The 56647-nt window shown below is 73.9% G+C and carries 54 protein-coding genes and 1 pseudogene (2 of these 55 only partly in view); 23 read left to right on the forward strand and 32 right to left on the reverse strand.

Features of this window, described 5'->3' with window-relative positions; all coding sequences use genetic code 11:
* From H1226_RS10605 to H1226_RS10620, 4 genes are all read right to left on the reverse strand, one after another.
* Positions 1 to 1133, reverse strand: the 5' portion of a protein-coding gene (locus H1226_RS10605; RefSeq protein WP_258348810.1) for a cupin domain-containing protein. It extends 124 nt beyond the left edge of the window; the window shows 1133 of its 1257 coding nt (coding positions 1-1133); it begins with the start codon at positions 1131 to 1133; the stop codon falls past the left edge of the window.
* Positions 1123 to 1416, reverse strand: a complete 294-nt coding sequence (locus H1226_RS10610) for a hypothetical protein (protein WP_224965816.1) — start codon at positions 1414 to 1416, stop codon at positions 1123 to 1125. Before H1226_RS10610 ends, H1226_RS10605 begins: the two co-directional genes overlap by 11 nt.
* Positions 1417 to 1493: 77 nt before the next feature.
* Positions 1494 to 2168 carry a GNAT family N-acetyltransferase gene (locus H1226_RS10615; RefSeq protein WP_258348813.1) on the reverse strand — a complete coding sequence of 225 codons (675 nt, stop codon included), beginning with the start codon at positions 2166 to 2168 and terminating at the stop codon, positions 1494 to 1496.
* Between the two features lie 199 nt (positions 2169 to 2367).
* Positions 2368 to 3060 (reverse strand): FadR/GntR family transcriptional regulator, encoded by a 693-nt coding sequence (locus tag H1226_RS10620; protein ID WP_258348816.1) that lies wholly within the window; start codon positions 3058 to 3060, stop codon positions 2368 to 2370.
* Between the two features lie 154 nt (positions 3061 to 3214).
* On the opposite strand from H1226_RS10620, the gene H1226_RS10625 reads away from it, so the two are divergent.
* The 5 genes from H1226_RS10625 to H1226_RS10645 all read left to right on the forward strand — a co-directional run bounded on the left by H1226_RS10625 (position 3215) and on the right by H1226_RS10645 (position 8521).
* Positions 3215 to 3637, forward strand: a complete 423-nt coding sequence (locus H1226_RS10625; RefSeq protein WP_258348818.1) for a VOC family protein — start codon at positions 3215 to 3217, stop codon at positions 3635 to 3637.
* Between the two features lie 83 nt (positions 3638 to 3720).
* The gene (locus H1226_RS10630) at positions 3721 to 5106 is read left to right on the forward strand and encodes a GntP family permease (protein ID WP_258348820.1); all 1386 of its coding nucleotides are present in this window, start codon (positions 3721 to 3723) and stop codon (positions 5104 to 5106) included.
* A 34-nt stretch (positions 5107 to 5140) separates the two neighbouring features.
* Positions 5141 to 6238, forward strand: a complete 1098-nt coding sequence (locus tag H1226_RS10635; protein ID WP_258348823.1) for an isocitrate/isopropylmalate dehydrogenase family protein — start codon at positions 5141 to 5143, stop codon at positions 6236 to 6238.
* A gap of 1 nt (position 6239) precedes the next feature.
* Entirely contained in the window at positions 6240 to 7694 is a 1455-nt protein-coding gene (locus H1226_RS10640) for a four-carbon acid sugar kinase family protein (RefSeq protein ID WP_258348826.1), read from the forward strand.
* Positions 7688 to 8521, forward strand: coding sequence for a class II fructose-bisphosphate aldolase (locus tag H1226_RS10645; protein WP_258348830.1), 834 nt, complete (start codon positions 7688 to 7690; stop codon positions 8519 to 8521). The genes H1226_RS10640 and H1226_RS10645 overlap by 7 nt, the downstream gene beginning before the upstream one ends.
* 77 nt (positions 8522 to 8598) lie before the next feature.
* On the opposite strand, the gene H1226_RS10650 is transcribed toward H1226_RS10645, so the two are convergent.
* Entirely contained in the window at positions 8599 to 9645 is a 1047-nt protein-coding gene (locus H1226_RS10650; protein ID WP_258348832.1) for an Lrp/AsnC family transcriptional regulator, read from the reverse strand.
* A gap of 66 nt (positions 9646 to 9711) precedes the next feature.
* On the opposite strand from H1226_RS10650, the gene H1226_RS10655 reads away from it, so the two are divergent.
* Both H1226_RS10655 and H1226_RS10660 read left to right on the forward strand, forming a co-directional pair.
* Complete coding sequence (locus tag H1226_RS10655) at positions 9712 to 10419, forward strand: SDR family oxidoreductase (RefSeq protein ID WP_258348834.1); 708 nt, start codon at positions 9712 to 9714, stop codon at positions 10417 to 10419.
* Positions 10416 to 11423 carry an amidohydrolase family protein gene (locus H1226_RS10660; protein WP_258348835.1) on the forward strand — a complete coding sequence of 336 codons (1008 nt, stop codon included), beginning with the start codon at positions 10416 to 10418 and terminating at the stop codon, positions 11421 to 11423. The genes H1226_RS10655 and H1226_RS10660 overlap by 4 nt, the downstream gene beginning before the upstream one ends.
* Here the strand turns inward: H1226_RS10660 and H1226_RS10665 are convergent.
* From H1226_RS10665 to H1226_RS10675, 3 genes are all read right to left on the reverse strand, one after another.
* Positions 11420 to 11875 (reverse strand): hypothetical protein, encoded by a 456-nt coding sequence (locus tag H1226_RS10665; RefSeq protein WP_258348836.1) that lies wholly within the window; start codon positions 11873 to 11875, stop codon positions 11420 to 11422. The two genes, H1226_RS10660 and H1226_RS10665, sit on opposite strands and share 4 nt — an antisense overlap.
* A 39-nt stretch (positions 11876 to 11914) precedes the next feature.
* Positions 11915 to 13405, reverse strand: coding sequence for an FAD-dependent oxidoreductase (locus H1226_RS10670; RefSeq protein WP_258348837.1), 1491 nt, complete (start codon positions 13403 to 13405; stop codon positions 11915 to 11917).
* Between the two features lie 234 nt (positions 13406 to 13639).
* Positions 13640 to 14323, reverse strand: coding sequence for a TetR/AcrR family transcriptional regulator (locus tag H1226_RS10675; RefSeq protein WP_258348840.1), 684 nt, complete (start codon positions 14321 to 14323; stop codon positions 13640 to 13642).
* 72 nt (positions 14324 to 14395) lie between these two features.
* Between H1226_RS10675 and H1226_RS10680 the strand changes: the two genes are divergently transcribed.
* Together H1226_RS10680 and H1226_RS10685 are read left to right on the forward strand one after the other, a co-directional pair.
* A complete protein-coding gene (locus tag H1226_RS10680; RefSeq protein WP_258348841.1) occupies positions 14396 to 15526 on the forward strand; it encodes an FAD-dependent oxidoreductase in 1131 nt (376 codons plus the stop codon).
* 57 nt (positions 15527 to 15583) lie between these two features.
* Entirely contained in the window at positions 15584 to 16168 is a 585-nt protein-coding gene (locus H1226_RS10685) for a TetR/AcrR family transcriptional regulator (protein WP_258348842.1), read from the forward strand.
* Between the two features lie 160 nt (positions 16169 to 16328).
* On the opposite strand, the gene H1226_RS10690 is transcribed toward H1226_RS10685, so the two are convergent.
* The gene (locus tag H1226_RS10690) at positions 16329 to 17228 is read right to left on the reverse strand and encodes an alpha/beta fold hydrolase (protein WP_258348843.1); all 900 of its coding nucleotides are present in this window, start codon (positions 17226 to 17228) and stop codon (positions 16329 to 16331) included.
* Positions 17229 to 17472: 244 nt separating this feature from the next.
* Between H1226_RS10690 and H1226_RS10695 the strand changes: the two genes are divergently transcribed.
* A complete protein-coding gene (locus H1226_RS10695) occupies positions 17473 to 18360 on the forward strand; it encodes a DedA family protein (protein ID WP_258348844.1) in 888 nt (295 codons plus the stop codon).
* Positions 18361 to 18581: 221 nt separating this feature from the next.
* On the opposite strand, the gene H1226_RS10700 is transcribed toward H1226_RS10695, so the two are convergent.
* On the reverse strand, positions 18582 to 19334 hold the full coding sequence (locus H1226_RS10700) for an HAD family acid phosphatase (RefSeq protein WP_258348846.1): 753 nt from the start codon (positions 19332 to 19334) through the stop codon (positions 18582 to 18584).
* A 357-nt stretch (positions 19335 to 19691) separates the two neighbouring features.
* On the opposite strand from H1226_RS10700, the gene H1226_RS10705 reads away from it, so the two are divergent.
* Positions 19692 to 19922, forward strand: a complete 231-nt coding sequence (locus tag H1226_RS10705; RefSeq protein ID WP_258348849.1) for a hypothetical protein — start codon at positions 19692 to 19694, stop codon at positions 19920 to 19922.
* A 68-nt stretch (positions 19923 to 19990) separates the two neighbouring features.
* On the opposite strand, the gene H1226_RS10710 is transcribed toward H1226_RS10705, so the two are convergent.
* The 8 genes from H1226_RS10710 to H1226_RS10745 all read right to left on the reverse strand — a co-directional run bounded on the left by H1226_RS10710 (position 19991) and on the right by H1226_RS10745 (position 28981).
* Entirely contained in the window at positions 19991 to 21118 is a 1128-nt protein-coding gene (locus H1226_RS10710; RefSeq protein WP_258348851.1) for a M20 family metallopeptidase, read from the reverse strand.
* Entirely contained in the window at positions 21115 to 21786 is a 672-nt protein-coding gene (locus H1226_RS10715) for a DUF1028 domain-containing protein (protein ID WP_258348853.1), read from the reverse strand. The genes H1226_RS10710 and H1226_RS10715 overlap by 4 nt, the downstream gene beginning before the upstream one ends.
* Entirely contained in the window at positions 21783 to 22229 is a 447-nt protein-coding gene (locus H1226_RS10720) for a RidA family protein (protein WP_258348854.1), read from the reverse strand. The genes H1226_RS10715 and H1226_RS10720 overlap by 4 nt, the downstream gene beginning before the upstream one ends.
* A gap of 80 nt (positions 22230 to 22309) precedes the next feature.
* Positions 22310 to 23578, reverse strand: a complete 1269-nt coding sequence (locus H1226_RS10725) for a flavin-containing monooxygenase (RefSeq protein WP_258348855.1) — start codon at positions 23576 to 23578, stop codon at positions 22310 to 22312.
* A 111-nt stretch (positions 23579 to 23689) separates the two neighbouring features.
* On the reverse strand, positions 23690 to 25060 hold the full coding sequence (locus H1226_RS10730) for an MFS transporter (RefSeq protein ID WP_258348856.1): 1371 nt from the start codon (positions 25058 to 25060) through the stop codon (positions 23690 to 23692).
* Between the two features lie 176 nt (positions 25061 to 25236).
* On the reverse strand, positions 25237 to 26145 hold the full coding sequence (locus tag H1226_RS10735) for a LysR family transcriptional regulator (RefSeq protein ID WP_224962774.1): 909 nt from the start codon (positions 26143 to 26145) through the stop codon (positions 25237 to 25239).
* A 248-nt stretch (positions 26146 to 26393) separates the two neighbouring features.
* Positions 26394 to 28226, reverse strand: a complete 1833-nt coding sequence (gene nhaA / locus H1226_RS10740; RefSeq protein ID WP_258348857.1) for a Na+/H+ antiporter NhaA — start codon at positions 28224 to 28226, stop codon at positions 26394 to 26396.
* A 71-nt stretch (positions 28227 to 28297) separates the two neighbouring features.
* Positions 28298 to 28981, reverse strand: coding sequence for a FadR/GntR family transcriptional regulator (locus tag H1226_RS10745; RefSeq protein ID WP_258348858.1), 684 nt, complete (start codon positions 28979 to 28981; stop codon positions 28298 to 28300).
* Between the two features lie 109 nt (positions 28982 to 29090).
* On the opposite strand from H1226_RS10745, the gene asnB reads away from it, so the two are divergent.
* Complete coding sequence (gene asnB, locus H1226_RS10750; protein WP_258348859.1) at positions 29091 to 30953, forward strand: asparagine synthase (glutamine-hydrolyzing); 1863 nt, start codon at positions 29091 to 29093, stop codon at positions 30951 to 30953.
* A gap of 34 nt (positions 30954 to 30987) precedes the next feature.
* On the opposite strand, the gene H1226_RS10755 is transcribed toward asnB, so the two are convergent.
* A complete protein-coding gene (locus tag H1226_RS10755) occupies positions 30988 to 31257 on the reverse strand; it encodes a helix-turn-helix transcriptional regulator (RefSeq protein WP_224961544.1) in 270 nt (89 codons plus the stop codon).
* Positions 31258 to 31343: 86 nt separating this feature from the next.
* Between H1226_RS10755 and map the strand changes: the two genes are divergently transcribed.
* On the forward strand, positions 31344 to 32129 hold the full coding sequence (gene map / locus H1226_RS10760; protein WP_224961546.1) for a type I methionyl aminopeptidase: 786 nt from the start codon (positions 31344 to 31346) through the stop codon (positions 32127 to 32129).
* A gap of 154 nt (positions 32130 to 32283) precedes the next feature.
* On the opposite strand, the gene H1226_RS10765 is transcribed toward map, so the two are convergent.
* Positions 32284 to 33462 (reverse strand): YbfB/YjiJ family MFS transporter, encoded by a 1179-nt coding sequence (locus tag H1226_RS10765; RefSeq protein WP_258348860.1) that lies wholly within the window; start codon positions 33460 to 33462, stop codon positions 32284 to 32286.
* Between the two features lie 146 nt (positions 33463 to 33608).
* Between H1226_RS10765 and H1226_RS28300 the strand changes: the two are divergent.
* Positions 33609 to 33698, forward strand: a pseudogene (locus H1226_RS28300) (helix-turn-helix domain-containing protein); the annotation flags it as partial.
* A 292-nt stretch (positions 33699 to 33990) separates the two neighbouring features.
* The gene (locus H1226_RS10775; RefSeq protein ID WP_373690074.1) at positions 33991 to 34413 is read left to right on the forward strand and encodes a LysR substrate-binding domain-containing protein; all 423 of its coding nucleotides are present in this window, start codon (positions 33991 to 33993) and stop codon (positions 34411 to 34413) included.
* Positions 34414 to 34526: 113 nt separating this feature from the next.
* Here H1226_RS10775 and H1226_RS10780 read toward each other — a convergent pair whose 3' ends face one another.
* Entirely contained in the window at positions 34527 to 35534 is a 1008-nt protein-coding gene (locus tag H1226_RS10780; protein WP_258348861.1) for a 1-aminocyclopropane-1-carboxylate deaminase, read from the reverse strand.
* A 270-nt stretch (positions 35535 to 35804) separates the two neighbouring features.
* Positions 35805 to 36680 (reverse strand): alpha/beta fold hydrolase, encoded by an 876-nt coding sequence (locus H1226_RS10785; protein ID WP_258348862.1) that lies wholly within the window; start codon positions 36678 to 36680, stop codon positions 35805 to 35807.
* Between the two features lie 97 nt (positions 36681 to 36777).
* Here H1226_RS10785 and H1226_RS10790 point away from each other — a divergent pair, with 97 nt between their 5' ends.
* Positions 36778 to 37284 carry a CGNR zinc finger domain-containing protein gene (locus tag H1226_RS10790; RefSeq protein ID WP_258348863.1) on the forward strand — a complete coding sequence of 169 codons (507 nt, stop codon included), beginning with the start codon at positions 36778 to 36780 and terminating at the stop codon, positions 37282 to 37284.
* A 3-nt stretch (positions 37285 to 37287) separates the two neighbouring features.
* Here the strand turns inward: H1226_RS10790 and H1226_RS10795 are convergent, their stop codons facing one another.
* On the reverse strand, positions 37288 to 38442 hold the full coding sequence (locus H1226_RS10795) for an MFS transporter (RefSeq protein WP_258348864.1): 1155 nt from the start codon (positions 38440 to 38442) through the stop codon (positions 37288 to 37290).
* Between the two features lie 1100 nt (positions 38443 to 39542).
* Between H1226_RS10795 and H1226_RS10800 the strand changes: the two genes are divergently transcribed.
* From H1226_RS10800 to H1226_RS10815, 5 genes are all read left to right on the forward strand, one after another.
* Positions 39543 to 40835 (forward strand): aldehyde dehydrogenase family protein, encoded by a 1293-nt coding sequence (locus H1226_RS10800; protein ID WP_309148816.1) that lies wholly within the window; start codon positions 39543 to 39545, stop codon positions 40833 to 40835.
* Positions 40832 to 41026 carry a hypothetical protein gene (locus H1226_RS28125; protein WP_309148802.1) on the forward strand — a complete coding sequence of 65 codons (195 nt, stop codon included), beginning with the start codon at positions 40832 to 40834 and terminating at the stop codon, positions 41024 to 41026. Before H1226_RS10800 ends, H1226_RS28125 begins: the two co-directional genes overlap by 4 nt.
* Before the next feature lie 417 nt (positions 41027 to 41443).
* Positions 41444 to 41956 carry a hypothetical protein gene (locus tag H1226_RS10805; protein WP_258348865.1) on the forward strand — a complete coding sequence of 171 codons (513 nt, stop codon included), beginning with the start codon at positions 41444 to 41446 and terminating at the stop codon, positions 41954 to 41956.
* Positions 41957 to 43087: 1131 nt separating this feature from the next.
* Positions 43088 to 44584: an MFS transporter gene (locus tag H1226_RS10810; RefSeq protein ID WP_258348866.1), complete on the forward strand. Its 1497-nt coding sequence runs from the start codon at positions 43088 to 43090 to the stop codon at positions 44582 to 44584.
* 242 nt (positions 44585 to 44826) lie between these two features.
* Positions 44827 to 46008 (forward strand): zinc-dependent alcohol dehydrogenase, encoded by a 1182-nt coding sequence (locus tag H1226_RS10815; RefSeq protein ID WP_258348867.1) that lies wholly within the window; start codon positions 44827 to 44829, stop codon positions 46006 to 46008.
* A 69-nt stretch (positions 46009 to 46077) separates the two neighbouring features.
* Here H1226_RS10815 and H1226_RS10820 read toward each other — a convergent pair whose 3' ends face one another.
* From H1226_RS10820 to H1226_RS10850, 7 genes are all read right to left on the reverse strand, one after another.
* The gene (locus H1226_RS10820) at positions 46078 to 46257 is read right to left on the reverse strand and encodes a hypothetical protein (RefSeq protein WP_258348868.1); all 180 of its coding nucleotides are present in this window, start codon (positions 46255 to 46257) and stop codon (positions 46078 to 46080) included.
* 21 nt (positions 46258 to 46278) lie between these two features.
* Positions 46279 to 47490, reverse strand: a complete 1212-nt coding sequence (locus H1226_RS10825; protein WP_258348869.1) for an MFS transporter — start codon at positions 47488 to 47490, stop codon at positions 46279 to 46281.
* Positions 47491 to 47905: 415 nt separating this feature from the next.
* The gene (locus H1226_RS10830; protein WP_258348870.1) at positions 47906 to 49240 is read right to left on the reverse strand and encodes an MFS transporter; all 1335 of its coding nucleotides are present in this window, start codon (positions 49238 to 49240) and stop codon (positions 47906 to 47908) included.
* Positions 49241 to 49375: 135 nt separating this feature from the next.
* Entirely contained in the window at positions 49376 to 50560 is a 1185-nt protein-coding gene (locus tag H1226_RS10835; RefSeq protein WP_258348871.1) for an enolase C-terminal domain-like protein, read from the reverse strand.
* A 77-nt stretch (positions 50561 to 50637) separates the two neighbouring features.
* A complete protein-coding gene (locus H1226_RS10840) occupies positions 50638 to 52158 on the reverse strand; it encodes an aldehyde dehydrogenase family protein (RefSeq protein WP_258348872.1) in 1521 nt (506 codons plus the stop codon).
* Positions 52155 to 53060 (reverse strand): dihydrodipicolinate synthase family protein, encoded by a 906-nt coding sequence (locus H1226_RS10845; protein WP_258348873.1) that lies wholly within the window; start codon positions 53058 to 53060, stop codon positions 52155 to 52157. The genes H1226_RS10840 and H1226_RS10845 overlap by 4 nt, the downstream gene beginning before the upstream one ends.
* A gap of 96 nt (positions 53061 to 53156) precedes the next feature.
* Positions 53157 to 53549, reverse strand: a complete 393-nt coding sequence (locus H1226_RS10850; protein ID WP_258348874.1) for a GntR family transcriptional regulator — start codon at positions 53547 to 53549, stop codon at positions 53157 to 53159.
* Here H1226_RS10850 and H1226_RS10855 point away from each other — a divergent pair.
* The gene (locus H1226_RS10855; RefSeq protein ID WP_258348875.1) at positions 53537 to 54046 is read left to right on the forward strand and encodes a GNAT family N-acetyltransferase; all 510 of its coding nucleotides are present in this window, start codon (positions 53537 to 53539) and stop codon (positions 54044 to 54046) included. The two genes, H1226_RS10850 and H1226_RS10855, sit on opposite strands and share 13 nt — an antisense overlap.
* A 97-nt stretch (positions 54047 to 54143) precedes the next feature.
* Here H1226_RS10855 and H1226_RS10860 read toward each other — a convergent pair whose 3' ends face one another.
* On the reverse strand, positions 54144 to 55289 hold the full coding sequence (locus H1226_RS10860) for a MalY/PatB family protein (protein WP_258348876.1): 1146 nt from the start codon (positions 55287 to 55289) through the stop codon (positions 54144 to 54146).
* Between the two features lie 37 nt (positions 55290 to 55326).
* Positions 55327 to 55986 carry a GntR family transcriptional regulator gene (locus tag H1226_RS10865; RefSeq protein ID WP_225043555.1) on the reverse strand — a complete coding sequence of 220 codons (660 nt, stop codon included), beginning with the start codon at positions 55984 to 55986 and terminating at the stop codon, positions 55327 to 55329.
* 87 nt (positions 55987 to 56073) lie between these two features.
* Between H1226_RS10865 and H1226_RS10870 the strand changes: the two genes are divergently transcribed.
* Positions 56074 to 56647, forward strand: the 5' portion of a protein-coding gene (locus H1226_RS10870; RefSeq protein ID WP_258348877.1) for a DsbA family protein. It continues 158 nt past the right edge of the window; 574 of the gene's 732 nt are visible here — the first part of the coding sequence; its start codon is at positions 56074 to 56076; its stop codon lies off the right edge, out of view.

Here is a 56647-nt window from a genome sequence, read left to right on the forward strand (position 1 = left end):
CGCACGGCGTCCGCGGTGCCCGCGGGCAGCGCGAGCCACCGGTCCGGCAGCTCCAGCACCACTTCGTCCGCGCCGTCGACGACCCGGTGGTGCAGCCCGGCACGCCGCCGCACGGCGTCCCCGGCCGCCAGCCCGCCGGCGAACTCGGCGGTGGCGACCGGCCGCACCGGTTCGGGACGCCCGCCGGACCAGACCCGGCCGCGGACGCGGCGCGCGACGTCGTCGGCGGGCACCTCCCGCAGCGCGCGGGTGAGCGCGGCGCGCACCGCGTCGAGGTGCGGGGCGAGCTCCACGGGGTCGGCGACGTCGACGCCCAGCGGCAGCGAGGCCCGCAGCTCCGGGTCCCGCGCGCAGAGCGCGGTCAGCGCCTCCACCAGCGCGAACCGGGTCAGCACGTGCACGCCCACCGTCAGGTGCGCCGACACGTCGCCGAGCGCGGTCGCGGCGTGCAGCCACCCGCGCGGCAGGTACATCGCATCGCCCGGCTCCAGCACCGCGTCGATCTCCGGAGCCTCGTCGCGCGCGCGTGCGGTGACGGCCGACGCGTGGTCGTTCCACGGCTGGTCGCGCAGCGGGTCCGGGTGCACGGGCGCGTGCACCGTCCAGTGCTTGCGCCCGGCGAGCTGCAGCACGAACACGTCGTGCACGTCGTAGTGGGCGGCGAACCCGCGGGAGGACGGCGGCGTCACGTACGCGTTGGCCTGCACCGGATGGCCGAGTTCCGCGGCGAGGCCGGTGGTGAGGTCGATGACCCCGGACCAGGTCCGATGCAGCGCCTGCAGCACCACGGTGGTCCCGTCGGCGAACAGCGCGGCGACCCGGTCGTCGCGCACCTGGTCGCCGATCTCGGCGCCCACCCCGCCGGGCCCGGTGAACGATCCGGAATCGACGACCTCGCCCTGCTTGGCGAGGCGCAGGAACGGGGTGCGCAGGCCGCGGCGGGAGAGCAGCTCGTCGACGCCGTCGAGGTCGAGCACGTCCCGGAACGAGTCCGGGTCGGCGCCGCGCCGCAGCAGCGGTTCGCGGCCCCAGTGCCGCCGGGCGAACGCGTCCACGTCGGGCCCCACGACGCGGGAGAGCGCCGCCGCGGGTGCGGCGGCGCCCTCCACGGGGCTGCTCAGTTCAGCGGGCACCGCTGTCGGCTCCGCCGTCCGCCCCACCGTCGTGCTGGCCGGGCGTGCCGCGGCCGGTCCCCGAGTCGGCGGGCCCTTCGGCCGAGCCGTCGGCGCCCCCGTCGTGCTGGCCCGGTGTGCCGCGCCCGGCGCCGGAGTCGGCCGGGCCCTCGGCGCCTCCGTCGGCTCCGCCGTCCGCGCCGCCGTCGTGCTGGCCGGGCGTGCCGCCTCCGGCGCCGGAGTCGGCCGGGCCCTCCGGTCCACCGCTGCCCGAACTCCTGATGTCATCGTCGTCGAGAGCCACCTGAGCCTCCTCGGTAGTGCGCGGTCACCGCCAGTGCTCCTCCCGATTACCCGGCGCCGCGCGAAATATGCCGTGGATCAGGGGACGCGGTGGCCGCGGAAGGTCACCGGCCTGCGGGTCCGGAAACCGAGCCGCTCGTAGAGCCCGAGGGCCGCGGTGTTGGTGTCGGTGACGTGCAGGAAGGCCCGTTCGCCGCGCGCGGCGATGCGCCCGGCCAGCGTGCGGACCAGCCGGGCCGCGTGCCCGCGCCCGCGCGCTCCGGGCGCGGTGCACACGGCGCTGATCTCCGTCCAGCCCGGCGGCCGGAGCCGTTCGCCCGCCATCGCCACCAGCGCGCCGTCCTCGTGGATGCCCAGGTAGGTGCCGAGCTCCCGGGTGCGCGGCCAGAACGGTCCCGGCTCGGTCCGGGCGACCAGGTCGAGCATCGCGGGCACGTCCGCGGCGCCCAGTTCGACCACGTCGGCGCCGGGACCGACGGGCGCGGGCTCGGCGGGGCCGATCAGCTGCCGGGCTTCGAGCGCGAACACCGGTTCCCAGCCGGGCGGCGGCACCGCTTCGGAGCTGAACATGTCGGCGAGCGCCCCGGAACCGAGCAGCCGCGCCAGGTCGTCCCACGCCGCCGGGCCCGGTTCGGCGACCGCCGCGAACGTCGTCACCCCGGGCAGGTACGTCGCCGCCGTCCCGCACCACCGAGCGAGGTGCGCGTGCCGCCCCCGCAACGACGCCAGCACCGGCTCATCCAGCACGTCCACCGCGCGTCCTTTCCTTCCTGTCAGCGGCGAAGCCGCTGAGCCGCCGACCACCTGAGCAACCGGACCACCCGCGGGTTCTCAGCTGCTTCCTCGCGAGGACAGCGTTTTCTCCTGTGGCGGAGCCACCGGTGAAAACGATCCCGCAGCGAGGAAGCAGCTGAGGTTCCGCCACCCCAGGTACTCAGCAAACCTCGAACATTCAGTCCCCATGCCAGTAGCCGAACACCGCGCTGAGGTGGCTCGCCATCGCGGCGCGCGCCGCGTCCGGGTCGTGCGCGGTGATGGCGTCGACGATGGCCTGGTGCGAGTCGCAGGCCTCCTGGTGGGCGGCGCGCAGGGTGAGGTTGTGCTCGCGCACCCGGATCAGCCCGCCGCGCAGCGAGGACAGCAGCAGGCTGAAGATCTCGTTGCCCGCCATGACGCTGACCAGCCGGTGGAACTCGAAGTCGGCGGCGACGGCGCGGGCCACGTCCTCGCCGCTGGCGCGCAGCTCCTCGTTGGCGGCGCTGAGCAGGAGAGCGGTCTCGGCGTCGCCGCGTTCGGCGGCGGCGCCCGCGGCGTGCACCTCGATCACCTCGCGCACCTCGTGGATGGAGCGGTAGTCGAGGTCGTTGTCCCGCAGGTACAGGAAGAGCGCTTCCTGCGCGCGTTCCGGCGCGACCGCGGTGATGCGCAGCCCGCTGCCGCCGCGGGAGGCGATCAGGCCGCGCCCGGTCAGGTTGCTCATGGCTTCGCGCAGCGCGGTCCGGGAGACGCCGTACTCGGTGGCGAGGTCGCGTTCGGCGGGCAGCCGGTCGCCGGGCCGCAGCCTGCCGTCCAGGATGCGCCGCAGCAGCCCCGCCACCACCTCGTCCGAGCGGCGGATCTCGCCGGGTGCGGTGTCCTCGGCCACTGGTCGTGCTCCTTCCCACGGAGGTCGCGTGCTCGCCGATCCTAGAGATCGGCCGGGGTGTGGACATCGGGCGCACCGGTTTGCTAGAAAACCTGTCATACCAATTGGTCGACCAAGGAGGTTCCGGTGCCCGCCACCGCCCACGAGGCCACCCGTGGCTGAGCCGCCCGTCCCCGCGGGCCCGATCGACCACGTCGCGCTCATCACCGGCGACGCCGACCGCACCGCCCGCTGGTACGCGCAGCACCTGGGCCTGCACGTCGTCCGGGACGAGTTCGTCGACGCGGTCGGGGTCCGGCTGGTCTGGCTCTACCCGCGCGGCTGCTCGCCCGGGGGCACCGCCGCCGGGCTCCAGCTGCTCGAACCGCACCGCCCCGGGCCGCCGCTGACCCACCTGCGGGAGCGCGGCGAAGGGCTGCACCACTTCTGCTTCGCCATCGACGACCTCGACGCGGTGCTGCGCTCGGCCGGGCAGCCACCGGAGGACGCCTTCACCGGTGGATTCGGGCTGCCGTGCGCGTTCCTCGCCGAATCCGCGGGCGGCGAACTCGTCGAACTCGTCCAACGGCCGGCCTGACCCCGCACGACCTTTCGCAACGACGCAAAAGGAATGGACAGCAGCATGCAACCGGACCACGCGCGTTCTCGCGCAGGTGCGCCGTGATCGCCGCGCGAGCCGCCGCCGCGGCACCGCTCACCGGGCACGACATCCGCCTCATGGCGGTCCTGCTCGGCGGGATCGTCTTCGTTGCCGTCGCCGTCAGCGCGCTCAAGCTGCACCCGGTGCTGGCGCTGCTCAGCGGCGGCGTGCTGGTGGGGCTGGCCGCCGGGCTCGGTGTCACCGGCACCGTCGAAGGGCTCACCACCGGCATCGGCAAGACGCTCGGCGAGACCGGGGTGCTGATCGCGCTGGGCGCCATGTTCGGCGCGGTGCTGTCCGAATCCGGCGCGGCCTCGCGGATCGTGCAGACCCTGACCGGCGGGGTGGGCGTGCGGGGACTGCCCTGGGTGGTGCTCGCCGCGTCCGTCCTCATCGGACTCCCGATGTTCTTCGAGGTCGGGTTCGTGACGCTGATCCCGGTGGTGCTGCTGCTCGCGCGGCGCACCGGCATCGAGCTCACGCTGCTCGCCTTCCCGCTGCTGGCCGGGCTGGACGCGGCGCAGTGCCTGCTGCCGCCGCACCCCGGTCCGGTCGGCGCGGCCGGAGCGCTCGGGTCCAGCATCGGACTGGTCCTGGTGCTCGGGCTGGTCGTCGCGGCCCCCGCCGTGCTGCTCACCGGCCCGTGGCTCGGTCGGCTGATGCGGCGCTGGGTGCGGGCGCGCCCGCCCGCCGGGCTGGAGCGGTTGTTCGCCGCCGACGGGAGCGACGTGCCGCGCCCGCCGGGACGCGCCCGCAGCTTCGCGGTGATCCTGCTGCCGGTGCTGCTCATGCTCGGCAAGGCCGCCACCGACCTGTTCTGGGCCGACGGCACCGGGCCGGTGCACGCGGTGGTCGAACTCGCCGGAGAACCGGCCATCGCCCTGCTGATCTCGGTGCTGGTGGCCGTCGTCGTGCTGGGCGGGCTGTCCGGCACGCCCCGCGAAGTGCGCGAGCGCTGGGTCGGCTCGTCGCTGGCGCCGATCGCCGGGATCACGTTCATCGTCGGTGCGGCCGGCGGGTTCAGCCGCGTCATCGTCGAGTCCGGCACCGCCGACGCGGTGCTCGACCTGGCCTCCGGGGCCGGGGTGCCGACGCTGCTGCTGACCTTCGGCATCGCCGCGATCCTGGTCGCCGCGCTCGGCTCCGCCACGGTGGCGGGCGTGACCGCGGCGACGCTGGTGGCCCCCAGCGTCGGCGCGCTGGACCCGGTGCACCTGGCGCTGCTGGTGCTGGCCGCGGGCGCGGGATCCTCGTTCCTGCTGCACGTCAACAGCGCCGGTTTCTGGCTCAGCAAGGAGTACTTCGGTCTGACCGTCGGCGAGAACCTGCGGGTGTGGACGCTGAGCCACACCGTGCTGTCGGTGACCTCGATGGCCGGGGTGAGCCTGCTGTGGGTCCTGCTGTGAGACACCGAATTCGCTGCTACCGAAGGGGAATCGCATGACCACCTACCGGATCGCCGTGCTCGGCGGGGACGGGATCGGGCCCGAGACCACCGCCGAAGCGCTCAAGGTCGCCGCGGCCGCCGCCGAACTGGGCGGGTTCGGCCTCGACTTCGAGGAGCTCGACGCGAGCGCCGGGCGCTGGCAGCGCACCGGCGTCGCCATGCCCGACGAGCAGTACGCGGCCTGCGCCGCCGCGGACGCCATCTACCTGGGCGCGATCGGCCTGCCCGAGGCGCGCCATCCGGACGGCCGCGAGGTCAACGGCGACGTCATCTTCCGGCTGCGCTTCGGCCTCGACCTCTACGCCGGGATCCGCCCGGTGCACTCGATCCCGGCGCTGCCGCAGCCGCTGACCCGCGGTGACGGCATCGACTACGTGGTGGTGCGGGAGAACGTCGAAGGCCTCTACGCCTCCCGCGAGGGCGGGACGAACGTGCGCGGCGAGGTCGCCACCGACACCATCGTGATCACCCGGCGGGGCACCGAGAAGGTGGTGCGGCAGGCCTTCGAGCTCGCCCGCTCCCGGCACGCGGCGAACCCGGCGCGCCCAGCGAAGGTGACCTGCGTGGACAAGGCCAACGTGCTGTCCAGCTACGCGTTCTTCCGCGAGGTCTTCGACTCGGTCGCCGACAAGTACCCGGACGTGCAGCGCGACCACGCCTACGTGGACGCGATGACGGCCTACCAGGTGCAGCGCCCGCAGTCGCTGGACGTGCTGGTCGCCGAGAACATGTTCGGCGACATCATCTCCGACCTGGCCGCCGCCTCGGTCGGCGGGCTGGGGCTCTCCGGCAGCGGCGACGTCGGCGACGAGCACGGCCTGTTCCAGTCCTCGCACGGTTCCGCCCCGGACATCGCTGGGCAGGGCATCGCGAACCCGGTCGCCGCGGTGCTCTCGGCGGGACTCATGCTGGACTGGCTGGGCCGCCGCCGCGAGGACCCGGCGGCGGTGCGCGCGGGCGCGCTGGTCGAACGCGCGGTGGACACCGCGCTGCAGGACCCGTCCGGCCGCACCCCCGACCTCGGCGGCGCCGCCTCCACCGCGCAGGCTGGAGACGCGATCGTGCGCGCGCTGAAGGAGTTGGAGTTCTGAGATGGCGATCTCCCGCGAGCGGTTGCTCGCCGACGCCCCCGAACCGCGGGACGTCCCGGCCGCCGAGCTGACCGCGGCGGTCGCGGCCGGACGCCGGGTGGTGGTGCTCGACGACGATCCCACCGGCACGCAGAGCATCCGGGACCTGCCGGTGCTCACCGCCTGGACCCGCGAGGACCTGGAGTGGGCCTTCGCGCAGGAGACCCCGGGCTTCTTCGTGCTCACCAACACGCGCAGCCTCGCGCCGCAGGACGCGGCCCGGACCAACCGGGAGGTCGCGCGGGCCGCGCTCGACGTCGCCCGCGACCTCGGCGTCGACTGCGCCTTCGCCAGCCGCGGGGATTCGACGCTGCGCGGGCACTTCCCGCTGGAGACCGACGTCCTCGGTGCGGAGAGCGCGGCCGCCGGGCAGGACGTGGACGGCGTGCTGCTGGTCCCCGCCCTGATCGAACCCGGGCGGATCACCGTCGACTCGGTGCACTGGATGCGGACCGCGGACGGGATGGTGCCGGTCGGCGAGACGGAGTTCGCCCGCGACCGCACCTTCGGCTACCGCAGCTCCGACCTGCGGGACTGGGTGGCGGAGAAGACCGGTGGCCGGGTCCCGCGGGACGCGGTGACCGCGGTGCCGCTGGCCGAGCTGCGCTCCGGCGGGCCGGCGGCGGTCGCCCGCATCCTCGGCGGGATCACCGGCGGGTTGCCGGTCGTCGCCGACGCCGCCACCGACGAGGACCTGCGGGTGCTCGTCGCCGGGCTGCTGCGCGCCGAAGCGGACGGGAAGCGGTTCGTCTACCGCACCGGACCGTCGTTCGTGCGGGCGCGCACCGGGCAGCGGGCGCACCCGCCCGCGGACTCGGCGGACCTGCGCGCCGCCGAACCGGGCCCGGACGATCCGCGAGCGGGGTCGAGCCGCGGGCTGGTGGTCGTCGGCTCGCACGTCGGGCTCACCACCCGCCAGCTCGCCGCGCTGCTCGCCGACGGCCGCACCGCCGAGGCCGAGCTCGACGTGGCCCGGGTGCTCGATCCGGCGGCCTGCGCCGAGCACATCGCACAGGTCACCACGCGCGTCGTCGCGCTGCTGCGCGCCGGGGCTGCCGAGGACGTCGTGCTGCGCACCAGCCGCGAGCTGGTCGGCGGCCGCGATGCCGAGCACAGCTTGGAGATCGCCCGCACCGTCAGCGCCGCCCTGGTCGCGGTGGTGCGGTCGGTGCTCGCGGAGGTCCGGCCCGCGTTCGTGCTGGCGAAGGGCGGCATCACCTCCTCGGACGTGGCCACCGGCGGGCTCGGCATCCGCCGGGCGTGGTCGCGCGGCACGCTGCTGCCCGGCACCGCCTCGATCTGGGAACCGGTGTCCGGTCCGGCGACCGGCGTGCCCTACGGCGTGTTCGCGGGGAACGTGGGCGACGAGCACGGCCTGCGCGATGCGGTGCGCAGGCTGCGGGAGGCCGCGTGCTGAGCCGGGGGACGGCCACCCTGCGCGCCGCCGCCGACGGCGGGTGGGCGCTCGGCGCGTTCGCCACCTACAACCTGGAGCAGGTGCAGGCCGTGGTGCGGGCGGGGGAGCGGACCGGGGCACCGGTGCTGCTGCTCGCGGGATCGAGCCACTTCCGGCACGCGGGCCGGCTGCTGGCGACCGTCGCGCTGGCGGCCGCCGCGGACGCCGGCGCGGAGGTCGGCGTGCACCTGGACCACTGCCGGGACCTCGCCGAGCTGCGCTGGTGCGCCGAACTCGGCTACTCCTCGCTGATGTACGACGGGGCGCACGACCCGTACGAGGACAACGTGGTGGCGACCGCCGAAGCCGTCCGCATCGCCCACGACCACGGCGCCTGGCTGGAGGGCGAGCTGGGCGCGCTCGCCGGGGACGAGGACGTCTCCACCGGCGCCCGGTCCGCGGCGATGACCTCGCCGGAGCAGGCCGCGGACTTCGTCGGCCGCACCGGGGTGGACGCGCTGGCCGTCGCCGTCGGCAACGTGCACGGGTTCTCCCCGGACGCGCGGCTGGACCTGGACCGGCTGCGCGCGATCCGGGCCGCGGTGCCGGTGCCGCTGGTGCTGCACGGCGCGAGCGGCCTGCCCGCCGAGCAGATCCGGGGCGCGATCGACGCCGGCGTGGCGAAGATCAACGTGAACGCGGAGCTGCGCCGCGCCCACCTGGAGGCCGTCGCCGAGGCGCTGCCCGCGGCGCTGCCCGGATCGGACGCGGTCGCCGTGTGGCGGGCCGGTCGCGACGCGGTGGAGGAACGGGTGGTGGCCGCGATCCGCTCGTTCGGCCCGCGCTGACCCGAATCCGCCGTGCGGGCGGGTGATCGGTCGCTGCGGCGGTGGGGTGCCGGCGGCTCCCGGCGAGGTGGGTGGAGTCAGCGGCGGGGGATTCCCGGGACGGTGAGCCGGTCGCCGTCGACGAGGGTGCCCGCCTGCTTGACGTGCCGGACGAACGGCGACACCTCCACGTCGTGCACGCCCGGCAGCGCGCCGATCCGGTCGGTGGTGAACTCGAAGAGGTCGTCGAAGTTCCGGCAGTGCGCCACGGCGTGCAGGTTGTGCGGCCCGGACACGGCCGCGGCGAACCCGACCTCCGGTTCCCGCGCCAGCGCGCGCCCCACGTCCTTCACCGCCGACGGGTGCACCCGCAGCCACAGGTTCGCCCGCGCGTGCAGGCCCAGCGCGGCCGCGGCGATCTCCACGTCGACGTGCACGACGCGCCGCTCCAGCAGCGCGTGCAGGCGGCGCGCGGCGCGGCCCGGGGTGAGGTCCGCGGCGGCCGCCAGGTCCACGAACCCCGCGCGGCCGTCCGCCGCCAGCGCGGCCAGCAGCCGTTCGTCCGAAGTGGACAACTCGACCGGATCTCCAGCGGTGACGGGGTTCTCCGCGAACGGATTCCCCGCGGAACCGAGCTCCGCCTCCTCCCGCTCGGTCAGCGCGCCGCGCAGCGCCGCCCAGTGGTGCCCGCGGCCACCGACGAACTGCCGCAGCATCGCCGCCGCGCGGATGTCGAGCACCGCCGCGGTGCGCGGCAGCCGGCGGCCCAGCAGCTCCTCGCGCTGCTCCCGGGTCCGCGACCGCACCGCGCAGGTCACCTCGGACCCGGCGGCGCCCAGCGCCACCCAGCTCACGTCCTCCCGCTCCGCGAGCGCCTCGGCGATCGCCGCCGCGCTGCCCGGACGGCAGCGCAACCGCACCAGCCACCGGCTCTGCCCCAGCGCGCCCGGATCGACGATGCCCGCGACGCGCAGCACTCCCCCGGTGCGCAGGCGGTGGTAGCGGCGGCGCACCGCTCCCTCGGAGGCGCCGAGCGCCGCCGCGATCGACGCGAACGACGCCCGCGGGTCGATCTGCAGCGCGCGCAGCAGACGAACATCATCGGTGCTCACATCGGCGGATTCGCTCACCAGGGACGGTTCCACGCGCGGAATCCTACGAATCCGGCCGCGGTACGTGCCCGGTCGACACGCCGGGAGCAGGCTCGGGGCATGACTCCAGGAACGAACGGACCGACCGCGCTCATCGCAGGCGCCTCCCGCGGCCTCGGGCACGCGATGGCCGCCGAACTGCACGAACGGGGGTGGCACGTCATCGGCACCGTCCGGGACACCACCACCCGCACCCCGCTGCACGAGCTCGCCGAGCACTCCGGCGGGCGGGTGCGGGTCGAACGGCTCGACGTCACCGAACCCGAGCGGCTGCCCGCCCTGCGCGAGCGGCTCGCCGGGACGCGGCTCGACGTGCTGTTCGTCAACGCGGGCACCACGAACGACGTGCGCACCCCGATCGGCGAGGTCGGCACCACCGCCTTCGTCGACGTGATGGTGACCAACGCCCTCGGCCCGGTGCGGGTGCTCGACGCGCTCGCCGACCTCGTGACCCCGGAAGGGCTCCTCGGGGCGATGTCCTCCGGGCAGGGCAGCATCGCGAACGCCGGCACCGGATCCCGCGAGCTGTACCGGGGGAGCAAGGCCGCCCTGAACATGTTCGTGCGCTGCCTCGCCGCCAGGGACTCGGCCGCGCGGCGGTCGTTCCTGCTGCTGGCGCCCGGCTGGATCCGCACCGCGCTCGGCGGCCCGGACGCCCGCTACACGGTGGAGGAGAGCGCGCCGCTGCTGGTGGACGTGCTGCTGTCCAGGCTCGGCGAACCGGGCATCGCCTACCTGGACCGGTTCGGCGAAGCGGTGCCGTGGTGATCGGCGAGCAGACCGTGATCGCGGTCGAGGAGCACTGGGACCTGCCCGCCGCGACGGCCGCACTGCGCGCGCGGCCCGCCGGCCTGCGCGACGACGCGCTGGTGTTGAGCGAGCACGGCGACCTCGCGGCGCGCCTGGACGATCTCGGGGACGCGCGGATCGCCGACATGGACGCGCAGGGCGTCGACGTGCAGGTGCTGTCCCCGGCGAACCCGCCCGGCACCGGCGCGCTGCCCGCGGCCGAAGCCGTCCCGCTGTGCCGCGACGCGAACGACGCCGCCGCCGAGGCCGTGCGCAGGCACCCGACCCGGTTCCGCGCCTTCGCGACGCTGCCGGTGGTCGCTCCCGCGGCGGCGGCCGAGGAACTGCGCCGCGCCGCGCGGCTCGGCCTGGTCGGTGCGGTGGTGCACGGCCGCGCCGCCGACGTGCCGCTCGACGACCCGCGCCACGACGAGCTGTTCGCCACCGCCGAAGAGCTCGGGCTGCCGCTGTTCCTGCATCCCGGCCCGCCCGCGCGCGACGTGCGCGAGGCCGCCTGCTCGGGGTTGGGGGACGCGGTCGGACTGGGACTGGCGACCTACGGCTGGGGCTGGCACGTCGACGCGGGGACCGCGGCGCTGCGGCTGGTGCTGCGCGGCACCTTCGACCGGTTCCCCGGGCTGCGGCTCGTGCTCGGGCACTGGGGCGAGCTGCTGCCGTTCTGGCTGAGCCGGGCCGATTCCCTGTCCGCGGCGGCGGGACTGCCGCGGACCGTCTCCGAGTACGTCCGCTCGCACGTGCACCTCACCTGCTCGGGGATGCTCGAACCGGCGCTGCTGCGGCACGTGCTGGCGGTGACCGCGGCGGACAGGCTGCTGTTCTCCACCGACCACCCGTTCCAACGGCCCACCGCCGCCGAGATCGCGCGCTTCCTCGGCGAGTTCGCCGACGAGGCGGACCGGCGCCGGTTCTGCTCCGGCAACGCGGCCGAGCTCCTCGGCATCGGGGGACCGGCGGCGGCCTAGCGGAACGCCTCGAAGGTGAGGGCGGTGACGACGCCGTAGGCGAGGTGCGGGACCAGGTCCATCGCCCAGCTCTGCGCGGTCCACCCGCGCGGGTCCGTCACCCCGAGCGCCGTCATCGGCGCCGTGCTCGCCGCGTTGGCCGCGAGACCCGCTGCGACCGCCAGCAGCGGCAGCGGGGCGCGCGGCAGTCCGGTCCGGACGCAGCCGTAGGCGGCGCCCACCCCCAGGCCGGCGCCGATGCCCAGCAGCGCACCGAGCCCGGAGCGGCGGTTGTGCACCGCCGACTCACCACCGGGCAGCGCGCCCAAGCGGTGCTCGGCCTCCTGCACGGTCCGCTCCGGGCTGGTGCTGCCCGGCCGGGCGCGCACCGCCATGTCCAGGTAGGTGGCCGTGTTCAGGGCGGTCGTCCCGGCCGCTCCGGCCAGGACGCCGCGGAACAGGTGGTGGTGCACCGGAACCTCCTCGGAGATCGAGCTCGTCGCGCCGCGCGGTCAGCGGTGCGGCGCTTTCGCGGGCAGCGGGTGCACGGCGGGACCTTCCAGCACCGCGCCGTCCACGTCGAACCGCGAACCGTGGCACGGGCAGTCCCAGCTCCGCTCGTCGTCGTTGAACCGCAGCAGGCAGCCCAGGTGCGTGCACCGCAGCGACACGGCGTGCGCCGCGCCGTCCTCGTCGCGGTACACCCCGGTCAGGTCGGTGCCCTCCCGGACGACCCGGGCGGTGCCGGGCGCGACCTCATCGGCCGAGCCGACCTGGCCCGCGGTGAGCCGGTCGCCGACGAAGTCCGCGCCGACCTTCAGGTTCATCTTCGCCAACCGCCCCGCCGAGCGGGGCGACACCCGTTGCGGTGCGAAGAACTCCGCCTCCGGCCGGGTGTGGTCCCGCACGATGCGATCAGTCAGCATCGCGGCGGCCGCCGTGCCGCCGCACAACCCCCACTTCATGAACCCGGTGGCGACGAACATCCGCGTCGAGCCGGGCAGGTACGGGCCGCACAGGGGGAAGTGGTCGTAGGCGGTCGGGTCCTGCGCGGACCAGCGGTGGGTGATCTCGTCGACCGGCCAGTGGCGGCGGGCGAACTCCTCGAGCGCCGCGTACGGCGGGTGCCCGTCGTGCGCGCCGGTGGGGTGGCTCTCCCCGCACACCACGACCAGGTCGCCGACCGACCGCAGCGACCGCTTCGGCGACCGGGCGTTGATCGCCAGCGGCAGCGGCGCGTGCGCACCGACGCGGGCGGCCACGCAGTACGAGCGCTCCGCCTCCAACCGCGCGAAGTACAGCCCGCGGTCCAGGATCGGGAAGTGCGTCGCCACGACCACCCGGTCCGCGCGCACGACGCCGCCGGAGGTGACGACCTCGCACGGCGAGCCCTGGTGCACGTCGAGCACCCGGGTGCCCTCGAACACCGCGGACCCGTCGCCGTGCACCGCGCGGGCCAGGCCGGCGAGGTAGTCGACCGGCTGGAACTCGACCTGGTCGGCCAGTCGCACCGCGGCGTCGGTGGCGAACGGCAGCTCGGCGGAGTCCGCGAGTTCCACCGGCAGCCCGGCGTTCCGGGCGGCGTCGGCCTCCGCCCGCACCTCGTCGGCTTCGGCCGCGCTCGTCGCGTAGGTGCACGCGGGACGCCTGCGCAGCTCGCAGTCGATCCCCTCGGCGGACGCGAGTTCGGCGACCAGCTCGACGGCGTCGGCGCAGACCGCGGCGTAGGCGGCGGCCGCGTCGGCACCGCGGTGCGCGCGGATCGTGGAGCACGTCGTGGACTGCAGCGCGGTCACCTTCGCGGTGCTGGACCCGGTCGCGCCGGAACCGGCCCGGTCCGCTTCGAGCACCGCGACCCGGACGCCCGCCCGCCGCAGCAGCAACGCCGTCGTCAAGCCGGTGATGCCCCCGCCGAGCACGGCGACGTCGAACCGCCGGTCGCCCGGCAGCGGCGGGTGGGGTTCGGGCCGCCGCGCGGTGTCCCACCACAGCGATCGCGACATGGCGCACTCCTTCGCCCGGGTCTGGTCGTGGCCCAGGCTTCCCACCGGGCGGCCTCCGGCAAACCGGAGCGCGGCCACCGGTGGGCTGGCGGCCCGCATCCGGTTCGGGCGGGCACGGCGCGGCGGCGACCCGCTCCAGGGCGACTGCGCGGAGGTCGAGCACCGCGCGGTGGCGGTCCGACCCGCACCCGACGCCGCAGGTCGCCGCCTTCCCGCACGAGCTGTTCTCCCGCGTCAGCGACCGGCGGCGATGCCGGTGAGGACGAAGTCCAGGCCGTCGAGGAACTGCCGCCGGTCGTCGTGGCCGCGCAGCTGGTCGGCGACGGCCCGCGCGAACGGGAAGTCGTCCGGATCCAGCGCCTCCCAAGCGTTCGACACCGAGTCGAGGAATTCGTCCCGGTCCACCTCGTGATCGGCGGCCACCGCGTTCGCCGCGTTCTGCCCGGCCGCGCCGAGCACGTAGTGCACCAGCGCCGAGGTGGCGGTGAACCAGCCGGATTCGGGGACGCCGAGCGCGCGCACTCGCCTGCCGAAGCTGTCGTAGATCCGCGGCGTGACGGCGCCGCGCGGGTTGCGGGAGAGCTCCGCGGTCAGCTGCGCGGCGAGCCACGGGTGCTCGTCGATCGCGTCGAACAGGCCGAGCGCGACCTCCCGGACCTGCTCCCGCGGCACGGCCGCGGTGGTGCCCGCGGCGAGGGCGGTGCTGATGACGGCCTCGGTGGCGGCGGCGAGCAGCGCGTCCTTGTTCGGCACGTGCCAGTAGATCGCGCCGGGCCCGGTGGCGAGGCGTTCGGTGAGGGCCTTGAACGTGAGCCCGCGCGCACCGGCGGAGTCGAGGAGCGCGACGGCGGTCTCGACGATGCGTTCCCTGGTGAGCCCGTCGGTGCGCCGCTGCGACCGCTGTTCCCGTGTGGCCATGCCGCCATCTTGACACATCTGGAGCGCTGTTCCATATTGGAATGGCATTCCATTGTCCCGGAGGAACCACCCATGCGCCACCCCGTCACGATCATCGGAGCAGGACTCGGCGGCCTCGTGCTCGCCCGCGTGCTGCACGTCCACGACATCCCCGCCGTCGTCTTCGAAGCCGAACCGTCCCCGGACTCCCGGCCGCAGGGCGGCATGCTCGACATCCACGACCACAACGGCCAGCCCGCCCTCGACGCCGCCGGGCTGCTGGACCGGTTCCAGGACCTCGTGCTGGAGGGGCGCCAGGCGATGCGGCTGCTCGACCGGGACGGCGGGGTGCTGCTCGACGAACCCGACGACGGCACCGGCGGGCGGCCCGAGGTGCAACGCGGCGAGCTGCGGCGGCTGCTGCTCGACTCGCTGCCGGACGGCACCGTCCGCTGGGGCCGCAAGGTCGCCGCCGTCCGCCCCCGCGGCGACGGCCGCCACGAGGTGGTGTTCGCCGACGGCGCGGTGCACCTCGCGGACCTGCTGGTCGGCGCGGACGGCGCCTGGTCGAAGGTGCGCCCGCTGCTGTCCGGCGCCGAACCCCGCTACACCGGCAGGTCCTTCGTCGAGACCTACCTGCACGACGCCGACACCCGGTACCCGGCGGCCGCCAAAGCCGTCGGCGGTGGCGCGATGCTGGCGCTCGCGCCCGGCAAGGGCATCCAGGCCCACCGGGAGCGGGGCGACACCCTGCACACCTACGTGGCGCTGGAGCACCCCCGCGACTGGTTCGCCGCCGTCGACTTCACCGACGCCGCCGCGGCCACCGCGCGCATCGCCGCCGAATTCCCCGGCTGGGCACCGGAACTCACCGCGCTCATCACCGAATCCGACACCGCGCCCGTGCTGCGGCCGCTGCACGAACTGCCGGTGGGGCACCGGTGGGAGCGGGTGCCCGGCGTGACGCTGCTCGGCGACGCCGCGCACCTCACCGTCCCCAACGGGGAGGGCGCGAACCTGGCGATGCTCGACGGAGCCGAGCTCGGCGCCGCCCTCGCCGCGCACCCCGGCGACGTCGAGACCGCGCTCGCCGAGCACGAGCGGGCGATGTTCACCCGCAGCGCCGAAGCGGCGACCGACGGCGCCGTGGCCCACGAGCTCATGTTCGGACCCGACGCGCCGCACGCCGTGGTCGACTTCTTCGCCGCAGCAGGGCAGGAATGACCGCACCGTCCTAACCGGACGGTGGAGCGGGCGGGGCCGGACGGTAACCTTCGCGGCGTGGTGACCAAGCGGGACCCGGACCGCGAACCGACCCCGACCGAGCGGATCCGGCGCGAGCAGCTGATCGACGTGACGATCGACCTCATCGCGGCGAACGGCCACCAGGGCACCTCCCTGGCCGGCATCGCGGCGGCCGCCGGCATCACCAAAGCCGCCGTGCTCTACCACTTCACCGCGAAGGACGCCCTGGTGCGGGCCGCGCACGAGACCGTGCTGGCCGCACTCGACCGCGCGGTCACCACCGCCGTCGACACCGCGGGCGCCGCCGACGGACCGGCCGCCTACGTCCGAGCGACCCTCGGCCACCTGCGGGACCACCCGCGACACGTGCGGCTGATCATCGAAGCCGATGGCACAGGCGGCGCCGAGCGCACTCCCCGCGAGCGCTGGGCCCCGCTCGCCGGCATCGTCGACGCCGCCGCCCGCGCCCGCGCCGCCCCCGTCGACGCCCGCACCGCCGCCATCGCCCTCGGCGGCGCCATCGACGCCATCCTCACCGAACGCCTGCACACCCCCGACTACGACACCACCGAAGCAGCGGAACAACTAGTAGGAATGATCGAGGCGGTGCTGGGTCGCTGAGAGCTCGTTCTGCCTGGCGGGTGAGGTGGCGGAACCTCGGCGCTCCCTCGCTGCTGGATCGATGTCCCGAGTCCGCCACGAGGGGCCTCGCCGTCTTCTCGGGGCCGCTGAGAACCCGCGGGTGGCCGGGTCGCGTGCGTGCTGGCCGTTCATCGGCGGATCAGCTCGCCAGGACGTCGCGGACCGCCCGGGCCGCGACGTCCGGCCGGGACCAGACGAGACCGGAGTGGCCGACGTCGTCCAGGCGGCGGAGCTCGGCGCGGGGGAGCGTGGCGATGAAGTCGGCGTAGAGCTCGTGCTTGGCGCGGGCGGCCGCGGCGGCACCGGCGCGGGCCTCCGGCGGGGAGAGCTCCGCGGCGAACGCGTCGGACCCCATCGCCGAGACGAGCACCAGCGGCAGGTCCGGGTCGGGACCGGCGTCGCGGACCTCCTGGAACAGCTTCGGCAGGTTCATCGATTCGCGCAGCGACCGCAGGTGCGCGGCCGGGCTGAACCCCCGTGCCAGCAGTGGTTCCCGGACCTCCGCGGGCCAGTCGGCGAGCGCCCGGCCGACCGCGGCCCGGTACGCGTCCCGCATCGCCGGCAACCCGTCGGCGGGCAGCTCGACATCGGTGGTCCACGCCAGGAGCCGTTGCGCGGCCTCGGCGGGCAGGCGCTGCACGATCTCCTCGTGCGTCGGGTCGAGCAGCACCAGCCCGGCCACCTCGTCCGGGAACCGCTTCGCGTACAACCGCGCGTAGAGCCCGCCCAGCGAATGCCCTACCAGCACGCGCGGCCCCGGCACGTCCGCCACCTGCAGCAGCGCGCGCAGGTCGTCGGTGACGCGGGTGCCGCTGCGCGGCAGCTCCACCGGATCGCTCCAGCCGAGGCCGAGGCGATCCACCAGCACGCTCGTGGTGAACTCGGCGACCCGCTCGTGCAAGCGCAGGCCGTGCAGCCCGGACATCCCGCCACCGGCCAGGAACACCGCGGGCGGGCCGCCGCGACCGGAGCGGTGCAGCAGCATCTGGCCGGCGGGAACCGGGTAGCGCGTTCCCAGCGGAGCGGGTGCGTCGTCCACGTCCGAACCTCCCGTAGTCCGCCGCCGATGCTCCCAGGCGACGCCGCGCACCCCGCGCCCGGGGTGATCGCGGACACACCTCGGGCCAGGAGGCTTTCCGTGCCGCTGCGGCATGGTTGGACACTGCTCCCGGACGAGGCGCGCTGGTCGGTTCGCCGATTCGCGACGGTCCGGGCCACCCGGGACCGCACGGCAGACGACCTCCTCTTCTCGTCGAGGGGGCAAGCCATCCAGAGGGAGAGACATGACCGGCATCGACCACGAGGGCCCGCAGCCCGGGCCGAACGGGGCCGCGGCCGACGCGGCGGGCGCAGCCACCGCGACCGCCGCGACCGCTACGACCGCTACCACCGGCGCGACCGCGGAGGACCGGGCCGCCGCGCCCGCCGCGAAGAAGCGCTTCCGCTGGCGCAGCAAGGACTACACGCCGGAAGAGCTCGCCGAAGCTCAGCAGCAGTGGCGCGACGCGATGCCGTGGGAGCACCCGATGTCGCGCGGCGACAAGTTCCTCGTCTTCGCCACGTTCGGCGTCGTGCTGCTGATGCTCGGCTCGATGCCGTTCCGCCCGTTACTGCTGGCCTCGCACCCGCTGGGGTTGAGCGCGGTCACCGGCAGCCTCTCCGCGATCGGCGCGGGTGCCGCGTTCGCCCGCATCGGTGAGCTGGACCTGTGGCTGGTCGTGGCGGCCGGCGTGTTCGGCATGGTCAAGTTCGACTGGCTGTTCTGGCTCGCCGGACGCCGCTGGGGCGAGAAGATCATCCAGATGTGGGCGCCGGGCGAGTTCGGCAAGCGGTTCGTGGCCCGCGTCCGGTCCTGGCCGAGCTGGGCGATGCCGCTGGTCATCATCGCCGCGGCGCTGCCCGGCATCCCCGCGCCCGCGGTGTTCGCGGTGGCCGGGGTCAGCGGGATGGGCCTCGTCCGGTTCCTGATCTTCGACGCGATCGGTGCCGGGCTGATGGCGGGCCTGGTCGCCGGTCTCGGCTACGGGATCGGGCAGCACGCCGTGGACTTCGTGCTGATGATCGACGACTACGCGCTCTACATCACGCTGGCCCTGGTCGTCTGGGTCTCGATCCAGGCCGGGCGCAAGGCGAGCAAGGAGCAGCAGGAGAAAAAGCGCCAAGCCGCTTGATCGCGGAGGCGCCTACATCTGCTGCGTAGTGGTGGGGTGGCGGAACCTCAGCGGGATTCTCGCTGCGGGATCTTTTTCCCGAGTGGCTCCGCCACGAGGGAAAAAGCTGTCCTCGCGAGAATCCCGCTGAGAACCCGCGGGTGGTCCCGTTGCTCTGGTGGTCGGCGGCTTCGCCGCGGACACGACCCGCCGAGCCCGAGCAGCTGGAGTCCGCCCCCGGATCAGGGCAGGTAGTACATCGGGTTCGGGAGTTTGACGGGCTTTTCGGCGTGACCGCCCTGCAGGTCGCTGTGCTGGTCGCCGAGGTTCAGCACGATCGTGTTGCCGAGCGATTCGATGTGGGCGCGGGTCGCGGACTTGTACTCCACGGTGCTGCAGTCCAGCCCGCACGGCAGGTGCTCGGGCGCCTCGGTGGTCGGCTTGAAGAACGCCCCGGCCGGTTCCGGGAAGCCCTCGTCGGCGAGGTTGCGCAGCGAGGACTTCTGCAGGTCGTCGCCGCGCCCGGTGAGGAAGTAGACGCGCACGCCATGCTCCGCCGCCCAGTTCGCGAGCGCCCGGGTCTGCCGGATCGGTTCGAACTCGGCGTCGTCGATGGCCTCGCGCTGCGCCTCCTCGTCGAAGCCGAAGTCGTTGTCGGCCTCCCAGCCGTAGGTCAGCTCCGAGGTGTCGTCGACGTCGAGCACGATCGCCGGGTTCGGCACGCCCTCCGCGAGCCGCTGCCGCAGGTAGCCCTCCGCGTGCGCGACCGCTTCGTCGACCTGCCGGTCCCAGGCGCTGCCCTCGGTGGCGTGGTGGTTCCCGTCGGAGTCCACCCGGTCGCCGTAGTAGTCCTGGACGGCGAGCTTGGCCCGCCCGAGGTTGGCCGGTTCGGTGCCGATCGACTCCGAGGCGACGGCGGTGACCCCGCCGGCCAGCGTGGCGCCGATCGCGGCGGCGGCACCGAGTTTGGCGAGTCCGGTCAGGCGGTGGGCCATCGTGTCGCTCCCTGGAGATCGCGGTCGAGATGCGCGGAACCTAGCAGCCGGGCGCCTCCGGACGCGGGACCTGACGCGTTCCCGACGTCGAGTCGCCTCCGGCGAGCTGCGGATTTCCGCCGCACGGGAGGGATTTCCCTCGACTGCTCGCCTTCGGTCGCGATCCCCCGGAGTGCTGCCCCGGCGTGTGATCGACTGGTGGCGCGGAGGTCGCCCCGGCGAGGCAGCCGGGGCTCCGCGCGGCCGATCGGGTCGCGCGACCGGGGGCGACGACACCGCCGCACCCGTCCCGCATTCCGCGCAGGCAGCCGAATCCCGGCCGCCGCGCCGTCCTGCCCACCAATGGAAGGAACACGCGTGAAGAAGCTCGCGACCGGTGCCGCGCTCGGCCTCGGACTGCTGCTGGCCACCGCCGCCCCCGCCGCCGCGGCGGGCTACGTCTACACCGGCAAGTGGTACGACACGGCCGCCGCCTGCGAGAAGGCGTGGTCGGACGCGCACGGCGGGGGTGGCGGCACCGCACTCCCGCACCAGTGCCGGCACAACGCCGCCGCGAACGTGTACGAGCTGTGGGCCTACCAGCTCTGATCCGGCGGTCCGCGTGACGCGGGCCGGGTGAGCGTCCCGTTCGGCCGCGCGGCCGAACGGGACGGCGCTCAGCCCCCGGCCACGTCCAGCGCCGTCCAGGCCAGCGCGGTCGCCGCGTCCAGCAGCGCCCGTTCCGCGTCGCCGCCGACGCAGTGCGCGGCGAACTCGGGCTGGTGGTTCAGCGCGGGCAGCGAACCGATCCCGACGTAGGGGTGGATCGCCGGGACCACTTGCGAGACGTTGCCCATGTCGGTGGACGCGCGGTTCATCCGACGTGCCACCGGGTTCGGGTGGGTGCGGCGGCCGAGCCGTTCGGCGTTGCGCACGTAGGCGTCCAGGGCCGGCCGGTAGGTGCGGAACTCCGCGTACGGCTTGCTCTCCGGCACGATCTCCAGCGCGGCGCCGGTGGCGTGCGCGCCCGCTTCGAAGCAGCGCCGCACCTTCTCCTCGGTCTCGGCGAGCTCGTCCAGGCTCTCGGCCCGCACGTACCAGCGGCCCTCGGTGCGCGCCGGGATCGCGTTCGGCGCCTCGCCGCCGTTGGTGAGGACGCCGTGCACCCGCACCGTGTGCGGGAGCTGCTGGCGGAGCAGCCCGATGGCGACCTGCGCGACGGTGAACGCGTCGGCCGCGTTGACGCCCTGCTCCGGGTAGGCCGCGGCGTGCGCCGCCTTCCCCTGGTAGGACACGTGCGAGTGCGACACCGCGAACGGTTCCGCCTCCGCGACGTCCACCGGCGCGGGGTGCGCCATCATCGCCAGGTCCAGCCCGGCGAACGCGTCGCGCTCCAGCATTTCGATCTTGCCGCCGCCGCCTTCCTCGGCCGGGGTGCCGTAGACCTCGATGGTCAGGCCCGCCGAATCGGCCAGCGGGGCCAGCGCCCGCGCCGCGCCGACGGTGATCGCGGCGATCAGGTTGTGCCCGCAGGCGTGGCCGAGGCCCGGCAGCGCGTCGTACTCGGCGCACAACCCGAGCCGGAACGGGCCGCTGCCGAACGTCGCCAGGAACGCGGTCTCCAGCCCGAGGTAGCCTGGTGTGACGTCGAACCCGGCCTCGGACAGGGATTCGGCGACCCAGCGCGCCGAGCGGTGCTCCTGCCACGCCGTCTCCGGGTGGGCGTGCAGCTGCTCGGAGAGCCGGACGAGCCGGTCGGCGTCCGCGGCCACGGTGGCCCCGGCGGCCTGCTTCGCGCCGCTCATCGCTCGTCCCCCGGCACGCCGTAGGACGGCGCCGCGGTCGGGTCGAGGGCGCGGGTCACGTAGTCGTCGCGCTGCGGCAGCCAGATCTCCAGCAGGTCGCGGAGATCCGCGATCGGCGAGCCGCTCCAGTCGATGCGCAGATCGGTCTCGCGCCACGACACCTCGCGGACCACGGACAGCCCCGCCGAGTGCACCGGACCGGCCTCGCCACCGGCGGCCAGGCCCGCTTCGAGCGCGGTGAGCAGCCGCCGCTCCAACTCGCCCGTCGATGCGGCGAAGGACTCGGCGACGGCGTCGACGACCTCGGGCGCCGCCAGCATGTTCCCGGCGGCCACCACGCCCGGCTCGACGCGGTGCCGGTGCACGCCCAGCGACGCGGCCCCGGAGTGCGCGGCACCGCCACCACCCGGTTCCAGCACGGTGAGCTGCCGGTGTTCGACCAGCTCGTGCCCGCGCACCACCGAGTCCAGCGCGGCCTGCGCCCCGGACCCGGACTCCAGCGCGTCCAGCAGCGCCGGGCCCAGCCGCGGATCGGTCACGTTTTGCGAAGAGGCACCGCCGACCCCGGCGCGCAGGTGGATGCAGCGGGCCGCGACGGCGGGGCTGGAGGAGGTCACGGCGATCCCGACGGCACCGCGGCCGTCGGTGCCGAGCACGGAGAACGTCACCGGGCACCTCCGGGGATCACGGCGATCGCGTCGATCTCGACGAGCCATTCCGGCCGGGCCAGCGCGGAGACCACCACCCCGGTGGAGATGGGGTGCACGCCGCGGGTCCAGCGGCCGACGGTGCGGTACACCGCCTCCCGGTAGCGCGGGTCCACCAGGTAGATCGTCAGCTTCACCAAGTGCTCCATCCGGGCCCCGGCCTCGTCGAGGAGCATCGCGATGTTGGCCATCGCCTGCTCGGCCTGGGCCGCGGCGTCGCCGATGCCGACCGATTCGCTGGTGTCGAGGTCCTGGCCGATCTGCCCGCGCACGTACACGGTGTCCCCGGCGACGACGGCCTGGCACAGGTCGTTGTCCAGGTCCTGCTCCGGGTAGGTGTCGCGGGTGTTGAACGGCCTGATCCGGGTGTGGCCGCCCGCGACGATCGGCGGGTGGTGGGTCATCGTCGGCTCCTTCGCCGTGTCGTTGGACCGCTGCCGCGTGGGGGTCGGCGGCCGAGCCGTCGACCAGCGGGCAGCGGCGGTCAGCTCTCGTGGTCGGTGGCGAGCGCGGCGGCGTGCTGCGCGAGGTAGCCGCGCTGGGTGGCGATGTGGTCGGCGACGTAGCGGGCGTCGTGCCACACGCCCCAGATGAAGCTCGACCCGCGCCGGGACAGCCACGGCAGGCCGAGGAAGTAGACGCCGGGCTCCGCGGACACGCCCCGGCGCTGGTCGGGGCGCCCGTTCTCGTCGAACGCGTCGACCTGCAGCCAGCCGTAGTCGGCGGCGAAGCCGGTGGCCCACACGATCGACCCGACCTCGGCCAGGTCGAGCTCCCGGCGCGGATCGGTGGCGGCGGCGGGCAGCGGTCCGAGGACGTGCGCCTCCGGTTCCGGGGGCAGGTCCAGCCCGTCGCGTTCGACGTGCTCGTCCGCGGCGCGCAGCAGAGCGAGGTGCTGGGCGTCGCCGAGTTCGATGTTCGCGGCCAGGTCCGGTGCGAAGCGCAACGCACCGTCCACGTAGGACTCGGTCTTGCCGACGAGCTCGATGCCGGTGCGGGCCAGCGCGCGGAAGTCGACGGTGCGCCCGCCCTGCGCGCCGCTGACCGCGATGGTCACGTGCTTCGCGCCCTGCGGCGGGGTGTCCGCGTCCCACAGGCCGAGCACGCCCAGCCACCAGCAGAAGTCGCGGCCGCGGTACCGGCGCGGCGGCCGGTCGTGCGGCCCGACGGACAGCAGCACCCGGCGCCCGGAGCGGCGCAGCTCGTCGGCGATCTGGACGCCCGAGGAACCGGCCCCCACCACGAGGACCGGTCCCTCGGGCAGCTGCTCCGGGTTCCGGTAGCCGCTGGAGTGCAGCTGCACCGGCCCGGCGTCGGCTGGCACGACGGGCGGGATCACCGGCCGCTGGAACGGCCCGGTCGCTGCCACCACGAACCGCGCGTCGATCGAGCCCGCCGAGGTCTCGACCCGGAACCCGGGGGCGCCGGCGTTCTTGCGCACCGAGGTGACCTCGACGCCGCAGCGGATCGGCGCGTCGATCTTCGCGGCGTAGTCGGCGAAGTAGTCGGCCACCTGGTCCTTGGTGGCGAACTCGTCCGGGCCGACCCCGGCGAACTCCATGCCGGGGAAGCGGTCGTGCCACGCGGGCCCGTTGGCGACCAGCGAGTCCCACCGCTCGGTGCGCCAGCGTTCGGCGATGCGGTGCCGTTCCAGGACGACGTGCGGCACGCCCTGTGCACCGAGGTGCTCGCTCATCGCCACGCCCGCTTGGCCGGCGCCGACGACCACCACCTCGGTCCGTTCGCTCGACATCTCGACCTCCTTCGACCGGCAGTCGCGAGTTCTTCCCGCTGCCACGGGAAAATCCTCGAAGACGCCGTGAGTTCTGTCCAACAGTCGTTGCAGCTGCACCGGATCTGCTCGTCAGATGCGGGCGGGTTCGGCGTCCGGTTCGGCGGTGGGGGAGAGGTCCTCGGCGCGCAGCAGCGCGGTCCCGGCGGTCTCCCGCAACGTCAGGGCCGCGACCAGCCCGCCCACCGCGAAGATCATCATGTAGGGGCCGGGCACCAGGGTGCTGCCGGTCGCGGAGATCAGCACCGTCAGCACGTACGGCACCGTCCCCGCGAACAGCGCGGCGGTGATGTTGTAGCCGATGGACAGGCCGCTCTGCCGGGTGCGGGTCGGAAAGATCTCCGCGGACCACACCGCGTAGGTGCCGAGGATCGCCGCGAGGCACGCGCCCAGCAGCAGCCCCGCGATCCACGTCCCGACGAGCCCGGTCCGCATCAGCAGGAACGCGGGCGTCGCCAGCACCAGCAACGCGCCGGTGGCCCCGATGAACACCGGTTTGCGCCCCACCCGGTCCGAGAGCCCGCCGAACAGCGGCACCAGCACCAGCCCCAGCAGCGAGATCGCCGTGGACAGCAGCCCGGCGCTGCCCGCCGAGTGCCCGAGGTGATCGGTCTCGTAGGTGACCAGGTAGGTCAGCACCACGTAGAACGGCACGTGCATCGCCGTCATCAGCCCGGCCGCCTGCAGCAGTTCCCGGCGGTGGGTGCGCAGCAGCTCCCGCGCGGGGCTGCGCGGCACGGTGTCCGCGGCCTCCAGCGCCCGGTACTCCGGGGTGTCCTCGATCTTGTTCCGGATGATGAAGCCGATGACGCCCAGCGGCGCGGAGATGAGGAACGGGATGCGCCAGCCCCACCCGGTGAGCTGCCCCTCGTCCAACCCGACCGACAGCAGCAGGAACGCGCAGGACCCGGCGAGGAACCCCAGCAGCGAACCGACTTCCAGCCAGCTCACCCCGAACCCGCGGCGGCGGCGCGGCGCGGTCTCGGCGAGGAAGCTCGCCGCGCTGCCGAACTCGCCCCCGGCCGCGAAGCCCTGCACCAGGCGCAGCACCACCAGCAGCACCGGCGCGGCGATCCCGATGGACGCGTACCCGGGCAGCAGGCCGATCGCCAGCGTCGCCCCGGACATCAGGAAGATGACCAGCGACAGCGTCCGCTTCCGCCCGATCCGGTCGCCGAGCGGCCCGAACACGGCCGCACCGATGGGGCGGATGCCGAACGACACCGCGAACACGCCGAACACGGCGAGCAGCCCGGTGGTGCTGTTCTCCGCGGGGAAGAACACGGTGGCGACGGTGTCGGCGAGGTACGCGTAGGCGGCCCAGTCGAACCAGTGCACGAAGACGCCGACGGCGCCGGCGGCGACGCTCCGGCGCAACCCGGCGGCGCTCGTGGCCTCCGGCGCGGCGGATTCCGGGGCGGGGCCGTGGTGCGAGGTCGGCATGCGCGCCTCCAGGCGTCGGATCGGTGGGACCGCGCTGGTCGGGCGGCGCGGTGCGGACCAGACTGACGCCGGGCGGCGGGATTCGTCCAATAGATGTTTTCGCTGCGGGCGAGCTGAAGAACAGATGATGTCGGGCGGATTCCGGCGCCGTTGCGGGCGTGTTGCCGGACCGGTGGCTAGCGCACGTCCCGCAACAGGTCCATCACGGCGCGGGCACGCGCGGTCTGCCGCACGCCGCCGACCGAGGTGATCGTCACTTCCAGCGGCGGGCGGTCCCCGAGCAGGTCGAGCGCGACGACCTCGCCGCCGCCGTAGGTCTGCGCGGTCCGCGGCCGCTGGTTGAGGATCGAGTACCCGAGGCCCTGCGCGACGAGGGAGCGCACCGTCTCGTAGCTCCGGCTGCGGTACCGCACGTCCGGCGCGGTGCCGGAGGACGCCACGACCTCGCGGAAGTAGTCGCGGCTGTAGGGCAGGTCCAGCAGCACCATCGGATCGGTCGCGAGTTCCGCGAGATCCACCGCCTCCCGGTCGGCGAGCCGGTGCCCGGCCGGGACGATCACGTGCGCCGGCGCCAGGTCGATCGTCTCCCGCCGCAGGTCGGCGTCGGTGGGCGTGCCCAGCCCGTAGGTCAGCGCGAAGTCGATCCGCCCGGTGCGCAGCGCCTGGTGCAGGTGCTCGGCCTCGTCCTCCACCACGGTCAGCTCGACGTCCGGGTAGTGCTCGCCGCAGGAGGCGAACAGAGCAGGCAGGTAGTACGGCGCGAGCGTCACGAAGCAGCCGATCGCCACCGGGCCGCTGACGGAGCCGCCGCTGCCGCGCGCCTCGGCCTCGACGTCGCGGGCGCGGGTCAGCAGGTCGCGGGCCTGCTGCAGCAGGCGTTCCCCGGCGGAGGTGAGGGTGAGGCCGCGGGCCCGGTGCCGGATGAACAGCTGCAGCCGCAGCTCGTGCTCCAGGTTGGCGACCGCGGAGGAGACCGCCGACTGCGCGATGCGCAGCTCGTCGGCGGCCGCGGTCATCGAGCCGCGCTCGGCCGCGGTGACGAAGTAGCGCAGCTGCACCAACGTGAACCCGACGGGCGTGGTCATTAGTTTTTTCCTTGTCCTTCTGGTCTCGCTGCGTCGTGGTGGGGTGGCGGAACCTCAGCGTTCTCCTCGCTGCGGGATCTTTTTCACAGGTGGCTCCGCCACATGCGAAAAAGCTGTCCTCGCGAGGAGAACGCTGAGAACCCGCGGGTGGTTCCGTTGCTCGGGTGGTCGTCGCTCAGCGGCTTCGCCGCTGAGCGGAAGACGGCAGGTTCACACGGGCGGGTCGGCTCGCGGCCTTCTCGGGCGGGTCATCGGCTGAGGCGGGCGGTGCGGGTGATGTTCCACGAGTTGGCGGGGCCTTCGAGCTTGTGCCCGTCGACGTAGAACACGGCCTGGTCCGGCAGCGAGGCCGCGTCGGCGTCGAGGTTGTCGTCGTCGATGCGGCCCAGGTGGGCGTAGGTGCGCACGTCGTGCACGAACCGCTCCACGTCGAGGCCGAGGTCGCCCGCGATGCCGCGCAGCAGCCGGGCGTCCGGTTCGCCGTGCTGCTCGGAGATCGCGTCGTGCATCTCCCAGAACCGGTCCTGCGCGCCCGCCGCCTCGATCGCCAGCGCCCGCACGAAGTCCGGCTGCGCGGTGACGTGGTGCCGGAACACCAGCCGGAACTCGTCGCCGAGCAGGTGGCGGACCTCGTTCTCCACCTCGAAGGTGCGGGTCCGGTAGCGGTGGTCCAGCGCGGCGTAGACGACGATCGTGGTCCGCGCGTCGACCGGCCCGCGGATGTGGTCGCGTTCCGGGTCGACCTCGCGCTGCAGGGTGCGCCCGGCGGGCGCGGGCAGCGGCCGCAGCCGGTTGCCCGCGGCGAACACCGCCCAGGACAGCGCGAACGCCAGCGCGGACGCGAGCAGCACGCCGACCCGCGCTTCGTCCCGCAACGCCGGGTCGGGCAGCGCCAGGTCCACCACCAGCAGCGAGATCGTGAAGCCCATCCCGGACAGCGCCCCGACCCCGGCCAGTCGCGGCACGTCGAGGCTCGGCGCGCGGGTGCCCGGCACCAGCCGCCGCACCAGCGTGGAGGTGCCCGCGATGCCGAGGACCTTCCCGAGCACCAGCCCGGCGATCACGCCCCAGGTCAGCCGGGAGCTCAGCGCCGCCGACAGCGCCTGCCCGGACAGCGGGACCCCGGCGTTGGACAGCGCGAACAGCGGCACGACGAGGAAGTTGACGTAGCTCTGCAACAAGTCGGTGAGCCGCTGGTTCATCGGCACCGACCGGTCGATGCTCCACCGCGCGAGCCGGGCCACGCGGGCCGCCGGGGCCTGCCGGAACTGGTGCACCACCTTCGAGGCGGTGTCCACGTCCTCCAGCCGCGTCGGGTAGACGGGCATCAGCAGCGCGATCAGCACCCCGGCGAGCGTCGGGTGCACCCCGGACAGGTGCATCGCCAGCCACACCCCGATCCCGACCACCAGGTACGGCATCACCCGCCAGATCCGGGAGCGCTGCAGCAACCAGATCAGCACCAGCCCGGCGGCGGCCACCGCGAGCCAGCCGGGGGAGAGGTCCTCGGTGTAGAACAGCGCGATCACGCCGAGCGCGCCGATGTCGTCCACGACGGCGAGCGTGAGCAGGAAGACCCGCAGCCGCGGTGCCTTCCGCGGGCCGACCAGCGCCAGCATGCCCAGCGCGAACGCGGTGTCGGTGGAGATCACCACGCCCCAGGCGGGCGCGGCGGCCGATCCGGCGTTGAGCGCGAGGAACAGCAGCACCGGCACGACCAGCCCGCCGAGCGCGGCGCACACCGGCAGCACCGCGCGCCTGCGGTCGCGCAGCTCGCCGAGGGTGAACTCGCGCCGGACGTCCAGCCCGACGGAGAAGAAGAACACCGCCATGACCGCGTCGTCCACCCAGTCCGAGGCGGACATCGACAGGTCCAGCCCGCCGATCCGCACCCCGGCCTGGATGGACCAGAAGTCGTCGTAGCTGCTGCCGAGGTTCGCCCACACCAGGGCGATGAGGGTGGCGGCGGCGAGCGCGGCGGCGGCCAGCGGCTCGCTGTCCAGGGCCCGCAGCAGCGCGCGTCGCTGCCGGTAGAAGCGCGGCATCGTCAACGTGCACCCGTCCCGGTGGTCCCTGCGCACCGGTGCGTGCAGGTGCGCCCGGCGCCGTCGCGGGCAGCATAAGGCGGTCCCGGGCCCGGCGCCGGAGCCGATCAGGAGCGGCGGAACAGGTCCTCGGCGAGGGCGAGGTGTTCCCCGACCGCGCGGTCCGCGGCGGTCGCGTCGCGGCGTTCGACCGCGTCGACGAGGTCGACGTGCGAGGCGTGCAGGTGCGAGTGCTCGTGCTGCAGTTCGGCGACCGCGCTGCCGATGGTGCGGCGCAGCACCACCGTCAGCCCGGCGTAGAGCTCGTCGAGGACGCTGTTGTGCGCGGCGGCCACCAGCGCGCGGTGGAACTCGACGTCGGCTTCGGCGTACCGGTCGGCGTCGCCGTCGTCGTAGGCGGCGTGCTGCGCGTGGAGGTGCTCGCGCAGCGCGGCGAGGTCGTCGTCGGTGCGGCGCAGCGTCGCCAGCCGGGCCGCGTCGCGCTCCAGGCTGTTGCGCGCTTCGAGGCCTTTCAGCGCGTCCGCGGAGATCCGCCGGGACAGCGAGGCGGCGAGATCGCTGTCGGCGCGCACGAAGGTCCCGCTGCCGGGACGGGTCTCCAACATGCCGAAGTGGGCCATGGCGCGCAGCGCCTCCCGGACGGTGCTGTGCCCGACGCCCATGTCGCGGGCCAGCTGCGTCTCGGGGGGCAGCTTGGTCCCGACCGGCCACTCGCCGCGGCGGATCAGGTCCTGCACCTGGGCGATGACCTGGCCGGGCAGGCTCGTGCGCTGCAACGTCCTCACCGTCATGCGCACTTCCTACCAGAACGCCGTTTTCGTCTTCACCTCTGGTGATGTGCAACAGTTCTGAACTGTAGTAGTTTCGCGGCCGCACTGGCAGGAACGAGAGGAACACGCGATGTCCGGAATCGCCGGTTGGGTCGACTTCGACCGCGACCTCCGCGGCGAAGGGGCCGCGGTGCGCGCCATGGGCGAGGCGCTGCGCCACCGCGGCCCCGACGGCGGGGACGTGTGGCTCGACGCGGACGCGGGTCTGGCGCACCGCAGGCTGGCGGTGCTCGACCCGCAGCACGGGCGGCAGCCGATGGTCCTCGACGAGGACGGGCGCAGCACCGCCGTGATCAGCTTCAACGGCGCCGTCTACAACCACGCCGAACTCCGCGCCGAACTGCGCGGCCGCGGCCACCGCTTCGGCACCGGCACCGACGCCGAAGTGGTGCTGCACGCCTACGCGGAATGGGGCGAGTCCTTCGCCGAACGCCTCGACGGCATGTTCGGCCTCGCCGTCTGGGACCCGGCGCGCCGCAGCCTGCTGCTGGTCCGGGACCGCGCCGGGATCAAACCGATCTACTACCACCCGACGCCGAGCGGGGTGCTGTTCGGTTCCGAACCGAAGGCGCTGCTGACCCACCCGCTCGTCGAACCCGTGGTGGACGTCGACGGCCTGCGCGAACTGCTGGCCTTCGTCAAGACCCCGCGCACCGCGAGCTACCGCGGCGTCTACGAGGTCGAACCGGCCGAGATCGTGCGGATCAGCCCCGAGGGCACCACGACCCGCCGCTACTGGCAGCTGGCCGCCCGCGAGCACACCGACGACCACGACACCACCGTCGCCACCGTGCGGCGGCTGCTGGGCGGAGCGGTCGAGCGCCAGCTCACCTCCGACGTCGGATGCGGCACGCTGCTGTCCGGCGGGTTGGACTCCAGCGCGATCACCGCGCTCACCGGACGAGCCCTCGCCGAGCGGGGCGACGGTCCGGTCCGATCGTTCGCGGTGGACTTCACCGGGCAGGCCGAGAACTTCACCGCCGAGGTCGGCCGCGGCTCACCGGACCGGCCGTTCGCGGAGGAGCTGGCCCGGCACGTCGGTGCCGACCACCGCACGCTCACCTTCTCCCCGGACGAACTGGCCGATCCCGGGCACCGGCTCACCTGCCTGCGCGCCTACGACCTGCCGCTGTTCATGGGCGACATGGACGTCTCGATCCACCGGTTGTTCGCCGGCGTCCGGCAGCACACGCCGGTGGTGCTGTCCGGGGAGGCGGCCGACGAGCTGTTCGCCGGATACCGCTGGTTCCACGACGAAGCGCTGCGGGATGCGGACACGTACCCGTGGCTCGCCGACGCCGAGCACACCTTCGCCGGGGAGGGCACCGCGGACACCACGTTGCTGTCCCCGGAGCTGTGGAAGCTGCTGGACCTGCCCGGCTACCGCCGCGAGCGCTACCGCGAGGCCCTGGCCGAAGTGCCGCGGCTGGACGGGGAGCCGGCCGCCGACGCGCGGATGCGCGAGCTCACCTACCTCAACCTGAGCCGGTTCGGCCGTCTGCTGCTGGACCGCGTCGACCGGATGAGCATGGCCGCCGGGGTCGAGGTCCGCGTCCCGTTCTGCGACCACCGGCTGGTCGAGTACGTGTTCAACGCCCCGTGGGCCGCCAAGATCGCGGGCGGGCAGGAGAAGGGCCTGCTGCGCGCCGCCACCCGCGACCTGCTGCCCGACTCCATCTTCGGGCGGAAGAAGGCGCACTACCCGGCCACCCAGGACACCGAGTACGAGCGGGCGGTGCAACGCGAACTCGCCGATCTGCTCGACGACTCGGACTCCCCGGTCGGCCCGCTGCTGGACGAGCGGCGCGCCCGGGAGCGGCTGGCGAGCGATCCGGGGGAGAACAGCGTGAACTTCCGCCGCCGGGACATGGAGAACGTGATCCAGCTGGATCGCTGGCTGCGCGACTACGACGTGCGCCTGGAGCTGGGGTAGTCCCGTTGGGCGCTCTTCCGGGGCGCCGGGCCGGCTAGCCGGCGGCTTCGAGGGGCTGGTCGGCGCCGCGCCAGGTGGCGGCCAGCTCCTCCACCGGCAGGTCGAGGGCCTCGCCGAGGCAGATGATCGTGCCGAAGCCGGGGGAGGGCAGCCTGCCGGTCTCGATCTTGCGCAGCGTCTCCGGTGAGATGCCCGCCGCCTGCGCGACCTCCACCAGGTCCCGGTCGGCTCGCGCCTGGCGCAGCAGGGACCCGAGGCGCCTGCCTGCTTCGATCTGCTGGGGTGTGAGCGGTTGGCGGACCATGCGACCAGGATAGGGTTGGTATTACTATACCGTCCAGTGCTAGCGTTCCCGGTATAACTATACCGACCACCCCTGATGAGGTTTCCTTGATCGAGTTGAAGACGTCCGCGGAGATCGAACGCATGCACGTGACCGGCCGCTTCGTGGCCGAAGTGCTCTCCGAGATCGGCCGGATCGCCGACGTGGGCGTCAACCTGATGGACCTGGAGCACCACGCGCGCGGCATGATCGAGAAGCGCGGCGCGGAATCCTGCTACTGGGACTACGCGCCGTCCTTCGGCAAGGGCCCGTTCCGCAACGTCATCTGCCTGGCGGTCAACGACGCGGTGCTGCACGGGAAACCGCACGACTACACCCTGCGCGACGGCGACGTGCTCACCGCCGACCTCGCGGTCAAGATCGACGGCTGGGCCGCGGACTCGGCGCGCACCGTCATCGTCGGCACGCCCGCCGCGGAGGACCAGCGGATCATCCGCGCCACCGAGGAAGCGCTGGAGGCGGCGATCGAGGCCGCGCGCCCCGGCAACCGCATCGGGGACATCTCGGCGGCGATCTACGCGGTCGCCTGCGACTACGGCTACCCGGTCAACACCGAGTTCGGCGGGCACGGCATCGGCCGCACCATGCACGAGGAGCTGCACGTCGCCAACCGGGGCCGCGCCGGGCGCGGGCTGAAGCTGCGCACCGGGCTGACCCTCGCGCTGGAGCCGTGGTTCGCGCGCACCACCGACCAGATCATCTACGACGAGGACGGCTGGACGATCCGCTCCGCCGACGGCTCCCGCACCGCGCACTCCGAGCACACCGTCGCCATCACCGAGGACGGTCCGAAGGTGCTCACCCGCCGGGAGGCCGAACTCGCCGCCGCCTGATCGCGCACCGCCCGTCCCTCCACTTCTGCTCGTGCGGGGGTGGCGGAAGCCGCTGGTGGTCGGGCTGGGTGGATGGTCGGCGGCTCAGCGGAAGAACTCACCGAGCGGGTTCGCAGGCAGGCGGTCGGGTGGACGGCCCCCGCCGACGGGCCGTTCACCGGGGCGCGATCGCCGGGCGCGGGGACGCGAGCGGGTAGCGGAAGCGGACCGCCGCGGCCGCGGCCGCCGCCGCCAGCACGATCGCCCCGGCCAGCAGCAGCACCCGGTCGTAGCCGCCGCTCAGCAGCGGCGCGGTCAGCAGCGGCCCGAGGATCTGGCCCGCGCTGTAACCGGCGGTCAGCATCGCCACCGCCCGCGGGACCGCCAGGTCCCGCCCGACGGCGAGCGCGAGGTTGCTGATCCCCATGAACGTCGCGCCGAACAACGCGGCCGACACCAGCGCGGGAACGGCGCCGCCGAGCAGCGCGGGCAGCGCGATCCCGGCGGACTGCACCAGCAGCGCGGTGAGCAGCAGCGCGGGTCTGCTCCAACGCAGGGACAACCGGGCCCACACCGCGCACGAGGGCAGCGCGGCGAGCCCGACCAGCACCCAGGCCCCGCTGCCGAGCGCGCCCGGCGCGGTCCGCTCGATCGCCGCGACCAGGAACGTCCCGGCGATGATGTACCCGACGCCCTCCAGCGCGTATCCGGCCAGCAGCGGCGCGAACCACCGGTGCGCGCGCGGGACGGCGGGCTCCGCCGCCACCGCTCCCGGCCGTGTTCCGGGAACAAGCCGCCACGCGAACGCGCTGAGCAGCGCCGCGAGCAGCGCGCAGGCCCACCACGCCTCCCGCCAGCCGCCCGCGGTGCGCAGCGCCAGCACCAGCAGCCCGGACGCGGCGATCCCGCCGCCGACGCCGCCGAACACCCAGCCGGTCCAGTGCTGCGCGTGCCCGCTCAGCCGGGACAGCGCCGTGCTCACCGCGATCATGAAGATGAGCGCGCTGGCGACGCCCGCCACCAGCCGCAGCGCCGACCACGCGGCTGCACCGGTCAGCACCGGCATCAGCGCCAGGCTCGCCACCAGCGCGAGCAGCGATCCGCGCAGCACCGCCGTCGAGCGCACCACGCCGGGCGCGGCGATCCCGACCAGCGCACCGGCGAGGTAACCGGCGTAGTTGACCGTGGCCAGCGAGGCGCCGAGCCCGGCGGACAGGCCGGTCTGGGCCTGCATCAGCGGCAGGACCGGGGTGAAGGCGAACCGGCCGACCCCCATCGCCGCGGCCAGCGCGGCTGCCGAGCCGACGACGACGGGAAGGGGAGAACCGGTGCGTTCGGAGGTGTCGAGGTTCATGGTGCGCTCGACGCTAAGCGGGCCGGGATCTCCTTGTGGAATGCCGATCGGGCTGGTTGCATGCCTGCCGGGCATGGCGCGAGGTGGAGCGGGGTGCGGTGCTGGTGGACGTGGAGCTGCGGCACCTGCGGGCGTTCGTCGCGGTGGTGCGGCGCGGCTCGTTCTCCCGCGCCGCCGAGGACCTGCTGATCACCCAGCCCGCGTTGAGCCGCACCGTCGCGCAGCTGGAGAAGGTCCTCGGCGTGGAGCTGGTCGACCGCTCCGCCGGGCAGGTCGGGCCCACCGCGGCGGGCCGGGAGTTCCTCGGCCACGCCGAGCAGGTCCTGGCCGCGCTGGGGCGCGGTGTCGCGGCGGTGCGCGCGGGCCGCACGGTCCGGCTCGGGTTCAGCTGGCTGCTGCCGGACCCGTGGGCGCAGCGCGCGATGACCCGCTTCGAACGCGCCACCGGTGCCTCGGTCCAGCTGGTGCGCTGCGACGATCCGCTGCGCGAGCTGGGCGGGGGAGCGGTGGACGTCGCCGTCGTCCGCGGTGCGCCCCGGGACGCCCCGCCGGGGTCGCGGGCCGTGCACCTGCACGACGAAGCGCGGGTCGCGGTGTGCGCGGCGCAGCGCCCTGCCGAGCAGCGGGCTCGACTGGTCGGAGGTCCCGTCCTGGCCGCTGGTCGTCAACGTCCGCAGCGGCACCACCGGACCGTGGTCGTTCCCGGCGGGGCGGCGGCCGGAACGCGTCGTGGAGACCGGGAACTTCGACGAATGGCTCGAATCGGTCGCCGCGGATCGCGGCATCGGCGTCGTCCCGGACGTCGCGCGCCGCCGCACCCACCACCCGGCGGTGCGGTTCGTGCCGCTCACCGGGGCCCCGCCGAGCGCGGTGCACCTCGTGCACCCGGGCCGTCCGAACGACCTGGTGCGCGGGTTCCTCGACGCGGCCACCGCGGTCGCCGAGCCTTGATCCGTCCACTTCGGATTGTGCTTGAGCTGCCCGCCCCGCCACCCGTTCCGCGTGCCGCCGTGCGCGTCGCGGGTGAACGGCCCAGGTGGGGGTGGGCCGTTCACCCGCGACGGTCAGGCGAAGGCGCCCGCGTAGGCGTTGAGCGCGGGCTGGCCGCCGAGGTGGGCGTAGAGGACGTTGGAGTCGCCGCCGATCTCCCCGTCGCGGACCAGGTCGATCAGCCCGGCCATGGACTTCCCCTCGTACACCGGGTCGATGATCATCCCTTCGAGGCTGCCGCTGAGCCGGATCGCGTCGAGCGTCGACCGCACCGGGATGCCGTAGCGATCCCCCGCCCAGCCTTCGAGCACGGTGATCTCGTCCTCGCGCAGCTCGCGGCCGAGGCCGATCAGCTCGGCGGTGTGCCGCGCGATCCGCTCGACCTGCGCGCGGGTCTTGTCCAGCGTCGCGGAGGCGTCGATGCCGAGGACGCGCCGCGGCCGGTCCTGCCCGGCGAACCCGGCGATCATGCCGGCGTGGGTGGATCCGGTGACGGTGCAGACGACGATGGTGTCGAAGAAGACCCCGAGCTGCTCCTCCTGCTGCGCGACCTCCTCGGCCCAGCCCGCGAAGCCGAGCCCGCCGAGCGGGTGCTCCGACGCGCCGGCCGGGATGCCGTAGGGGGTGCCGCCCGCGGCCCGCACCTCGTCCATCGCCTCCTCCCAGGACTCGCGGATGCCGATGTCGAACCCGGCCGGGTCCAGCCGCACGTCGGCACCCATGATCCGGGACAGCAGGATGTTGCCGACCTTGTCGTTGACCGCGTCCGGCCAGTCCACCCACTTCTCCTGCACGAGCCGCGCCCCGAGTCCGAGCTTCGCGGCGACCGCGGCGACCTGGCGGGTGTGGTTGGACTGGTAGCCGCCGATGGACACCAGCGTGTCGGCGCCGGAGGCGAGCACGTCCGGGACGATGTACTCCAGCTTGCGGGTCTTGTTGCCGCCGTAGGCGAGCCCGGAGTTGCAGTCCTCCCGCTTCGCCCAGATCCGCGCCCCGCCCAGGTGGGTGGTGAGCCGGTCCAGCGGGTGGATCGGACTGGGCCCGAACAGCAGCGGGTAGCGGGGGAAATCGGCCAGCGGCATGACGTCTCCTAGATCTCGATCGCCCGGGGGCGTTGATCGCCCGCCAGATCGTGCGGGTCGCCCCGGCCGCGCGCCACCCCCGTCCCGCGCATCGGGACCGCCGCACCCACTCGCGGCGCGCTGACCAGCGTCGAGAACCTGCAAGCGCGCCGCGGATCACACCGCCACACCGATCACGCGACCGCGGTGCCGCGCCTCTTGCCGGACTCATCGGACGCCCGCGGGGAGCCTGCTCGGGATGGTCTCGAAGCCGTGCGGGCGGACCGCTCATCACGCGGCCGCGAGGAGCGTGCGGGCGAGGAAGTCGCGGATGAGGTCGGTGGCGGTGTCGAGGTGGCTTTCGAGGGCGAAGTGCCCCGCGTCGAGCAGGTGGATCTCGGCGTCGGGCAGGTCCTCGGCGAAGGCGCGGGCGCCGTCCGACCCGAAGATCTCGTCGTTGCCGCCCCACACCGCGAGCAGCGGCACCCGGCTGTCCCGGAAGTACTCGTGCACCCGCGGGTAGAGCGCCACGTTGCTCGGGTAGTCGCGGAACAGCCGCAGCTGCACCGCGTCGTTGCCGGGCCGCGAGAGGAGGGCGTGGTCGTGGTGCCAGGTGTCCGGGCTGACCAGGCTGGGGTCCGGGACGCCGTGCAGGTACTGCCACCGGATCGCCTCGATGCCGAGGGCGCCGCGCACGGCCTGCTCGTTCTCCGGCGCGGGATCGGCGGCGTAGTCCCAGATCGGCGCCCAGAACTCGGGGACGAAACCGGCTTCGTAGGCGTTGCCGTTCTGGCTGATGATCGCGGTGATCCGCTCGGGGCGGCGCAGCGCGAGCCGCCAGCCGACGGGGGCGCCGTAGTCCTGCACGAGGATGGCGCACTCCCGCACGTCCAACCGGTCGAGCAGCTGCTCGGTGATCGTGGTGAGCGCGTCGAAGCCGTAGTCGAACTCGTCGGCGGGCGGCGCGTCGGACCGCCCGAAGCCGAGGTGGTCGGGGGCGAGGACGTGGTAGCGGTCGGCGAGCGCCGGGATGAGCCCGCGGAACATGTGCGAGCTGGTCGGGTAGCCGTGCAGCAGCAGCACGGTCGGGTGCTCGCGGGAGCCGGCTTCGCGGTAGAAGACCTGGTGACCGTCGATGGTCGCGGTCCGGTGGTGCACAGCAGGCATCGTAACCCCATGAGTTGGCTTTTACTGGTTAGGTGCGGAACGCTAGAGCGCGTCCTGCTAACCTGTCAACAGGTGACGATGCGGTTAGGTTGGTGTGATGGTCGACGACGTGGAACTGCTGCTGGCGCTGCTCAACAGCAGGCCGGTGCTCGACGGAACCGAACGGGACGAGCTCGCCACCGACGACGCCGGGCGGGCGTGGGCCGCCGCGCACGGCGGCACCGGTGGCGCCGGAGAGCTGCGGCTGCTGCGGCAGGTCCGGGACGGGCTCACCGACGTCGCGCTCGGCCGGCGACCGCTCTCCGCGCTCGCCGGAGCGCTCGACGGGGTCCACCGGCGTCCGGTGCTCGACGACGACGGCCTGAGCTGGGAGCTCGCCGCCGCTGACGACGTGCTGCTCCCGGCTCGGGCCGTGCTGGCGTGGGCCTGGGTCGCGGAGAACCTGCCCGGGCGGTTGCGGCCCTGCGGCAACGACGAGTGCCGGCTGTTCCTGCTCGACCGCAGCAAGGCGAACAGGGCCCGCTGGTGCTCGATGGCCACCTGCGGCAACCGGATGAAGGCCCGGCGGCACTACGAGCGCACGCGGAAGTCCACTTCGGACTGATCGTCACGAGCTCGTCGTCGCGTGCTGGTCCACCTGGTCGCGGGACCTCCGGCGGGACCGGAACGCCGTCGTGGCCAGCGACGCGAACAGCGCGAGCGCGGCGAACCCGGTCAGCACCGCCGGGATCGACCAGGGCGCCGCCGGGTCCGCGGAGGCCCCGACCAGCCACGGGTGCGTGACGTTCGCGGCCATGCACCCGGTCAGCAGGATCGAGTTGGCCAGCTGCGCGCGGTGGGTGACGGTACCCAGCCAGGCCAGCGTCGTGGGCAGCACCGGACCCAGCGCGAACCCGGCCGCCGCGTAGCACAGCACCGGCGCCGAGCCGGAAGCCGCGAGCGAGAACATCGCGACGGACACCGCGAGCGAGGTGCGGATCAGCAGGGCCGGGTGCAGGTTCTTCGCCGCCAGCGGGATGATCACCCGCCCCGCGGTCAGCCCCGCCCAGAACAGCGCCGTGGACCGCGCCGCCGCGTCCGGGTCCATCCCGGACCAGGTGAGGTGCGTGCTCGCCCACGCGCCGACCGCGGTCTCCAGCCCGTTGTAGCAGACCCCGACGATCACGAACGGTGCCGAGACCGCCAGCACGGTCCGGATCGAGCTCCACCCGGCGCCGGAGCCGGTCCCGGGTTCGCGCCGCCGCGCCGCGCAGCACCCGGCCGCCGCCCAGCAGCACGCCGTGACCACGGCGATCGCCACCAGCGTCCACCGCACGTCGACCGCCGCGGTGGCCGCCGTCGCGAGCGGGCCGATGATCGCGCCGATGCCGAACGCCGCCTGCAAGAGGTTGATCATCAGCACGTTGTGCTTGCCGAACGCGCTCGCGAACGTGGTGTTGAGGTAGAGCGCGATCCCGCCGTAGCCGAACCCGGCGATGATGATCGCGGTGACGAACAGCGCCCAGCTCGGTGCCACGCCGGCCCCGCCCAGCCCGCCGGCGAACAGCACCAGCAGGCCGAGCACGGTGGGTCTGGGCGGGAGCCGCCGATCGGCCAGGCCGCATCCGAGGGTGGAGAACAGCGCGCCGACGTTGAACGCGACGATCGCGAACCCGCTGGCGGCGACGCCGATGTCGTACCGCTCGCGCAGGAACGGCAGCGCGGCTCCCAACGCGGCGACCGCCGCACCCAGGGCCACTATGAGCGCGAAGCCCGCTATCACGCCGCCGATGCTGGGCCGCCCGCCGACGTGGGCGCGGGCGTCGACGGATCCTCGCCCGGGGCCGCTCATCGGTCGGCGCCGAACGCGTCGAGCGGGCCGCGGACCGCCGAGGGAAAGGGGAATTCGTCGATGGGCACCGTCGACCTCCTCCGGAACCGGTGATGTCGCGCTTGTGCAACTCGGCATCGCGCGCTGTGGAGTTCGGAGGCTAGCTCAGGTGAATCGGTGCGCGGGATCGCCCGGCGGAGTGGATCTAGCGTGCGATTCGTTGAGATCGTCCGGCTGAATTCGTGTTATCTCAGCAGTATTCGGATGTGGCGGGGAGGTCTGCGAAAAATTGTCGTTGCGGTGGCAAGGGTTGCGTTCGTCGGCAGGTTTGACCAGCTAGTACTGGTACCACGCGGGTGGGCGTCCCTTTCGGTGGGCCGACTGCCGCGTTTCCGGTCGTGGCTCGGCCCGGTGTTCTCCGGGGGCGCATTCGGTATTCCCGCCGCGGCCGGAGGGACCGTTCTCGGTGTTTCCGGAGACCGGAGGAGCTGCTTTTTCGGAATGTGGTAGGAGGGTGCGCCGAATTCGCGGGACGCGCGATTCCGCCGAACTGCGAGGAATGCGGCCGCGCTGTGGTCCTCCGCGGTCTCGCCGGGTGGGGACCGCGTACCGGGGTGTCGGGAGGCGCGGGCTCGTCCGGGGTGCCGTCACCTGAGGTGGCGCCTCGGCAACGGAGCGTCCGGATAGCGGTCGCCCTGTTCACATGACGAGTTCTGCGCGGCGTGCGGGGGTCGCGCTCCGCTCAGCGCTGTCCAGCGATGACAGCGGAATCGTGGCCCTGGCGGAGTATTGACACCCCGAGTCGGCGACGTCCAGACTGGCCCACATTGTGATCACAATGTGAACTAGTCATCCACTTAGTGCACGTCACCGATGCGACAACCATCCCGAGCGCACCGCCGCGGTGCCGGAGGTTCCGGGCGCGGCCCGAGCTCCGCGGCCCGGCTCGCCGCGGTGAGCCGCGCGAGCCGGCGCCGCACCTACGCCCGCGCCCGTCCCGCGGCGCCCGCGCACCCCTTCCCCGAACGAGAGGACGCCCCCCAGTGAGCACGATGGACACCCCGGTCCGCGGCGCGGTCGAGCAGGACCTCGACCGCACGCTCGCGGCCGCCGCTGCCGCGGCCCCCGCCTGGGCGCGGCGCACCCCTGCCGAGCGCGCGGACGCGCTCACCGCCGTCGCCGACGCGCTCGATGCCGCGGCCGGGTCGCTGGTGCCCGTGGCGGTCGCGGAGTCGGGCCTGCCGGAGGGGCGGCTCACCGGCGAGGTCACCCGCACCACGGTGCAGCTGCGGATGTTCGCCGACCTGCTGCGGGACGGCTCCTACCTGCGGATCCGGTTCGACCACGAGGACCCGGACTTCGCGCTCGAGCACCGCCCGGACCTGCGGCGGGTGCTGCTGCCGATCGGGCCGGTGCTGGTGTTCGCCGCGAGCAACTTCCCGTTCGCGTTCTCGGTGGCAGGTGGGGACACCGCTTCCGCGCTCGCCGCGGGCTGCCCGGTCGTGCTCAAGGCGCACCCCGGGCACCCGGAGACCTCGCTGCGCACCGCGGAGGTCGTGCGCGACGCGCTCCGGTCGGCGGGCGCGCCGGACGGCACCTTCGCGCTGATCACCGGGATCGAGGACGGCCGGCGCGCCCTGGAGGACCCGCGGATCAAGGCGGCCGCGTTCACCGGATCCGTGGCGGGCGGCCGGGCGCTGTTCGACGTCGCCGCGGCCCGGCCGAACCCCGTCCCGTTCTTCGGCGAGCTCGGCAGCATCAACCCCGTCGTCGTCACCGAGGAGGCGGAGCGCGAGCGCGGCGCGGACATCGCCCGCGGCTTCACCTCCTCGTTCACGCTCGGCGCCGGGCAGTTCTGCACCAAGCCGGGAATCCTGCTGGTGCCCGCCGGTTCCGGGCTCCCCGCCCGCATCGCCGAGCTGGCCGCGGAGGTCCCGGCGGCCCGGATGCTCACCACGAAGATCGCGGACGGCTACCGGGCGCGGCTCGACGAGGTCGCCGCGCTCGACGGGGTCGAGGTGCTGGTACGCGGTGCGGAGCAGCGCACCGAGTCCGGGGTGCCCGCGTTCGCGCCCGCGCTCGTGCACGCCGGTTCCGCGTCGACCCTGCTCGACGGGGCGCTGCTGGAGGAGACGTTCGGGCCGACCGCCGTCATCGCCGAGTACGCCTCCGCCGAGGAGCTGCGGCAGGTGCTGGCCGCGATCGACGGAAGCCTCACCGCCACCGTCCAGACCTCCGGCGATCCCGGGCCCGCCGAACGGGACCGGCTGCTCCCCTCGTCGAGCTCGTCGCGGACCGCGCCGGGCGGGTCGTGTTCGACCAGTGGCCGACCGGGGTGGCGGTGACGGCCGCGCAGCAGCACGGCGGCCCGTACCCGGCGACGACCGCCCCGTCGCACACCTCGGTGGGCACCGCGGCGATCGACCGGTTCCTGCGCCCGGTCACCTTCCAGAACGCCCCCGACTCCCTGCTGCCACCGCTGCTGCAGGCGGCGAATCCGCTGGGCGTCCCCCGTTCCGGGGAGGACGCGGGCTGAACCTGCGCCACGACGACCGGTGCGAGCGCGGGGAAGGGGCCGCGCGGAACGGGAGCGCACCGGTTCGCGGCGGGAGCGGGAGCGGGGACGTGCCCGCTCCCGCTCGGACGAGCGAGGAGGAACCGGATCGTGCTGCCGACGACGATGCGCGCCGTGCACCGCACCGGCCACGGCGGGGTGGAGGTGCTCGACACCGGACCGACGTACCGGTGACCCGGCCCGGCCGGGGGAGGTGCTGATCCGGCTCGCCGCGGCGGGCGTGACCGACCCGGACGTCAACACGCGGATCGGGACGTGCTCGGCGCGCCGATCGCGGCCTGGGGCGGCTGAGCCCGGGAACCGCCGGTGCGGCGCCCGGCCCGACGGGCCTGTCGGTGCGTCGTGGGACTCTCGGCTCCGAGGTGGAGGAGGGATGCCGTGTCGGAGCGGGCGCTGCGGATCTCGGGCGTGGCAGGAGTGTCCCACCACCAGTTCTTCCTGTTCGACGCGCGTACCGGCATCGAGGACGTGCGGCGGCCGTCTTGGCGCGAGGGCGCCGGCCTCGCGGCCGCGGAGCCCGGGTTGCTGGCGCTGTGCACGGGTATCCACACCGGATCGATCGCCTTGGCGGTGGAGCTCTGGGACGGCGCCCCGCCGCACGAACCCGGCTGGGAGGACGTGGTGGAGGTTCCGCTGCGCGTGTCGCCGGGCGAGCTGCGGGTGGGCCTGCTGCTGGAGGAGCCCCCGCCCGAGCTGCGGGCGCCGCTGCCGATCGGAGGCCCGCGGTGCCGCGCCCGCGTGCACGCCACCGGCCGGGACGTGGCCTACGACGGCGTCGCGTTCGAGCCGGTCGAGGAGCACCTGGTGCAGCTGTGGGAGACCGAGGTCGAGGACCCGATCCGCGTGCTGCGGGCGACGAGCGGCTGCGCGACCCGGCGGCTGGTGCGGTGAGCGGACCGCCGGTGCGCGGGACGATCGCTGACCGCCGCCCGGCCCGGGCGTGGTCACGAACGCGCGGTGACGAGTGGATCCGGTGAGCGGGCACGCCTGCCGGCCTTGACGCGTGGAGTTGGTCCGCGCGCGGCGTGCTCGGGCTTTCCCCGAGCGAGCCGGCCAGTGGGGCATCGGCTCGAACAACCGCATGCTGCTCCACCACTTCGGTTCGCTGGACGCGCTGCTCGGCCCGGTGATCGACGAGAGCTCGGCGGCAAGGCCCCGGTGGTGGTGTTCGAGGCGCCGACCTGGCCGCCGTCGCGGAAACGCCGCGCACCGCGTCGTTCTGGAACTCCGGGCAGGAGTGCGGTGCCGCGTGCTGGTGCACGAATCGGTGGCGGCGGAGCTCGCCGGGCACCTCGTGCGCGAGGCCGCGACGCTCGCCACCGGTGAGCCCGCGCTGGACGCCGCGGAACTGGGCCCGCTGGTGTCCCAAGGCGCACTTCGACCGGGTGCGCGGCTACCTGGAGCGCGCAGCGGGACGGGGCACGCGCCGCGCTCGGCGGCGAACCTCGGGGGTCTCCTCGCCGCGGGACCGTTCGCGCCGGTGGCTCCGCCACGGCCCGGAACGCCGTCCGCACGGGGAGAACGCCGAGGCACCCGCGGCGCGGCCGGTCGGGTCACCGGTGCGGAGGGGATGAAATCGCTCTGCTGGGGAGGAATCGGGCACCACCGTGCTCGCCGGTGGGGGATTTCCCGTGCGTGGCGGGGAATTCTGCCGTCCGCGGTACCGCCACCTGGTCCAATGACCGATGGCCGGGGCGTGGCGGGTGGTCGGCGCGGCGTGCTTCATGGCAGGAATCTGCCTGCGCCGCAACGGTTTTCTCGCTTCGGGTGCATCCGCGGGTCGTCGGCCGCCGCGGCGATTTCCCCGGGGTTCTCTCTCCGATGCGCACCGTCGACCGCCGAAAGGGTTGACTACCCCGCGCGACTCTGCCAAGTTTTCGGTCGCTGCGTTCGAAATATGAACACAGGTGGAGGTGTTGTCCTTCGAGGACGGCTCGCCGCCGCGGCCGTCCACCGACGCTCGCGATCGCGTTTCCGAGCCGTGCCACGTCGAATCACGCCGACCGCCGGAGAGGGACGACGTTGTCCGAACCCAGGAGTGGCCGCCCGTCCGCGGGCGCGCGCAGGATCCGCGAAGAGGACTGCCTCGTCGTCGACAGACCCGCGCTCGTCCGCGCGCAGCTCGGCGCCGGCGTGGGCAACTTCATCGAGTGGTACGACATCGGGGTCTACGGCTACCTCGCCGTCACCCTGACCCAGGTGTTCACCGCGGGCATGGACGAACGGCTCGGGCTGCTGGTGACGCTGCTCGGGTTCGCCGTGTCGTTCCTGGTGCGACCGCTCGGCGGGATGATCCTCGGGCCGCTCGGGGACCGGATCGGCCGCCGCAAGGTCATGTTCTTCACCATCGCGCTGATGGCGGTGGCCACCACGCTGATCGGCCTGCTGCCGGGCACGGAGCAGATCGGCGCCTGGGCCGTGGTGCTGCTCTACCTGCTGCGCATCGCGCAAGGCTTCTCCACCGGTGGCGAGTACTCCGGTGCGCTCACCTACGTCGCGGAGTTCTCCCCGGACCGGACCCGCGGCTTCTGGACCTCGCTGCTCAACAGCGGTTCGCAGCTCGGCTTCGCCGCGGGCGCCGGTGTGGTCGCCGCGACCTCCGGCATCACCACCCACTTCTGGGGCCAGGACGCCATGGTCAACGGCGGCTGGCGGATCCCGTTCCTGCTGGCGTTCGTCCTCGGCGCCGTCGCGCTGCTGCTGCGCAGCCGCATCGAGGAGTCCCCGAGCTTCGAGGCGGCCAAGGTGAAGACCGCCGAGCAGGCGGCGAACCCGCTGTTCGTGCGGCACAACCTGCCGGGGGTCTTCAAGTTCTACTGGCCGCAGGTCGTGGTCGGGCTCGCCCTGATCGGTGCCGACGGCGCGTCCTCGTACACGTTGACCAGCTACATGCCGACCTACCTCGAAGTCGAGGTCGGCATCGCCACGACGCACACCGCGATCGCCACCGTCGCCGTCCTGCTGCTGCAGGCCGTGCTGCTTCCCGTGTTCGGGCGCATGTCCGACAAGCTCGGGCGCCGTCCCGTGTACCTGATGGCGGCCATCGGCAACCTGGTGCTGCTGCTGCCCGCCTTCGCGCTGATGCGGGTCGGCGCGCCGTGGGCGCTGTACGTCGCGCTGGGTCTCGTGATGATCCCGTCGACGCTGTTCCTGTGCATGAACGCGGCCGTGATGGCCGAGCTGTACCCGACCGCGTCGCGGTACTGCGCCGTCGGGTTCACCCAGAACACGGCGACCTCGCTGTTCGGCGGCACCGTGCCGCTGGTCTCGCAGCTGCTGGTGGAGCTGACCGGCAACACCTACGCGCCCGCGTTCTACGTGATGTTCTTCTCCGCGATCGCGCTCGTCGCGGTGCTGTTCATGCGGGAGTCCGCGGCGCGTCCGCTGCTGGGCTCGGTTCCGGTCGTGGCCAGCGCCGCGGAGGCCCGCGAACTGGTCGAGGGCCAGGACGAGAACGAGCGCCTGGACACCTCGACGATGCTCCTGGCGCCCCCGCCGCCCGTCGAAGAGCGCACCTGAGCCGTGCCGGTTCCGCCGCCGCCGATCCGCGGCGGCGGGCCGGCGCGGCCGGGGCGTGCTGACGGCTAGGGCGTGCTGTCGGCCGGGGCGTGCTGACGGCTAGGACGTGTTGACGGCTAGGACGTGCTGTCGGCCCGGACGCCCTGTCGGCCGGACCCCCGCGTCGGCCCGGGCGCACTGATTGACCGCGGCCGCCGCCGGGTAGGCGAGGGGCGTCGTCCCCGGCGCGCGGAGGTGGTCGTGTGAAGGCGTTGACCTGGCAAGGACCCCGGCAGGTGGAGGTGCGGGACGTTCCCGACCCGCGGCTGGAGGAGCCGACCGACGCGGTCGTGCGCATCACCAGCACCGCGATCTGCGGCTCGGACCTGCACCTCTACGAAGTGCTCACCCCGTTCATGACCCCCGGTGACGTCCTCGGTCACGAGCCGATGGGCGTCGTGGAGGAGGTCGGCTCGGCGGTGGAGCACATCCGGCCGGGAGACCGGGTGGTGGTGCCGTTCAACATCTCCTGCGGGCACTGCTGGATGTGCTCGCGCGGCTGGTACGCGCAGTGCGAGACCACCCAGGTCCGCGACCAGGGCACCGGTGCGCCGCTGTTCGGCTACAGCGAGCTCTACGGCAGCGTCCCCGGCGGGCAGGCCGAGCTGATGCGGGTGCCGCAGGCGCAGTTCGGCCCGATCAAGGTGCCCGAGGGACCGCCGGACGTGCAGTTCCTGTACCTCTCGGACGTGCTGCCGACCGCGTGGCAGGCCGTCGAGTACGCCGACGTCCCGCCGGAGGGCAGCGTCGCGGTGTTCGGGCTCGGCCCGATCGGCCAGCTGTGCTGCCGCATCGCCGCGCACCGCGGGTTCCGCCCGATCGGCGTCGACCTGGTCCCGGAACGGCTGGACATGGCGCGGCGCCGCGGGATCGAGACCGTCGACGCGTCCGAAGTGGACTCCCCGGCGGACCGCATCCGGGAGCTGACCGACGGGCGCGGCACCGACTCGGTGATCGACGCCGTCGGGATGGAGGCGCACGGCTCCCCGGTCGGGGAGCTCGCGCAGAAGATCGCCAGTGCGCTGCCCAGCGGGATCGGCGGGCCGATGATGGAGAAGGCCGGGGTGGACCGCCTCGCCGTCCTGCACCAGTGCATGGACGCGGTGCGCCGCGCGGGCACGATCTCGCTCAGCGGCGTCTACGGCGGCATGGCCGATCCGGTGCCGATGCTGACGCTGTTCGACAAGGGCGTGGCGGTGAAGATGGGGCAGGCGCACGTGAAGCGGTGGATCGACGACCTGATGCCGCTGGTCGGTGACGAGTCCGATCCGCTCGGCGTGCACGACCTGGCGACCCACGACCTGCCGCTGGAGGAGGCCCCGCACGCCTACGAGCTGTTCCAGAAGAAGCAGGACGACGCGATCAAGATCGTGCTGGAACCGTAGCCGCGGGTCCGGATCGGGTTGCGCGCCGCGTCGACCTCATCGGGCGCGACTCGACGCGGCGGTGCCGCCTCACCAGTGCGGGAGCGCCTTGCCGGCGGCGTCGCGCTGGTCCTCCACCCAGGAGGCGGCGACGAGGCCTTCGGCGAACAGCTGCACCGCGACGTGGTCGGCCGTCCGCCGGTCCGGCAGCGAATCCGCGAACACCCGCCCGGCACCGCCGGCCTCGCGCGCGTACAACACCCTGAACATGCCTGCTCCTGATCGTCCGGTTCACCGCTGGAGGTCGTAACCGCGCCGTTCGTCCGCACCCGGGCCCTGCTGCGGCGCGTCCACGGCCTCGGCAGGGGAGCGCGGGGTCCGGCCTCCGAAGAGCAGCACCGCGAGGGCTGCGGCGGCCAGGGCCGCGGACAGGCCCGCGAAGCCGGTGGCGAAGGTGGCGGCGCCAGCGGCGACGCCGAGCAGCAGCGAACCGAGCCCCGTCCCCGAGTCGAAGCCGATGTTCCACGCCACTGACGTCGTGTGCCGGTTCGCCGTCCCGGCGCGGTCGAACGCCTGCACCAGGGTGACGCTCTGCAACCCGCCGTAGGCGACGCCCAGCAGCAGCATCCCGGCGAGCAGGGTGGTGGTGCCGGGGGCGGGCCCGACGGCCAGCGTGATCAGCAGCAGCCCGGCGGACCCGCTCACCGCCAGCGCGAAGTTGATCGGGCGCGGCGGGAACCGGTCCACGAGCATCCCGCAGCCCCAGCGCGCGACCGCGGCGGTCGCGGTGGTGGCGAGCAGGGCGGCGGTGGCCAGCGCGGGCGTCGGGGTGAACTGCGGGGCGAAGGTGAGCACGGCACCGCCGCTGGAGGTGACCAGCAGCAGCAGGACCAGCGGGAGCGCGATGCGCCGCAGCACCGCGGTCGCGGGCTCGTCGCGCTCACCGGACCGGGCGGGTTCGTCGACGCGCGCCGCGACCGCACGCCCCAGCCCGCGCGTCCACGGCAGCGCCAGCACGGGCAGCGCACCGCAGGCGAGGACCGCGGGCAGGCCGATCGCGCTGACCAGCCAGGGAGCGGCCGGCGTGAGCAGCACCTGCGGAACGGCGATCGCCAGCCCGTACAACCCGATCGCCGCACCCTGCTTCCCGCGCGGGGCCAGCACGGCCACGGCCGTGGACCCGCACACGGTGAGGATGCCGAACCCGAGCCCGCGCAGCGCGGTGGTGCCCAGCACCGCGGGCAGCTGATCGCTCAGCGCCTGCAGCGGCGCGGGCAGCCCGAGCAGGAGCGCGCCGAGCGCGAGCGTCCACGTCCAGCCGATCCGCCGCAGCACCGCCCGGACGCAGAGCTGGGCGAGCACCGTCGCCGCCATCAGCACCGCGGTGACCAGCCCGGAACCGAACTCGTCCGCCCCGCCGCGCAGCGCCCACACCGGCGACACCGGCACCAGCAGGGCGAACCCGGCGAAGCAGCAGAGGACCACCAGCAGCAGGTGCGGCATGGCGGGATCGCTCAGGACGGAACGTTCGGCGCGTGACGACATGGGGCTCGGTCGGTCCTCCGGTGCGACGGCGGCCTCCGGGCGGAGGCGGGTCCCCGCATTGCACCACGCGGACCGGATCCGGGACCCCGCCGTGAGACGTTCATCCCGGCGGCAGGGGGATTCCGGCGCCGCCCGCCCGCGGTTCGAGGCGGACGAGGGCGTCGGGGTTCGACGCCTCGCGCAGCTGCCGCGACCCCCGCGCCCGCTCGCCGGGCGGGCGCGGGGCTTTGCCGTCGCGGCCCGGGTCGGTGCGGACGGTGCCGAGGTGGTCGACCTCGTCGCGGGGCTCGGCGCCGCCCGCGCGAACGGAATTCCCTCTCCGCGAGCGGGATCGCGCCCGCACGATGCGGATTCCCGCCGCGCGGCGGGAACCTCAGGACGCGGTGAGTTCCGCGGTGCGGCGGCGGGCGGTGGACTTCAGCAGGGCGCACGCGCCGAGCGCGACGACGCAGGTCGCGGCCACCACGTACAGGCCGCCGGAGACGCTGCCGGTGCGCTCCTGGACCTGGCCCATCAGGGTCGGCGCCACGAACCCGCCCAGGTTGCCGATCGAGTTGATCAGCGCGAGGCCAGGCGCGGTGAGCGCCCCCACCAGGTACTGCTGCGGGATGACGAAGAAGGAGGACGCGGCGACCTTGAACCCGACGGTGGCCACGATCAGCATCACCACCGCGAGCAGCGGGTGCGCGAATCCGGCCACGGCGAGCCCGACGGCGGCGAGCACGAACCCGGAACCGAGCACGGTGCGCCGCGCCCCGGTGCGGTCGGAGATCCGGCCGGCCACCAGGATCGCGACGAACGCGGCCGCGAACGGCAGCACCGCGACGAGCCCGATGGTGATCTCGCCGAGCCCGCCGATGCGGCGCACGAAGCTCGGCAGCCAGAAGGTGACCGAGTACTGCGCCAGCTGCGCGGCGAAGTACACCAGGCAGAACAGCAGCATCTGCGGGTCGCGCAGCATGCTCCACCGGGACGGCTCCGGCGCGCCGCCGGACTTGGCGCGTTCCTCCTCGGCGAGCCGCTCGATCAGCGCCGTCTTCTCCGCGTCGCTGAGCCACGCCGCGTCGGCGGGCTTCGCTTCCAGAAAACGCCAGGCGACGAGTCCGATGAGGACGGCCGCGAGCCCTTCGACGAGGAACAACCACTGCCAGCCGTGCAATCCGCCGATGTCGTCCATGCTCAGCAACGCCCCGGACAGCGGACCGGCGAGCACGGCGGCGATGGTGGAGGCGGAGTACAACGCGGCGTTGGCCCGGCCGCGCACGGCGTTCGGGAACCACTGGGTGAAGTAGTAGAGGACACCGGCGAAGAACCCGGCTTCCGCGGCGCCGAGCAGCAACCGGAGCGCGTAGAGGATCCACTCGTTGTGCGCGAACATCATCGCGGCCGAGACCAGGCCCCAGCTGACCATGATGCGGGTCAGCCAGAGCTTCGCGCCGAACCGCTCCAGCAGGATGTTGCTGGGCACTTCGAAGACGGCGTAGGTGAGGAAGAACAGGCCCGCGCCGAGGCCGAACGCCGCGGCGCCGATGCCGGAGTCCGCTTCGAGCGCGTCCTTCGCGAACCCGATGTTGACCCGGTCGATGTAGTTCGCGACGAACATGATCATCACGAGCGGGACGAGCCTGCGGAACGCCTTGCGCAGCGCTCCGTCCAGGACCGGCGTCGTCGGTTCCTGCTCGCTGGCGTGCGGGGAAGAGGAGTGCATCGTTGCACCTGCCTTCGTACGGGGGAGGAGGGGCGCGCGGTCGCGCCGAGGTCCCCGGAGGTGGACGGCCCATCGGCCCCGTCCCGGCGGCCCGGTGGGCCGTCCACCTGGGGAGGTTCGTCGGGGACGGGCGGATCAGTCCTGGTCGGTGACGGTGACGCTGGCGGTGGTGCGCTTCGCGATCAGGTCCGCGTCGTAGCTGACGCCGATGCCGGGGCCGGTCGGGACGGGCAGCGTGCCGTCCGCGCCGATGGAGGTGTACGCGTCGGTGTAGCCGCAGGTGTAGATCTCCGGGGACGGGTCGGCCAGCTGCGGTGACACGTTCGCGACCTCGTACATCGAGGTGGCCTGCATGGACGCGACCAGGTGCCGGTGGATCGGGCTGGGCCCGTGCACCTCCACGTTGACGCCGAGGGATTCGGCGAACTTGATGGTCTTCAGGCAGCCGGTGATGCCGAGGTCGAAGTGCGAGTCGACGCGCAGCAGGTCGGTGCCGCCCGCGAGCAGGAAGTCGGCCTTCGCCTCCCGCCCGGCCACGTGCTCGGTCTGCAGGATCGGGATGTCCAGCGCCTCGCGGAGCTTGCGGTGCGCGAACGCGCCGATGCCCAGCGGCCGCATCGGGTCCTCGTACCAGCGGAATCCCGCGTCCTGACAGGCCTTTCCGACGAAGATGGCGTCGGAGAGCGAGTCGAACACGCACGCCGGGTCGAGCATCAGCTCGGTCCGCTCGCCCAGGTGCTCGCGCAGGTGCGCGACGTTCTCGGCCTCCTCCCACTTGTCGCCCTCGTGCCAGCTGTGCATCTTGAAGCCGGTCCAGCCGAGTTCGCGCAGCTCGGCGAAGAACGCCACCACCGATTCCTTGTCGGAGAGGCTGCCGACGCGGTCACCGTTGACGCTGGAGGCGTAGGCGCGGACGCGTTCCCGCCCGCCGCCGAGCAGTTCGGTCAACGAGGCGCCGTACACCTTGCCCGCCAGGTCCCACAGCGCGTTGTCCAGGAAGCACAGCCCGTAGGAGTGCGCGGGCCGGGACAGCCTGCGCCCGGCCCGCAGGATGCGCTCGCGGGCGTGCCACGGCCGCCCGATGGCGACCCGGGCGACGTCGGCGGCCTGCTGGGCCGACCCGTTCACGGCGTGGTTGGCGTACTCGCCGACGTGCCCGTCGGTGGTGTGCACCCGGACCAGCAGCACGCCGCGCTTCCCGACCACGCCGGGCTGGTGGTACCAGGAACCGGCGCGGGCGTCGACGTCGAAGGTGCGGGTGTAGCCGGGGGTGTCGACGTCGAACTGGACGACCTCGACCTTGTCGATCAGCGTGCTCACGGTGGATCTCCTCTCAGCGCCCGTCTTCGGGCTCGTGCTGCGGCGGCGCGACCGGCGCGCGGGTGGTGCGGTGGGCGTCACGGGCTGGCCGGAACCGCGATCCCGTCGACGCGGCGGGGAACGGGGGAGGGCCCGTCCCGCAGTTCCGGTGGCAGCGACGCCTCGGGCGCGTTCTGCCAAGCGATCGGGTGCAGGAACCGGCGGATCGCGGTGGCACCCACGGAGGTGTGCTGGGTGTCGGTGGCGGGCCACGGCCCGCCGTGCTGCTGGGCCCACGCGACGGCGACGCCGGTGGGGTAGCCGTCGAAGAGCAGCCGTCCGGTGCGGCCGCGCAGGGCCGCGACGGCGCGGTCGCGCTCGGGGTCGTCGGCGGCACCTCCGTGCACGGTGGCGACGAGCGAGCCGGGCAGCCGGTCGAGCAGGCCGGTCAGCTGCTCGGGGGCGTACCGCACGAGGACCGCGATCGGCCCGAACAGCTCCTCCAGCAGCGCGGCGTCGAGGTCGTCGGCGTCGACCAGCACCGCGGTCGGCCGCACCTCGAAACCCGCGCCGGGTTCGGCGGTGGCGGTGATCAGGTGGCGTCCGCCGAGCGCGGCGACCCCGGCCGCGTAGGACTCGGCGATGCCCGCGTTGAGCAGTGCCGGAGCGGGCACCTCGGCGAGGGCCGCTGCGGCGGACTCGACCAGCCGGTCGCCGTCCGCTCCGGCGGGGACCAGCACCAGGCCCGGTTTGGTGCAGAACTGCCCGCCGCCCAGGGTGAACGAGCCGACCAGGCCGCGCCCGATCTCCGCGGCGCGCTCGGCGGCACCGGCGGCGGTGACCACGAGCGGGTTCACGCTGCCCAGCTCGCCGAAGAACGGGATCGGATCCGGGCGCTGCGCGATCAGCCCGCGCAGCGCGGTCGCCCCGGCGTGCCCGCCGGTGAAGGAGACCGCGGTGATCGCCGGATCGGTGACCAGCGCCGTCCCGGCCTCCCGGCCGAACACCACGGAGATCGTGCCCTCCGGGGCGCCCGCGCGGGCCGCGGCGGCGGCGAGGATGCGCCCGCACAGCGCGGAGGTGAGCGGGTGGCTGCCGTGCGCCTTGACCACGACGGCGCAGCCCGCGGCGAGCGCGGCCGCGGTGTCCCCGCCGGGCACCGAGAAGGCGAGCGGGAAGTTGCTGGCGCCGAACACGGCGACCGGCCCGGTCGGCACCAGCATCCGGCGCAGGTCCGGGCGCGGGCCCATCGGCGTGTCCCCGGGGTGGTCGACGACGGCCTCCAGGTAGGCGCCGTCCTCGACGACCTCGGCGAAGAACCGCAGCTGGTAGGCGGTCCGGTTCAGCTCCCCGTCCAGTCGCGGGCGCCCGAGCGCGGTCTCCCGGTCGGCGGTGGCGACCACCTCCTCGCGGGCGGCCTCCAGGTCGTCGGCCATGGCGCGCAGCACGGCGGCTCGCCCGGCGCGGCCGATCCGCTCCAGTTCCTCGGTGGCCGTGGTGGCGCGGGCGCAGTGCGCGGCGACCTCGGCGGTACCGGTCGGCAGCAGGTCGGTGCGGGTGGCCTCGCCGGTGCGCGGGTCGACGCTGGGCAGCGGGTGCGCGCCCGCCGCCGCGCTCATCGGACGTCCCAGGTGGCGAGGATCTTCGCGACCGCGTCCCGCGCCGCCGGTTCGATCCGGGAGGCCGGTGGCCGCACGTCGGGCCTGCCGAGGCCGATCTGGTGCAGCGCCTCCTTGATCACGCTGACGTTGTCGGCACCGGCGTCCGCCGCGCGCAGTTCTTCGAACTCCCGCACCTGGTCCCACACCCGCATCGCCGCCGGGAAGTCCCCTGTGGACAGTGCGGCCCGCATCCGCAGCGAGAGGGACGGGGCGATGGTGGCCAGGCCGGAGGTGAAACCGGTCGCGCCGACCGCCGCGTAGGCGGGGGCGGACAGTTCGGCGAGGCCCGCGATCCAGGTGAACCGGTCGATCCCGGCGACCCGCGCCACCGCGGCGAACCGGGTCGGGTCGGGCAGCGCGTACTTGACGCCGACGACGTTCGGGCAGGAGTCGGCGAGCGCGATGAAGTCGGCCGCCTCGATCCGCGGCGTCCGCACGTACGGCAGCACCCCGAGGTCGGGCACCGCGGACGCGATCGCCCGGTGGTAGTCGATCCAGCCCTGCCGGGAGACGTAGGGGTGCACCGGCTGGTGCACCATCACCGCGGCGGCCCCGCGATCCCGCGCGTAGCGGGCGGCGTCGATCGCGGTGACCGCGTCGAACCCGACTCCGGCGATGAGCAGCGTGTCCGGCCGGGCGGCCGCGGCGGTGAGGTCGACCAGGGCGCGCGTCTCGGCGGGCGAGAGCGTGTAGAACTCGCCGGTGTTGCCGTTGACGGTGAGCACCCGCACGCCGCCGTCGAGCAGCCGTTGCACCGCGCGTTCGGTGTTCGGCACGTCGATGGTGCCGTCCCCGGTGAACGGGGTCGGGATGATCGCGATGACGTCGGCGAGCCGGCGCCGGATCTCGTCGAGTTCCATGCTTCTCCTCGGAGGAGTCGGGTGAGGACGTCGTTGATCGCCCGCGCAGCCGGATGTCGCTGCGCGGTGGTGGTGTCGGACGTGCGGGGGTGGCGGTCAGCCCGCGGCGGTGTCACCGTCCGCGGGTTCGGCCGCGCCGGTGAGGTGCGGCATGACGCGCTCGACGAACTCGGCGATGTGGGCGCGCAGTGCGGTGGCGACCGCGTCGGCGTCGCCGCGTTCGGCGGCGTCGAGGATGCCGCGGTGCTCGTCGGCTTCGGTCCGCCACCCGCCCGCCGTGCGCCAGCCGGAGACGCTGACCAGCGCGGTCTGGTCCTTGAGCCCGTCGAGGGTGTCCACGAGGAGCGCGTTCCCGCAGCCCGCGTAGAGGTGGCGGTGGAACTCGCGGTTGGCGAGGCTCATTCCCGCGTTGTCCCCGGCTTCGCCCGCGGCCACCGCGCGGTCCAGCGCGACGCCGGCCGGGCCCGGGTGGTGGCATGGCGAGGTCAAGCAGTGGGCGGGCGGAGTTCCCCACGACGGCCGAGGTATCCGACCTGTGGCGGGCCGTGGTGCGCGCAGGCGGCGCCATCGGATTCCCCGTGGACGCCCCCGCGGAACTCATCGCGGAGGCGGCGGCCGGCGAACTGCGCGACGTCGGATCCGGGCGGCAGGAGCTGCTGGTCGAACGCGACGGCGGGCTCCTGGTGGGGATGGTGCTGGTCCGCGGGAAGGAGGGGCAGGTGTTCCGCCACCGCGCGGAAGTGCGGAAGCTGATCGTGCACCCCGGGCGGCAGCGCGGCGGGATCGGGCGCCGCCTGCTGGCCCGCGCGGTCGAGCGCGCCCGCGACCTCGGTTTCCGGCAGCTCGTGCTCGCCACCCGCGGCGGCACCCACCTGCCCGAGTTCTACCGCCGCCAGGGCTGGGCCGAGGTCGGCCGCTTCCCGGCCGCGCTCCAGGTGGCGCCCGGGGACTTCCGGGACGAGCACTGGTTCCAGTGCGAGCTCTGATCCGTTCGGTCCGCGGGTTCGGGTAGCGGTGCTCGGTCTGTCCGCAGTGGACGGTCTCGGCCGACCTGCGGCCACCTGTCCTCCGTGGACTAGCGGTTCAGCGGTTCGCGCGGGCCAGCCGATCCACCGCCTCGATGACGGTGTCGGGGGAGCAGGCCAGGTTCATGCGGGCGAACCCGGCGCCCGGCGAGCCGAACGCCGGTCCGCTGGAGAGCGCGACCCCCGCGTGTTCCAGCGCGTGCGCCGCCGGGTCGTCGCCCCAGCCGAGCGCGCGCATGTCCAGCCACGCCAGGTAGCTCGCCGCGGGCCTGCGCAGCCGCACCCCGGGCAGCTTCGCCGCGAGCTGTTCCTGCAGCAGCGCGAAGTTGTGCTCCACGGCGGTGATCGTGGCGTCGAGCCAGTCCCGGCCGCGGCGGAAGCCCTCGCGCGTCGCCATCAGCCCGAGCAGCCCCGCCCGGAAGGTGACCTCCGCCGGCAGGCTGCGGACCAGCCCGGTCATCCGCTCGGACTCGGCGACGAACAGCGCGGCCTTGAGCCCGGCGAGGTTGAACGCCTTGCTGCCGGACTCCGCGGCGATGCCGTGCTCGCGGGCCTCGTCCGAGACGGTCAGGTACGGCGTGAACTCGTGGCCGTGGTGGGTCAGCGGCGCGTGGATCTCGTCGCTGACCACCACCGCGTCGTGGCGGGCGACGATGCGGGAGAGCTCCGCCAGCACCTCGCGCGGGTGCACCAGCCCGACCGGGTTGTGCGGGTTGCACAGCAGCACGGCCCGCGCTCCCGCGGCCAGCGCCCGGTCGATGCCGGCCAGGTCGAGCTCGTGGTGTTCGCCGTCGTCGCGCAGCGGCACCTCCACCACCGAGCCGCCGGCTTCGGGCACCAGGTCGAAGAACGGCGGGTAGATCGGCGGGTTGACGATCACGCCGTCGCCGGGCGAGATGAGGCGCCGCAACGATTCGACGATGACGACGCTGACGTCGGTGGTGCAGCTCATCCGCTCCGGTGCGGGCTCCCAGCCCCAGGTGTCGGCCGCGTAGGAGGCGAAGGCCTCGGCGGCCCGGGTGTCGTGCGGGTCGACGTAGCCGGTGTCGCCCGCCTCCACCGCGGCCAGCAGCGCGGACTTGATCGCGGGTGCGAGCGGGAAGTCCATCTCGGCGACGAACATCGGCAGCACGTCCGGGCCGTGCGTGCGCCACTTCTCGCTCGTCCGGCGCCGGAGCGTCCACATCGGATCGGCTGCGGTCACGCGCCCTCCTCGGTTCCGGGTCGTGCGGTGGGGGTGCTCACGACGAGCGCGGGTCGGTGGCGTCGCCGTAGCTCTTGGTGAGGTGGTCGCGCAGGGTCGCCGCGAACGCGTCGCCGTCCCCCGATGCGGCGGCGTCCAGCAGCAGCCCGTGCTCCTCGACGATCGCGGCGGCGCGGTCCAGCAGCCGCCGCCCGTAGCTGAACAGCAGGAAGCGCTGCCGATCGGCGAGCCGGTCGTAGAGCTCCAGCACCACCTCGTTGCCCGCGGCCGCGATGAAGGACCGGTGGAACGCGATGCTTAGCTCCACGAACGCGGTCAGGTCCCCGGCGTCGAGGACTTCCTGCTGCCGCAGCAGGTCCGGGCGCATCTCGACGGCGAGCGCGGTGAGCGCGCGCGGGCGGGCGGCGCGCACCGCGCCCGATTCGAGCATCGCCTTGGCTTCGGCGAGTTCGCGGACGGCGCGGTCGCTGAGGGTCTGCACGAGGGCGCCGCGCTTGGGGTAGATCGTCACCCAGCCCTCCTCCTGGAGCCGGACCAGCGCGGCCCGCACGGGCGTGCGGCTCACCGCCAGCTCGGCGGCGAGCGTCGCCTCGCTGAGCATCGTGCCGCCGGGGAAGCGCCCGGTGAGGATGCCCTGCCGGACGTGCCGGTAGGAGCGCTCGTTCGCGGAGCCCTCGTCGAGCGTGGTCCTGGCCATCGTGCCGCCTCTCGTCGTCGCCCCCGATCGCCCCATCCTCCCAAGCAGGCCCGCAGGCCGTTGGGATGCAACATGTATCCTAGTTCGGTGACGAATCGACCCGCCGATCGCCCGGACGATCTGGAGGCGAAGTACCGCCGTTCCAAGATCATCAACGTCGTGCTCGCGGCCCTGTCCGCGTTCCTGCTCGTGGTGGTGGCCGCCCAGCTCTCCACCGGGCAGCCAGCGCCGAGCGCCGACGGCGGTGCGGCCTCCCCGCCGCAGCAGGCGGGCGTCGAGCTGCGCGACCCGCACGACCCGATGGCCATCGGCGACGCCGACGCCCCGGTCGTGCTGGTCGAGTGGACCGACCTGCGCTGCCCGTACTGCGCCGTGTTCAACCGGGACACGCTGCCCGCGCTCGTCCGCGAGTACGTGGACTCGGGCAAGCTGCGCATCGAGATCCGCGACGTCTCCTTCTTCGGCGAGCAGTCGGCCACCGCCGCCGTCGCCGCCCGCGCCGCGGGGAACCAGGGCATGTTCCCCGAATACCTCGGCGCCGTGTACCGGGCCGCCCCCGAATCCGGGCACCCCGACCTCCCGCGCGACCGGCTGATCGGGTTCGCGCAGGAGATCGGCGTGCCCGACCTCGCGAAGTTCACCGCCGACCTCGACGACCCGC

Source organism: Saccharopolyspora gregorii, from assembly GCF_024734405.1.
GTDB classification, from domain to species: Bacteria; Actinomycetota; Actinomycetes; order Mycobacteriales; family Pseudonocardiaceae; genus Saccharopolyspora_C; species Saccharopolyspora_C gregorii.

What these genes read in the sequence shown, in the direction of transcription:
- H1226_RS10800 (WP_309148816.1), top strand. Translation starts at nt 39,543, where the DNA reads ATGGACACCCCGGTCCGCGGCGCGGTCGAGCAGGACCTCGACCGCACG.
- H1226_RS10675 (WP_258348840.1), bottom strand. Translation starts at nt 14,323, where the DNA reads ATGGCCACACGGGAACAGCGGTCGCAGCGGCGCACCGACGGGCTCACC.
- H1226_RS10730 (WP_258348856.1), bottom strand. Translation starts at nt 25,060, where the DNA reads ATGCCGACCTCGCACCACGGCCCCGCCCCGGAATCCGCCGCGCCGGAG.
- H1226_RS10865 (WP_225043555.1), bottom strand. Translation starts at nt 55,986, where the DNA reads ATGGCCAGGACCACGCTCGACGAGGGCTCCGCGAACGAGCGCTCCTAC.
- H1226_RS10845 (WP_258348873.1), bottom strand. Translation starts at nt 53,060, where the DNA reads ATGGAACTCGACGAGATCCGGCGCCGGCTCGCCGACGTCATCGCGATC.
- H1226_RS10780 (WP_258348861.1), bottom strand. Translation starts at nt 35,534, where the DNA reads ATGCCGCTGGCCGATTTCCCCCGCTACCCGCTGCTGTTCGGGCCCAGT.
- H1226_RS10765 (WP_258348860.1), bottom strand. Translation starts at nt 33,462, where the DNA reads ATGAACCTCGACACCTCCGAACGCACCGGTTCTCCCCTTCCCGTCGTC.
- H1226_RS10830 (WP_258348870.1), bottom strand. Translation starts at nt 49,240, where the DNA reads ATGCACTCCTCTTCCCCGCACGCCAGCGAGCAGGAACCGACGACGCCG.
- H1226_RS10695 (WP_258348844.1), top strand. Translation starts at nt 17,473, where the DNA reads ATGACCGGCATCGACCACGAGGGCCCGCAGCCCGGGCCGAACGGGGCC.
- H1226_RS10670 (WP_258348837.1), bottom strand. Translation starts at nt 13,405, where the DNA reads ATGTCGCGATCGCTGTGGTGGGACACCGCGCGGCGGCCCGAACCCCAC.
- H1226_RS10655 (WP_258348834.1), top strand. Translation starts at nt 9,712, where the DNA reads ATGACTCCAGGAACGAACGGACCGACCGCGCTCATCGCAGGCGCCTCC.
- H1226_RS10720 (WP_258348854.1), bottom strand. Translation starts at nt 22,229, where the DNA reads ATGACCCACCACCCGCCGATCGTCGCGGGCGGCCACACCCGGATCAGG.
- H1226_RS10735 (WP_224962774.1), bottom strand. Translation starts at nt 26,145, where the DNA reads ATGACCACGCCCGTCGGGTTCACGTTGGTGCAGCTGCGCTACTTCGTC.
- H1226_RS10855 (WP_258348875.1), top strand. Translation starts at nt 53,537, where the DNA reads ATGGCGAGGTCAAGCAGTGGGCGGGCGGAGTTCCCCACGACGGCCGAG.
- H1226_RS10785 (WP_258348862.1), bottom strand. Translation starts at nt 36,680, where the DNA reads ATGCCTGCTGTGCACCACCGGACCGCGACCATCGACGGTCACCAGGTC.
- H1226_RS10725 (WP_258348855.1), bottom strand. Translation starts at nt 23,578, where the DNA reads ATGTCGAGCGAACGGACCGAGGTGGTGGTCGTCGGCGCCGGCCAAGCG.
- H1226_RS10680 (WP_258348841.1), top strand. Translation starts at nt 14,396, where the DNA reads ATGCGCCACCCCGTCACGATCATCGGAGCAGGACTCGGCGGCCTCGTG.
- H1226_RS10710 (WP_258348851.1), bottom strand. Translation starts at nt 21,118, where the DNA reads ATGAGCGGCGCGAAGCAGGCCGCCGGGGCCACCGTGGCCGCGGACGCC.
- H1226_RS10640 (WP_258348826.1), top strand. Translation starts at nt 6,240, where the DNA reads ATGGCGATCTCCCGCGAGCGGTTGCTCGCCGACGCCCCCGAACCGCGG.
- H1226_RS10790 (WP_258348863.1), top strand. Translation starts at nt 36,778, where the DNA reads ATGGTCGACGACGTGGAACTGCTGCTGGCGCTGCTCAACAGCAGGCCG.
- H1226_RS10820 (WP_258348868.1), bottom strand. Translation starts at nt 46,257, where the DNA reads ATGTTCAGGGTGTTGTACGCGCGCGAGGCCGGCGGTGCCGGGCGGGTG.
- asnB (WP_258348859.1), top strand. Translation starts at nt 29,091, where the DNA reads ATGTCCGGAATCGCCGGTTGGGTCGACTTCGACCGCGACCTCCGCGGC.
- H1226_RS10825 (WP_258348869.1), bottom strand. Translation starts at nt 47,490, where the DNA reads ATGCCGCACCTGCTGCTGGTGGTCCTCTGCTGCTTCGCCGGGTTCGCC.
- H1226_RS10745 (WP_258348858.1), bottom strand. Translation starts at nt 28,981, where the DNA reads ATGACGGTGAGGACGTTGCAGCGCACGAGCCTGCCCGGCCAGGTCATC.
- H1226_RS10840 (WP_258348872.1), bottom strand. Translation starts at nt 52,158, where the DNA reads ATGAGCGCGGCGGCGGGCGCGCACCCGCTGCCCAGCGTCGACCCGCGC.
- H1226_RS10755 (WP_224961544.1), bottom strand. Translation starts at nt 31,257, where the DNA reads ATGGTCCGCCAACCGCTCACACCCCAGCAGATCGAAGCAGGCAGGCGC.
- H1226_RS10635 (WP_258348823.1), top strand. Translation starts at nt 5,141, where the DNA reads ATGACCACCTACCGGATCGCCGTGCTCGGCGGGGACGGGATCGGGCCC.
- H1226_RS10700 (WP_258348846.1), bottom strand. Translation starts at nt 19,334, where the DNA reads ATGGCCCACCGCCTGACCGGACTCGCCAAACTCGGTGCCGCCGCCGCG.